The organism is Georgenia daeguensis (genome assembly GCF_039537705.1).
GTDB lineage: Bacteria > Actinomycetota > Actinomycetes > Actinomycetales > Actinomycetaceae > Georgenia > Georgenia daeguensis.
In genome coordinates this window covers 55,581-112,991 of record NZ_BAABBA010000007.1, presented here as the reverse complement: position 1 = coordinate 112,991, position 57,411 = coordinate 55,581, and the positions used below count along the sequence as shown (strand labels likewise).

Sequence of the window (57,411 nt, the reverse complement as noted above, 5' to 3'; positions counted from 1 at the left end):
TTCCTCCTGAGCCACGCCACCACCCTGGGCGCCACCGAGTTCACCCACCTCGTCAAGCACTGGGCCCACCGCGCCGACCCCGCCGCCGACGACCGCGCCTACCGCCACGACAGCCAGGCCGAGCACCTGACCCTGGCCCCCACCACCGACGGCTACCACCTCGCCGGCTGGCTCAGCACCGCCAACGGCCAGGCGCTCCAGACCGCCCTGGACGCCCGCACCGGCACCCCCGCCGCCACCGACCCCCGCACCCCCGCCCAGCGCCGCGCCCACGCCCTGACATCTCTGGCCCGCCTCACCCTCGACGCCGGCATCCTCCAACCGGGCGCACGCATCCGCCCTCACCTCGCGGTCCACGTCCCCTACGACACCCTGCGGCGCCTCATCGACGCCAACCGCCCCACCACCTGCACCACCGACCAGTCCGCGGACCAGCGCCCGGCCGGCCCTCCCGGCACCGCGTTCGGCCTCGACACCGGAACAGCCCCGTCCCCCGGCACCGCGGGCCCCGGTCAGGCCGGTACCTTCGTCATCCCCGCCGCCCTGGACCACAACGCACTGGTCGGCACCGAGCCCGCCACCCTGGCCGACGGCACCCCCATCGCCCCCCAGCTCCTCGCCCGCCTGGCCTGCCAGGGCAACTTCCACCGCGTCATCTTCGGTCCCGACTCCCAGATCCTGGACTCCGGCCGCGAGGAGCGCCTCTTCACCGCCGCCCAGACCCGCGCGATCATCGCCCGCGACCGCACCTGCCGCTACCCCGACTGCCACGCGCCACCCGGCGAGGGCGAGATCCACCACTCCCTGTGGTGGTACGACCAGCACGGCCCCACCGCTGCCCACCTCGGCATCTTGCTCTGCTGGTACCACCACGACCACGTCCACCAGCACGACATCACCATCGAACGCACCGGCGACCACTGGACCTTCACCCGACCAGACGGCACCACCATCACCACGATCCGCACCGCCGCGTGACCGCGTCCCACGCGAGAGCCGTCGAACTTGGGATCGACGCTCGCGCGCGCGCCCGGGCGCAGCACCGAAGGGCCGCAGACGTTGATCTGCGGCCCTTCGGCGTGCGGTCAGGTCCCGGCTGGCGTCTGGCGCGCGTCGCGGCTGTCAGCCGGTCGGACGACCGTCGTGGCTACCAGCCGGTCATGCGACCGTCGCGGCCACCAGCGTGCTCAGGCGACGGTTGCGGTCGCGAGGCGGTCGGGGCGACGGCGAGCCACGGTCGGCGCAGCAGCACCCAAGGTCCGCGCTCGCCGCTCCCCCAGGGCCCGCGCCGCCTCGGCGGGCCGCCGCACCGTCGGACGGGTCGCGACCGACCGCTCCTCGACGAGGCCGCGGCTCCGCAGCTCAGGCACCACGCCCTTCAGGAGCGCGGCGACATCGGCAGGCAGCGACCCGGGAAGAACGACGAAGCCGTCCGCCGCGCCGGCGCGCAGCCACGTCTCGACGACCTCGACGATGTCCCCCACGGTGCCGTAGGCCTGCAGCGCACCCGCCCACGGGGCACTCTCGCCGTCGATGTCGGCAATCAGACCGGCGCGGGCCGTCGCACTGGCGCGGTCGTTCGAGACCACGGTGTGCAGGTCGACGAGGACGCGGACGTCGTCCTCCCGGCCAGCGGCCCGGGCGGCGGCGCGAACGGCGTAGCGCAGCTCGCGGGCCCACCCCAGGTCCTGCTCCCGGATCCGCACGACGTCCGCGTGCTCACCGGCAAGGACGACGTCCTGCTCGGCGGAGACGGACACCACCACACGCGGCCGCGGGGCGCGCGATGCGCGGGTGCTCGTGAGCGAGCGGCTGACGCCGCTCAGCGAACGGGCGAGCGAGTCACCGCTGGCTCCGCCGATCTGCAGCCCGGTCCACGTGCCGTTCTCACGGGAGACCTGGGCCAGCTCACCGGCGACGACACCCAGGTCGGCGCGGCCGACCTGCACGCCCGGGACGAGCCCGGCGGCCCCAGCGTGCGGGCTGATCCGGCGGGCGGCGACCACCGGGTCCAGCCAGTCGTCGCGGCGGACGGCACGGTCCGAGCGGAGCCGGAAGTCCTCCCCGAGGGCGACGAAGGCGACGCCGCTCTGGTGCGCGGCGCGGGTGTAGGAGGCGAGTCGGGCCAGGTCGCACTTCTCCACCGGCAGGTCGGCGGAGAGCCCGGTGGCGGAGGTGGAGACGCCCAGACCGGTCAGGTCCAGACCGATCGTGGCACGCGGGGAGTCGGAGGTACGGGAGGGGAGCAGGGAGACAGTCATGGTGCACATCCACAGGTGTCGTCGCGCAGTCGCGCGCAGGCAGGAAGGAGGCTGACCGAGAACGTCCGCGCCGCAGGCGTGTCACTCGCCCGGGCGTGGGTCTCAGGTCAGGGGTGATGCGTCAGCGCGCGGAGCGGCGCCGGGGCATCGCGGGGAATGTCTCAGGCGGACATTCGCGAACACGACATGCACATGCACATGGAGCGGCGAGCAGAGAAGCGGTTCTGCCTGGGGCTCGTGTGCGCAGTCATGTCGTTCCGGTTTCCTTCGTGCTCATGCACCTGGTGGTGCGTGCCGTTGCCCCTTGCGGGACCAGGTCGTTCATCCGGAGCACCCCCCGCACGTGGGGGGTTGCCGACCAGCAAGCCGGGACTTAGCGCACCCGTCAGGCGCGCACTGGTACTCGTGACCTGGGGTTGACGTTAGGGCAGCGGTACTTCAGATGTCAACGAACGGCGTGTTGCCCCGGCCGGGCACGCCGCGGACGGCGAGGGACACGTCGCGCTCGCGCCGCGGACGGCGAGGGACACGTCGCGCTCGCGCCGCGGACGGCGTCGGACTCGCGCTCGCTCCCGCCCGGCCGGGGCTCACCGTTCCTAGGAACGACCGGTCACGGCGCCGCGGGGTTCTCCGGCTCCCCCAGGGAGAGCATCAGGCGGTTGGCCCAGTTGAAGAACGCGGCGCCGTGAACGAGGTCGGCGACCTCGAGGTCGTCGAGACCCGCCTCGCGGAGGCGGCGGACCTCACCCTCGCCGAACTCGACCGGCGTCCTGGTCAGGGCCACGGACGCCGCGACGACCGCGTTCCACCGGGGGTCGAGGTCGGCCTCGACGCCGTCGTCCAGAAGCCTCTGCACGTCGTCCGGACGGCGCGAGTGGTGGCTGGCGAAGCGCGAGTGCACGGAGGCGCAGAAGACGCAGCCGTTCAGCCGGCTCGTCGCCGCCGCGGCCAGCTCGCGCTCGGCGCGCGGGAGCCCGCCGGCGGTGTTGTAGAAGATGTCCTTGTCCGTGCGGGTGCGCGCCCCGAGCACCTCCGGGTCGCGGGCCAGCAGCGCGAAGTACGCGTTCTCGGCCCGGCGGCGATCGACCAGCCCCTCCCAGTGCCGTTCGGTGAACTCCTCGACCGGCAGGGGGTCCAGCCAGGGGACCCACCCGAGGTTCTCCTGCGTGAACGCCTCGGGCCGGTCGAGCTCCGGGTACGTGGTGACCTTCTCGGCAGCCATCAGTGGGCTCCTTCCGACTCGACGACGGCGAGCTGGCGCAACCCGTGCACCACTCGCACCTGGAACGCGAGGAACGCGACCAGCTGGGACAGCGTGACGATCCCCGTGGTGGACCAGCCCGCCGCCAGCAGGCGCTCCAGCGCCTCGGGCGTCGCCTCGCGGGGGCGCAGCACCAGCAGGTGAGCGTGCTCCAGCGCGGCGGCCAGACGCTCGCCCAGCGCGGACCGGTCCGTCACCCGGTACGCCGGGCCCGGCGCGCTCTCTCCCGCCAGCCCCGGTTCCCGGTAGACCCCGTAAGGCCCGGCGCCGCGCCCGCGTGCGCTCTCCTGCTCCACCGCGTCGACGACGCCGGAGCCGCCCGCCTGGGCACCGAGGCGGGCGGCGTAGAAGCCGCGCACGTCCTCGGCGCCGTGCAGCCCGACGACGAAGGTGGCGACGGCGAGCCGCTCGCCACGCGAGAAGTCCGACGCGTCGACGGGGTCGAGCAGCGCCTCGTAGGCCTTCTGGGCGTTCGCCCTCGCCTCCGGCCGCCCGGCACGGATCTGGTCCAGGCGGTCACCGGGCCGCACGCCGAGCAGGTGGTCGACGACGTCCGCCGGCTCGGCCGGGACGGCTCCGCCGGCCGGTGGTTCGGCTGTCTCTCGTGCTGAGCCGTTCGGCGCGTCGGGAGCGCCCGGCCCGGTCGGGGTCGGGTCGGCCGACGTGGCCGCGTTGGTCGTGGTGGTCATCTCTCTCCTCAGAGGTTGGCGACGGCGAGCGGTGCGGGGGTCCAGCCCATGGCGGGCGCGACCTCGGTGGCGATGAGCTCGATGGAACGCAGGACGTCCTCGTGCGGCGGGTCGATCGAGTGCACCTGGAAGCTGACGTCCGTGGCTCGGGCGAGCGCCGTGTCGGCCGTCAGGAGCTCGACGACCTCCTCCGGCGTCCCGACGTAGCTGTCGGTCCGCCGGATGACGGTGTCGAGATCGTCGACGGGCAGGTCGTGACCGATCGCGCGCAGTTTCTCGACCGCCCGGAACAGCCCAGCGCCGGCGAGGACCCGGGCACGCTGCCGGTCCTCCGCGACGAACAGCGTGCGGGAGGCGAGGATCCGCGGCTCGGTCCCGGCGGGCAGGGCGGCGAGGTAGGCGTCGATCACGGGGTGCTGGATCTCGCTCAGCGTGGCGTCCGGGTCGCCGGGCGGCCGCGGCTGGGTGCGCGACAGCATCAGCCCGTCCCCGGCAGCACCGGCCCGTTCGGCACCGGCGGCGGAGAACGTCGCCTGCCACAGGCGCTGCGCGAGCTCGTGCGCCGGCGGGTAGAGCTGGTTGCGCGGGTCGCCGAGGTCGCCGCCGACCAGCGCGTCCCGCAGGACGTCAAGGTTCGCGGCGTGCACGGCGTGCTTGTCGGCGACGTCGAGCCCGAACGCGGAGAACGACTTCGGCGTCCCGCCGGAGCCGAGGCCGAGCTCGAGCCGCCCGCCGGAGAGCACGTCCAGCACGGCGGCGTCCTCGGCCACCCGGACCGGGTTCTCGAGCGGCAGCGTGATGATCGCGGTGCCGAGCCGGATGCGCTCGGTCAGCGCGGCCAGATGGCTCAGCAGCACCAGCGGGGACGGCAGACCGCCCTCCTCGCCGTCGAAGTGGTGCTGGGCCACCCAGGCGGCGTCGAGGCCCAGCCGCTCGGCCAGCCGGACCTGCTCGACCGCGTTGCGGTAGCGCTCCGCCGGGGGCGCGTCGTCGAGGATGCGGGTGAAGATGCCCACTCGTGCTGTCATCGGTCTCGCTCCTGCTCGTCGGTCCGGGTCGGGTGAGCCGCAGCTGGGGCGGGGCGGGCCCCGGCTCCGGCGAGGTGGGCTCCGCGCCCTGGGATGGCCGCCAGAAGCGCAGCCGTGTACTCGTGCTCCGGGCGGGCGAAGACCTGCTCCGTGCGCCCCTGCTCGACGACCTTCCCCGCCCGCATCACGGAGACGGTGTCGGAGATCTGCCGGACGACCGCCAGGTCGTGCGAGATGAACAGGTACGTCAGCCCGAGCTCGGTCTGCAGCTCGCCGAGCAGGTCGAGGATCTGCGCCTGGACGCTGACGTCCAGGGCCGAGACCGCCTCGTCGAGCACGAGGACCCGCGGGGCGAGCACGAGCGCCCGGGCGATCGCCACGCGCTGGCGCTGGCCCCCCGAGAGCTCGGCGGGCCGGCGGTGCAGCAGGTCCGCCGGCAGCGCGACGCGGTCGACCGTCTCCGCGGCCCGCGCCGCGCGCGCGGCCCGGCCGGGCCGCTCGCCCCGCGGCAGGTTGCGCAGCGGCTCGCCGACGATCTCCACGACGCTCTGGCGGGGGTCGAGGGAGGAGAACGGGTTCTGGTACACCAGCTGCGTGCCGCGGCGGAACCGCCGCAGCGACTCGCCCCGCAGCCCGGTGACCTCCTCCCCCTCGACGAGGACGGATCCCGCCGTCGGCCGGCCGAGCCCGACGACCGCGCGGGCGGTCGTCGTCTTGCCCGATCCGGACTCCCCCACCAGGGCGTGCGTGGTGCCGCGGACGACGGCGAAGCTCACGTCGTCGACGGCGCGGAACACCCCGGCCCGGCGGTCGCGGGCGAACTCCTGGACGAGCCCGGAGACGACGACGGCGCGTTCCTCCGCGCTGGCCGCCGCGACGAGCGAGGCGGTGGCGGCACGCGCCTGCGCCGGCGGGGTGCGGAACGCCGGGGCGTCTGCCAGGAGCGAGCGCGTGTAGGTGGCCTGCGGGTCCGAGACGACCTGCGCCGTCGGGCCCTGCTCGACGACCCGCCCGTCCTTGAGCACGACGATCCGGTCGGCCCGGTCGGCGGCCACGGCGAGGTCGTGGGTGATGAGCAGGACGGCGGTGCCGAGCTCGCGCTGGAGGTCGGCGAGCAGGTCCAGGACGGTCTGCTGGACGGTCACGTCGAGGGCCGAGGTGGGCTCGTCCGCGATGATCAGGTCCGGCTCGAGGGCGATGGCGCCCGCGATCAGGACCCGCTGCTTCATCCCGCCGGAGAGCTCGTGCGGGTACTGGCGTGCGCGGACCTCCGGCTCGGGGATACCGACCCGCTCGAGGAGCTCGAGGACGCGGGCGCGGATCGCCGCGGCCGAGCCGAAGCGGTGGATGCGGAGCACCTCGGCGAGGTTGTCCCCGATGGTCTTGACGGGGTTGAGGGAGTTGTTCGGGTCCTGCGGCACGAGGCCCACGCGCCGGCCGCGCACGGACTCCAGCCGGCGCGAGCTCCAGCCGCTGATGTCGGTCCCGTTGACGGCGACGGCGCCCGACTCGACCCGCCCGTTCCCGGCGAGCAGACCGATCACGGCCTGCGCCGTCGTCGTCTTGCCGGAGCCGGACTCCCCGACCACGGCGACCACCTCGCCGGGCGCGACGTCGAGGGAGATGCCGTGGACCACGGTTCTCGTGGCCGACCGCGTCCGGTAGGAGACGACGAGGTCGCGGACGGAGAGCACGGCCGGACGCGCGGGCGGGACGTCCGCGCCGGCGGGCTCCGCCGTCGTGCCGGGGCGGGCCACGCGTGAGGCCTGGGCGGTGACGGTGCTGGACATGGTCAGCTCCTCCTCAGGGCGACGCTGATGCGGTTGGCGGAGAGCACCACGGCCACGAGGACCAGGCCGGGCAGCGTGGTGAGCCACCAGGACGTGGCGATGTAGTTGCGCCCCTCGGCGATGAGCAGCCCCCACTCCGGCGTGGGCGGCGGGGCGCCGTAGCCGAGGAAGCCGAGCGTCGAGATCGCGATGACGGCGGTGCCGAACTGCAGCGCGGCGAGGGCGACGACGGCGCCCACCGAGTTCGGCAGGACGTGGCGCCACAGCACGGGCAGGAAGCGCGCGCCGCCGGCGAACGCGGCCTCGACGTAGTCGCTGCGGCGCACCCGCACGACCTCCGAGCGCGACAGCCGCGCGAAGGACGCGACCGCGCTCACGCCGACCGCGATCGCGGCGTTCGTCGTGCCGAAGCCGAGCAGGATGAGGATGCTCAGCATGAGCAGGAGGGCGGGGACCGACAGCAGCACGTCGACGACGCGCATGATGACGTCGTCGACGATCCGGCCGGCGGACCCGGCCAGGACGCCCAGGGCGGTGCCGACGATCAGCCCGACGCCGACGGCGATGAGCGCACCCGTCAGCGACTCCCCCGCCCCGTGGATCACGCGGGCGAACAGATCGCGCCCCAGTGCATCGGTGCCGAACGGGTGCGCCGCGCTCGGGGCCTGGAGCTTCTCCGCGGGAACGCCGACGACGGGGTCGTGGCTCGTGAACAGCCCCGGGACGAGAGCCCAGGCCAGGACCACGGCGACGACCCCGACGGCGAGCACGAGGGTCGGGTCGAGCCGGCGCAGCCCCGCACGGACGCCCGGCGCGCCACCGGCGGGCGGGGCGCCGGCAGGCGGGGCGCCTCCCGTCCCGGTGTGCGGGGTGTCGGCGGTCGCGGCGGGAGCGGGGCCGGCGGCCGGCCCGCCTGCGGCGAGATTCATGGTGGTCATGCGGCCAGCCCCACCTTCTGCTTGGTGCGCGGGTCGAGGACCGGGTAGAGCAGGTCCACGACGAGGTTGACGACGACGAACGTGGTCGCCGCGAGGAGGACCACGCCCTGGAGGACGGGGATGTCCTGCTGCGAGACGGCCTGCTCGGTGATGCGGCCGATGCCGGCGCGGCCGAACACCGTCTCCGTCACGACGGCGCCGCCGATCAGCTCGCCCAGCAGCACGCCGGCGATGGTCAGCGACGGCAGCACGGCGTTGCGGGAGATCGTGCGGCCGAGCAGCCACCGCGGGCCGGCCCCCTTCGCGGTGGCGACGGCGACGAACGGCTGCAGGCTCACGTCGTCGATGCTGCGGATCAGCACCTGGGCCAGCGGTGCCGCGATCGGCACCGCGAGCGCCAGGACGGGCAGGATCAGCGCCTGCGCCGGGCTGGGCGCGATCACGGGCACGAGCCCCAGCTGGAAGGAGAAGATCTGCACCAGCACGATCGCGAGCCAGAACACGGGCACGGCGGCGAACAGCGACGGCAGGGACCGCAGCAGCCCGCGCACCCAGCCGAACGGGGTGAGGTAGGACAGGGCGGCGATCCCCACGGCGAGAACCACGGCCAGTGCGAACGAGGCGGCGGCGAGCGTCGCCGTCGCCGGGAGGGCGTCGGCGAGGAGCCTGGCGACGGGCGTGCCGTACTGGACGGAGTACCCGAGGTCGCCGCGGAGGAAGCCGGCGAGAGAGTCGAGGTACTGCTGCACCAGCGGGACGTCGGCGCCGTACGCCTGCCGGATGTCCGCTATCTGCTCCGAGGAGAGCCCGAGCTCCGGGTTCTCGAACTTGATGAGCAGCGCGTCACCGGGGAGCGCCTGCAGCAGCACGAAGCTCAGGGTGAACGCCGCGAGCAGGACCAGTGCTGCCTGACCCACGCGGCCGACGACGTATCGCACGTCGCCCCCTCCTCTCTCCGGCCGGGGCCGGAACTCCGGCCGTGGCCGGGAATGTCTTCGCTGTGGCCGCCGGGCACTGCTGTCCGGCGGTGCCAGCTGGGCGCGCGGGCGGCGGCGTGTGCCGCCGCCCGCGCGGAGTGGTCAGCGGTTCAGCCAGGTGTCGTAGAACGCGGGGCGTCCGACCGACTCGAAGCCGACGCCCTGGACGTGCGGCGCCGCCCCGTAGACCTGGGGCTCCTCGAAGATCGGGATGTACAGCGCCTGCTCGGTGAGGTAGTCCTGCACCGCGCCCGACGCGGCGTCGCGCTTCGCCGGGTCCGGCTCCGAGGCGACGGCCTCGAGGAGGGCGTCGAGGTTCTTGTCCTCCGAGACCAGGACGTCGCGGTTCTCGGAGTGGAACTGGCTCTTGATCACGTCGTGGTCCGCGCGGCCGACCATCGAGTGGTAGAGCGGCGAGCCGAGCGGGTCGCGGGACGCCTCGGTGATCGTGGCGCTGTCGGCGGTCTTGACGTTCAGCTCCACGCCGATGCGGGCGAGCTGCTGGGAGACGAGCTCGAGGTTCGGCTTGGACAGGGGCTGGGCGTTGGAGGCGTAGACGTCCAGGGAGAGCCGCTCGCCGTCCTTCTCGCGGATGCCGTCGGCGCCGGGCACCCACCCGGCCTCGTCGAGGAGCTGCTCGGAGAGCTCGGGGTCGTACTCGAGGCCCTCGGACTGGTCCTTGTAGCCGAGCGCGCTGCTGCTCAGCTGCGACGTCGCCACCAAGTAGTTCTTCGTGTAGACCGTGTCGACGACCTCTTGGGCGTCCACGCCGTGCAGGAGCGCCTGGCGAACGCGGACGTCGCTCAGCAGCGGGTTGGTCGGGCGCAGCGCCAGGCCGTTGTTCACCCCACGGGTCTGCGGCGCGTAGAGGTTGATGCCGGCGGCCGTGACCTGCTCCTCGTCGTAGGCCTGGACGTAGCGCACGTAGTCCGCCTGGCCCGAGGTGAGCGAGCCGATGCGCACGCTGTCCTCAGGTGTCACCACGATCTCGATCGCGTCGAGGTAGGCGCGGCCCTGGTGCTCCAGCGACGGCGGCGCCCAGTCGTAGTCCTCGCGGACCTCGAGCCGGATCCGGGTGCCGATCTCCTCCTCCGCGACGACGAACGGGCCGGAGCCGACGATCTCGGTGGAGCTGCCGGCGCCGAACTCCTCGAGGCTCCGGTCGAGGGTGGCCTCGGAGACCAGTCCGGAGTTGATCGTCGACGTCGCCTGGAGGAACCCGGGCGCCGGGGCGTCGAACCGGAAGGTCACGGTGTCCTCGTCGACGACCTCGCTGCCCGCGTAGTTGTTGATCGCCTCCGAGACGGTCAGTCCCAGCTCGGAGTCGCCGAGGCCGTAGGTGTCGAAGTTCTTCGCGACGGCCTCCGCGTCGAGCGGGGTCCCGTCGGAGAAGGTCACCCCATCGCGGAGGTTGAAGGTGTACTCCGTGGCGTCGGCGTTGACCTTCCAGTCCGTGGCGATCCAGGGCTCGATCTCGAGCGTCTCGGGGTTCTGGTAGGTCAGCCGGTCGGTGATGTTGTTGACGAGGCCTCCGTTGGGGTAGAAGCCGGCCTGCGGGGGGTAGAGGTTCGTGTGCGGCTGGTACTCCAGGTACACGAGCTCCCCGCCGGTCACCGGCTCGCCTGCGGGAGCGTCGGCGGCGCTCGCGCCCTGCTGGCCGCCGCTGCAGGCGGCGAGCATCGCGACGGACGCGACGGCGGTGACGGCGGTGAACGCCTGTCGTGGGCGGGCGGGGATGCGGCGGGGCGCCGGTGACATGGGGGCTCCTACGGATGTGGTCGGGCGGGTTGCTCGGGGGTCTGGTGGTGCGGGAGGTGCGGCCGCGTACGGCGGCGTGGTGGCCGTGGGGCGGCCGGGTCGTTGTGCGGCGCTGGGCCCGGTCCGGGCCGGGGCGCGCGGAGATGTCGGGGACCAGTTCGCCCGCGAGAGGGCGGCCACGTCCTGATCCGGCGCGTCCTGGGGATGCGGCGTCCCGGAGCTCGGCGTCCTGCTGCCGGGTCCTGGGGCTGCCGCGTCCTGCGGCTGCCGCGTCCTGCGGCTGCCGGGTCCCGCGGCTGCCACGGGTCCGCGCCGGGACGGCGGGGACGGCGCTCGTCAGGTCAGCGCTCGGCGCAGGACGCGGCTCGCCCCACCCGTTGGGACGGGGGTCGCGTCCGGATAGTCCTGGACCGGGACGAGGTCAGAGGGTCCAGGACCGGCGCATGGAGAGGCGACAGGTGCACATGCCGGGCAGACAGGATCGGCGGGCCGTCTCGGCCCGGGCGTGAAGGGTGAGCTCGGCGGTGACCGTCGATCCCCTCATCGTTCCTCCGTCGTCCGGTGGCTGCGGCGGTCGCCGTGCCTCGATGGCCATACGCTCGCACAGGCGGGCGGTGACGGTCGAATACCCCTCAAGATGTCCCGGGATCCGGGACGTCGGTCCCACCTCCGGGGTCGCGTCCCGGTGGCTGAGACGGACCGGGAGGGCGGTGGACGCGGCGCGAAAGCAGTTCTAGAGTCCGGCGGCTTGCCAGAATTCCCCTTCTGACCCACCAGCACCGGAGCCAGCGCGACTTCGGGGCACGTCTGGTGTGGGGGCCGGTCGGAGCGGCACGCCTGTCGACGCCCGAGGCGGCCGTCGTCGTCGTGGACGTCCTGTGGTTCACCACCTGCGTGTGCGCCGCTCGTCGGGCCGGGGCACCGCCGTGCGCCCGTACTCGCTCTCGCCCGCGCACCTGCTCGGCGCCGCGGCTGTCGCCGCCGCCTCAAGGGGCGGGTGACGGGCCCCTGTCGCCTGAGGCGCGCGCGGCCGGGTCAGCGTCGCCGGCGCGGGCGCACCTGCGCCAGGTCGTCCCGGTGGACGACGGCGCGCGGCAGGGTGTCGCCGTTCTCCCGCAGCTGGGCGGAGGACTTCCCCAGCATGGCGGGCAGCTCCTGCGAGCCGTAGGCGACGAGGCCACGCGCGACGACGCCGTCCGGGCCCACCAGCTCGACGGCGTCGCCCGGCTCGAAGTCGCCGTCGACGCCCGTGATGCCGGCCGCCAGGAGCGAGCGCTTGCCGTCGGTGACGGCCCGGGCGGCTCCGGCGTCGAGGTGCAGGCGGCCGCGCACCTGGGCGGCGTGGGCCAGCCAGAGCCGGCGCGCGGACTTACGGCGCCCGGTCGCGGCGAACCAGGTGCCGACCTCCTCGCCGGCGAGCGCGGGCTCGACGTTCGCGGCGGAGGTGAGCACCACGGGGATGCCCGAGCCGGTGGCGATGGACGCGGCGTCGAGCTTGGTGACCATGCCGCCGGTCCCGATGTCGCTCCCCCGGCCGGTGACCTCCACGCCGGCGAGGTCAGCCCCGGTCGTGACCGTGCGGATCAGGCGGGTGCCCGGGCGCGTCGGCGGGCCGTCGTACAGCCCGTCGACGTCGGTGAGCAGCACGAGGGCGTCGGCCCTGACGAGGTGCGAGACCAGCGCCGCGAGCCGGTCGTTGTCACCGAAGCGGATCTCGTCGGTGGCCACCGTGTCGTTCTCGTTGACCACCGGGACGACGCCGAGCGCGAGAAGCCGCTCCAGGGCGCGCTGGGCGTTGGCGTAGTTCTGACGGCGGATGAGGTCCTCGGCGGTGAGCAGCACCTGGCCGACGGTCTGACCGTGCCGCCCGAACGCCTCCGTGTAACGGGCGACGAGGAGGCCCTGGCCGACGCTCGCCGTGGCCTGCGCGGTGGCGAGGTCCTTCGGCTTGCCCGGCAGGCCGAGCGGCGAGATGCCCGCCGCGATGGCGCCGGAGGACACGAGAACCACCTGCTGCCCGGCGGCTCGGCGAGCGGCGATGACCGCCACGAGGTGGCGCAGCGAGGGAAGGTCGAGGCTGCCGTCGGCTGCCGTCAGGGACGACGAGCCGACCTTGACGACGATCCGCGGGGCCCGAGCGACCCCGGCCCGGTTGGCCAGCGGCAGGTTCACCCGGACATCTTCCCGCATCCGCACCACCGGCCGGGCACCGGTCCACGGGAGCGGGCAGCTCAGACCTGGGGCGGGCTCCGGTGACCGCCGTCCGGGCCGCGGTCCACCGAGTCCTCCTCGGCGCCGGCGTTCAGGTCGCCGCCGCCCTCGTCCCCGTGCACCTCGGGAGAGGGGCTCAGGGCGTCTCCCGAGGCGGCACCGCCGGCCACGTCCCTGTCCCCGCGCGGACGAGCACCGCCGGGGCGGACCCAGTCCGACTGGCCTGGCTGCTGGTCGTTCTCGCTCTCGCTCATGCGCCTACCGTGACACCGCAGCGCGAAGGCGGCATCCCAGGGCGACGTCGGCGCAGCAGCAGCAGCAGCACCAGCACCACGAGCAGCAGCACCGTTAGCACACCAGCAGCAGCAGTCTCGCGTCTTTCGGGCGGTCGTCACCCTTGAGGCGCCGGACGGCCGGGGCGCATGCTGGGAGGACGGTGCCGACGGGCGGCATTGCCCGTCACCGCGGCCGGGCGCCCGCCGTCCGGGCCCTGCCGCGACCCGCGCGGGCGGCTCGTGAGGTGGAACCGATGCATGACGAGACGACCGCCGTCCCGGGCGCCGTGGACGACCTGCGGTCCCAGGTGGCCGGCACCGTCGTCGCCGCCGACGACGACGGCTTCGAGGACGCGCGCCATGTGTGGAACGGCATGATCGACAAGAAGCCGCTCGCCGTCGTGCGCGTCGCGAACGAGGATGACGTCGCCGCGGCCATCGACTACGCACGCCATCGTGACCTCCCGCTCGCGGTGCGCGGCGGCGGCCACGGCGTGGCCGGGTACGGCACGGTCGACCGTGGGATCGTCATCGACCTTGGTGGGCTGAACCGGGTCGAGGTGGACCCGGAGCGCGGGGTCGTTCGCGTGGGAGGGGGCGCCGTGCTCGCCGACGTGGACAGGGCGACAGTGCCGCACGGGCTAGCGGTGCCCCTCGGCGTCATCTCCCGCACGGGCGTGGGCGGGCTCACGCTGGGTGGAGGCGTGGGATGGCTGACCCGCGCCCACGGTCTCGCGGCCGACAACCTCGTCGAGGCGGAGGTCCTGACGGCATCGGGCGAGCGGGTGCGGGCCAACGACCGCGAGCACCCCGAGCTGCTGTGGGGCCTGCGGGGCGGCGGCGGGAACTTCGGCGTGGTCACGACCTTCACGTTCCGCGCCCACCCCCTGCCCCCGGTCCTGCACGGGGTGAACCTGATCTACACGGAGCCCCACTGGCGCACCGCCCTGGCCGCCTGGGAGGAGTGGACGCGGGACCTGCCGGACGCGATGCAGGCGATCGCCACCTTCCTCGTCCCGCCGCCCATGCTCGAGGCCGGCGACGACCCCCTGCTCATCCTCGCCAGCGCGTGGGCCGACCCGGAGGATCGCGGAAGCTCGGAACGGCTCGTGGACGAGCTGCGCCGGCAGGCCCCTCCGGACGTCGAGGAGATCGAGGGCGACTGGCTGACCTGGCAGTCCGCGTTCGACGCCATGGTCCCCAAGGGCTCGCGGGGGTACTGGAAGAACACCTCGTTCGACCGCCTCGACGAGGAGGTCATCGACGTCGTCCTTCGCCGGGCGGCAGAGCAGCGGTGGATCGGCACAGGGATCGACATCCACCACATGGGCGGGGCGTTCTCGCGCGTGCCGGAGGGGGCGACGCCCTTCCCGGCCCGGTCGGCGCGGTTCTGGCTCAACATCTACGGGTTCTGGCAGGACCCCGCCGACGACGCCGCCCGCACCGATTTCGTCAAGGGTTTCGCCGCCGACATGGCGCCCTTCGCGACCGGCGGGCAGTACGTCAACTTCATGGGCTACGAGAAGGACGCCGACTGGCGGGCGGCAGCCCTGGCTGTCTACGGGCAGGAGAAGCTGGACCGCCTCGTTGCGCTCAAGCGGCGGTACGACCCGGAGAACCTCTTCCGGCTGAACCACAACATCTCGCCGGGGTGAGCGGGTCGGCCGTGCCCGGCGAGCTCAGCGGGCACGGCCCGGGCGGCCGAGTGCCCCGGGTGTGTCCATTTGGCTACCGTCACGGGCTTCGCTAACGTCGACGGCTCACCTCCAGTCCGTATCCCGTGCACCGCCACGAGCCGTCCCCCGGATGCTTGTCGTCCGCAGCAGAACCGCAGCGCCGCGTACGAGCGCCGCGCGCGCCGGCCCCTGGCTGGCGCTCGAGGGCACTGGCTGGGGGCAGACCGATGAGACCACCCGCCCGCGAGCGCCAGGAAGGACATCCGTGTCCACGACCAGCGACCCCGCCCACTCCCAGCGGCCCGTTCCCAGCCGTAACAGGTTCTCCCGCCACAGCCGCCCACCGAGGACCAACGCCGGCGCCGTCCGCCGGGCCACGGCCGCCTCGGCCCTGGGCAACGCCACCGAGTGGTTCGACTACGGCGTCTACGCGGTGGCGACCGCGTACATCACCATGCACTTCTTCCCCTTCGAGGAGGGCATGCTGCTGACGCTGGCCACGTTCGCGATCTCCTTCCTCGTCCGGCCCCTGGGCGGGCTGGTCTGGGGCCCGATCGGCGACCGGCTGGGGCGCAAGGGCGTGCTCGCGCTCACCATCCTGCTCATGTCCGGCGCCACGTTCCTGATCGGCGTCCTGCCCACGTTCGAGCAGGTGGGCCTCCTCGCCCCCGTGCTGCTCATCGTGCTGCGGATGGTCCAGGGCTTCTCCACGGGCGGGGAGTACGGCGGCGCCGCGACCTTCATGTCCGAGTACGCGCCCGACCGCCGACGAGGCTTCTTCGGCTCGTTCCTCGAGTTCGGCACCCTGGGCGGCTTCGCCCTCGGCACCGCCGTCATGCTGCTGCTCGAGACGCTGCTCTCCCCCGACCAGATGTCGACGTGGGGCTGGCGCCTGCCGTTCCTGCTCGCCCTGCCCATGGGCATGATCGGGTTCTACCTCCGCTCACGCCTGGACGAGACCCCGGTCTTCCAGGAGATGCAGGAGCCCGACGGCGGACCCGGTCCGGGGGAGCCCGCAGCGACGTCGGGCCCTGCCCAGACGCCCGAGGCCCCCGGCCTGGCGGAGCTCGTGCGCCGGCACTGGCGTCCGATGCTCGTGATGGCCGGACTGGTGATCGCGCTGAACGTCGTCAACTACACGCTGCTGTCCTACATGCCCACCTACCTCGAGCAGCAGATCGGGCTGCCGGCGACGGCCGGGCTGATCGTCATCCTCGTCGGGGAGCTGGCCATGATGGCGGTCATGCCGCTGACCGGCGGTCTCTCCGACCGGCTCGGGCGGAAACCTAGCTGGTACGTCTCCCTGGGCGGGATCATCCTGCTCGCGATCCCGACCTTCCTGCTGATGGGCGTGAGCTTCCCGCTGGCCCTGGTCGGCTTCGCGGTGCTCGGCCTGCTCTACGTGCCGCAGCTGTCCACCATCACCGCCACGTTCCCGGCGATGTTCCCCACCCAGGCCCGGTTCGCCGGCTTCGCCATCACCTACAACGTCGCCACGTCCCTGTTCGGCGGGACCGCCGCTCTGGTCAACGAGTGGGCGATCGGGCAGACCGGTGACCTGCTGTTCCCGGCCTACTACATGATCGGTGCCTGCGTGGTCGGGCTGGTCTGCGTGTGGTTCATGCCGGAGACCGCGGGCGCGTCGCTGCGCGGGACGGAAGTTCCCGCGTCGGTCGGCTCAGCCGTTGCCCCGGGCTCACCGGCCGAGGCCGCCCTGGAGGCCGGCCGGCAGCCGGAGCAGCGAAGCCTGAGCGACGAGCAGATGCTGGAGATGGCCGCCGAGGTGCGCGACGCGTCCGCAACGGGGCGAGCCGGCGTCGCCGTCGACCGCACGGACGTGCACCCCACGTGACCTCGGGGAGCTCGCCCCGTGCGGTCAGCGGGTGTCGGCCTCGAGGTCGTCGGCCGACGACGACTCCTCGTCCTCCGGGTCCACCCACACTCCGGCCTGCCGCTCGGTCCACAGCTCCTCGCGGGCGGCGGCCTTGGCGTCCATCATCTCGTGGAAACCCTGACGCTTCTCCGCGCGCGTGGGGCGTGCGCCCTCCTCCAGGCGCAGGTCGGTGCCGCGAGGTCCGAGCAGCTCCGCGCCCGTCTGGAGCGTCGGCTCCCAGTCGAAGACCACACCGCCCTCGGCGGGACCGATGACGACCGTGTCGCCCGCGACCGCGCCGGCCTTGAACAGCTCGTCCTCGACACCGAGCCGGGCGAGCCGGTCGGCGAGGTAGCCGACGGCCTCGTCGTTGTTGAAGTCCGTCTGGCGCACCCACCGCTCCGGCTTGATACCGCGGATCTGGAAGTACGGCCCGTCGGAGCCCTTGCGCTGCGTGACGGTGAAGCCCGCGTCGTCGACCGCCTTCGGCCGCAGGATCACCCGGGTCTTCTCGGCGGTCGGCGCCTCCGCGCGCGCGCGGGAGACGATCTCGGCGAGCGCGAAGGAGAGCGGCCGCAGACCCTCGTGGGACGCCGTCGAGACCTCGAACACGCGCAGACCGCGGGCCTCGAGGTCCGGACGCACCAGCTCCGCGAGCTCGCGGGCCTCGGGCACGTCGATCTTGTTCAGCACCACGACCCGCGGGCGCTCCATCAGCGGCACGCGGCCCCCGGCGATGTCGAGGTCGCCGGCGTAGGCAGCGAGCTCCGCCTCGATCGTGTCGAGGTCGCTGACCGGGTCGCGGCCCGGCTCGAGGGTGGCACAGTCGAGCACGTGCACGATCACGGCGCACCGCTCGATGTGGCGGAGGAACTCCAGCCCCAGGCCCCGGCCCTCAGAGGCGCCCGGGATGAGGCCGGGCACGTCGGCGACCGTGTAGCGCTCCTCGCCCGCCTGCACCACACCGAGGTTCGGCACGAGCGTCGTGAACGGATAGTCGGCGATCTTCGGGCGCGCGGCGGACATCGCGGCGATGAGCGAGGACTTCCCCGCGCTCGGGAAGCCCACCAGGGCGACGTCGGCGACCGACTTCAGCTCCAGGACGAGGTCGATCTGCTCGCCCTCCTCCCCCAGCAGCGCGAAGCCCGGGGCCTTGCGGCGCGGCGAGGCGAGTGCGGCGTTGCCGAGGCCGCCGTGCCCGCCGGTGGCGGCGACGAAGCGGGTGCCCTCGCCGACCAGGTCGGCCAGCACCTCGCCCTCGGTCGTCTTCACGACCGTCCCGTCCGGCACGGGCAGGATCAGGTCCTCGCCCGTCTTCCCGGCCCGCATGTCGCCGGCACCCTGGGTGCCCGAGGTCGCGCGGCGGTGGGGCTGGTGGTGGTACCCCAGCAGCGTCGTCGTCTGCGGGTCCACGACGAGCACGACGTCGCCGCCCCGGCCGCCGTTCGCGCCGTCCGGGCCCGCGAGGGGCTTGAACTTCTCGCGCCGGATGGAGGCGCAGCCGTTCCCGCCGTCGCCCGCCGCGACGTGGATCACCACACGGTCCACGAAGGTGGCCATCGCCGTCGTCCTCTCAGCAGTTCTCAGTTCCAAGCATGCAACAGGGGCGGACGGCTCGCGGCCGTCCGCCCCTGCAGGCGTTCAGTGTCGTCTCAGGCGTCAGCCAGGACGATGTCGACGACCTTGCGGCCGCGGCGGTTGCCGAAGGCGACCGAGCCCGCCTCGAGGGCGAACAGGGTGTCGTCCTTGCCGCGACCCACGTTGAGGCCGGGGTGGAAGTGGGTGCCGCGCTGGCGGACGATGATCTCGCCGGCCTTGACGACCTGGCCGCCGAAACGCTTCACACCGAGGCGCTGGGCGTTGGAGTCGCGGCCGTTCCGGGAGGAGCTGGCGCCCTTCTTGTGTGCCATCTCGAACCTGCTTTCGTGTTCGTTCGTACGTGAGGAACGGGCCCGGGAAGGGCCGCGGACTTACTTGATGCCGGTGACCTTGAGGCGGGTCAGCTTGCTGCGGTGACCCATGCGCTTGCGGTAGCCGGTCTTGTTCTTGAACTTCATGATCGAGATCTTCGGGCCCTTCTCGGCTCGCACGATCTCGGCAGTCACCTTGACCTTGTCCAGGTCGCCGGCGCCCGTGGTGACCTTGTCACCGTCGACGAGCATGATGGGCTCGAGCTCGACGGAGTCGCCGACCTGCCCGGTCAGCCTGTCGACGACGACGACGTCGCCGACGGACACCTTCTCCTGACGGCCGCCGGCCTTGACGATCGCGTACACCACGTTGCTGCTCGATTCTGTCGTTGCGGGTGGTCCTGAGGTGCCCGGGGAACCGGTTGGTCCCCGCCGGGCGCTCTGGACCCACGGAACAGGCGCGCCGCGTGGCGCACCGACGCTCTAGGTTACGCGGAGCGGGCGCTCTGGGCAAACGTCCGACGCCCGTCGGGACGGCCCGCGACGTGTGGGATCCGGCACAGTGAGCGTGCCGTTGTCCCTCCCCGCTCCCTCTCGGAGGATACCCGTGCCCGCCGGCGCCTGGTGACCTCCGCCGGATGTCGGTGCCGGGTGGGAGCCTTCGTGCATGGACAACCAGGCCGTGCCGGTCTCCGCGCAGCGGGTGCTCGACGTCTTCTACGCCCGCACCCCGATCCTGCGTCATCCGTCGATGTTCGGCCGGAGCCGGCAGGTGCGGACCCACCTCGAGACCTACCTCGACACCGAGGCCGAGCACTGGCTCACGGACGCGGAGCGCACGCTGGTGGAGGCCGAGCGGCAGGTGGATCCGGCCGGGGCCGTGGCGCGGGTGACCGGCCCGGAGGCGCTGCTCGCGACCCTGCCCGGGTTCCTCGACCCGGAGTGGATCATGCCGGGCGTCCACCAGGCCCGGGCGCAGCTGATCGTGGTGGCGTCGCTGGCGAGATGGATCGTCTCGGCCGGTCTCGTCGACCGCACGGAGATGTCCTGCTCCGTGCTGGAGATCCAGACGCGCCTGGACCTGGCGCGGCGCCGGGTCGACGCCCGCGCCGCCTCCGCGCTGAGTCCCTGAGGCCGCGTGCCGCCTGCCTCCCGAGGTGGCTTCGCCTACTCCGTCAGATCGGCGAGCGCGACGGCGATGCGCTCGTCGCCGGAGATCACCTCGGTGACCACTCCGTCGCTGGCGGGGTCGTCCAGCACGGCGCAGATGACGCGCGCGACGTCCTCGCGCGGGATGGTGCCCCGCCCGGTCTCCGGCGCCATCGTCACCTTGCCGGTGCCCGGTTCGTCGGTGAGGCCGCCGGGGCGGATGACGGTCCACTCGAGGTCGCGCGACATGAGGTCCTCGTCGGCCGCCTTCTTCGCCTCCTGGTAGGCGGCGAACACCTCGTCCTCGATGCCGGCGCCACCCCTCCCGGCCCCCATGGACGAGACCATCACGTACCGGCGCACGCCCGCCGCCTCCGCGGCGTCGGCAAGGAGCACGGCGCCGCCGCGGTCGACGGTGTCCTTGCGCGCCGCACCGCTGCCCGGACCGGCCCCGGCGGCGAAGACGACGGCGTCCGCGCCCTCGACGATCCGGGCGAGCTCGTCAGCGGTGCCCTTCTCGAGGTCGAAGACGACGGGCTCGGCGCCCGCGGCGCGCAGGTCCGCCGCATGGTCGGGGTTACGGATGAGGCCCACGACGTCGTCGCCGCGGTCGGCGAGGTGGCGCGAGAGGATGCGGGCGATCTTGCCGTGCCCGCCGGCGATGACGATTCTCATGGGTTCGACGTTACGTGCTGGCTCGGCCGCCCGCACAAGCCCGACCACTCACCCGCACGCGCCCGACCGCTCCCCCGCGTCGAGCCCGACCGCCCGTCCGCAGGCAGACCGGCTACTCGCGGACCGCCCCCTCCAGCATGCCGGCGATGAAGTGGCGCTGGAGGAACAGGTAGAGGATCACGACCGGCAGCGCCACGAGCACCGCCCCCGCGGCGAGCAGGGTGGTGCCCTGCACGTACTGCCCCTGGAACAGGGCCAGGCCGAGCGGCGCGGTGCGCAGCTGGGCGTTCGGCGACATCACCAGCGGGATGAGGAACTCGTTCCACGTCCACATGAACATCAGCAGCACCATGGTCACCAGGGCGGGCCGGGCGACCGGGACGAGCACCTGCCACAGGACGCGGTGGTGTCCGGCACCGTCGAGCCGGGCGGCCTCGATGATCGAGCGGTTGGCTCCGCGGAAGTACGCGCGCATCCAGTACGTCCCGAAGGCCACGGACTGCGCCACCTGCGGCAGAGCGATGGCCCACACCGTGTTGGTCAGCCCCAGGAACTGCAGGTCGAAGAACAGGGGGACGACGATCGCCTCCGAGGGCACCATGATCCCGACGAGGAAGAGGTAGAAGAGCACCTGCGAGCCTCGGAACTCGAAGGCGCCGAAGGCGTACCCCGCCATGAGCGAGAGCACGGTCGCGAGCGAGACGACGATGAGAGCTACCACCACCGAGTTGCGCATGTACTCGCTGAAGCGGCCCTGCTCCCACGCGCGGCCGAAGTTCTCCCAGTGCAGCGGGCCGCCCGCCTGGGCGTCGGCCGGGGTCTCCGGCGACAGGGCGGTGGCGAGAATGGTGACGATCGGTGCGAGGGCCACCAGGGCGAAGAGGACGAGGATGGCGTAGTTCGCGGCCCGCTCGGCCGCCGAGACCCTCATCGTTCCCGCTCCCCGATGCGGTTGACGGCCAGGTTGATCAGGAAGATCAGGATCGTCAGGACGACGGCGACCGCGGCCGCCGAGCCCACCTCACCGAGCTGGAAGGCGCGCCGGTAGACCTCGAAGCTGGGCACCGTCGTCGTCCGTCCCGGCCCGCCGGACGTGGTGACGTAGACGAGGTCGAAGGTCTTCAGGGCGGCGATGATCGTCAGGGTGAGGGAGACGACGATCTCCGCCCGCACCGAGGGCACGGTGATGGAGACGAAGGTGCGGACGGGGCCTGCGCCGTCGAGGGTGGCGGCCTCGTAGAGCTCGCCGGGGATCCGGCTCATGCCCGCCATCAGGAGCACCGTGACCAGACCGGTGGACACCCACGTGCCGATGAGGCCGACGGCGGGAAGGGTGAGGGTGTAGTCGCCGAGCCACGTGCGGGTCAGCGAGTCCAGACCGACGGCGCGCAGCAGAGCGTTGAGCTGGCCGTCGGGGGCGTAGATCTGACGCCAGGCGACGGCGACGACGACCATCGCGATGACCTGCGGCAGGAAGACGACGGTGCGGAAGAAGCCGAGCCCGCGCACCCGCGCGCGGGTGAGGAGGGCGGCGAGGACCAGGCCGATGCCGAGCGGCAGGACGGCGAAGAAGAAGATCAGCACGAGCGCATGCCCGAACGACGCGCGCAGCTGCGCGTCGGTGACGACGTCGACGTAGTTCTGCAGCCCCACGAAGGTCGCCAGGCTCAGGCCGTCCCATTCGTAGAGGGAGATCTGCACCGCGCGGCCGAGCGGGTAGAGGAGGAAGACGGCGTAGACGACGAACGCCGGCAGTAGGAACGCGTAGGGCGCGAGACCGTACTTGCTGCGCCGTCGCGGCGGCGGCGCAGGCGGGCGTGCGTCGTCGTCGACCGGGCGGGCGAGGACGGCGCCGGCCGGGGTCACCGGTGCGGGGCGGAGCTCGCCGCCCCGCACCGGGTCGTCACTTGTTGGACGCGACGAACTCGGCATAGTCCGCCTCGACGGTCTCGGCGAACTCCTGGGGAGCGAGCTCGACGGCCATCAGCCCCTGGAGCGCCTGCCCCAGGCTCGCGCCCATGGTCGGTGTGGCCCAGTCGAGATAGGGCACCAGGTCGCCGTCGGTGACCACCTCGTCGTACGCGGCGAACACCTCGCGCTGCAGCCCGGAGTCGGGCAGGTGCTCGCCGGTCTCGACCACGGGCATGTTGCCGGTCTCCGCCAGGATCGCCATCGCGTCCTCGCTGGTGATGAAGTCGATGTAGGCGGCCGCGACGTCGGGGTTCTCGGCCTTGGACGTGATGGCGAACGGGATGCCCGTCCCGCCCGTGGTGACGCGACCCGCGCCCGCCTCGGCGGGCGGCGGCGCGAAGAAGCCGACGTCGTCGCCCATCGCCGTCCCGATGTCCGGGGCGAGCCAGGACCCGCCGATGAGGTAGACACCCTCACCCTCGGTGAACTGCTGCCACGTGGCGTCGTAGTCGGCGCCGTTGAAGCCCTCGTTGAAGTAGCCGGCCTGCGCCCAGTCCTGGAGGGTGGTGGCCGCCTCGAGGTTGCCCTCCGACGTCCAGCTCGCGCCCTCGTTCCCGAAGCCGAGATCGCGGATCTCCTCGGGGTCCACAAAAGCGCCCTGGAGCGGGCCGAACACGTGCAGAGCGGGCCACTGGTCGAGGTTGCCCAGCATGATGGGCGTCTCGCCGGCGTCCGCGATCGTCGCGAGCTGGGCCTCGAAGTCGGCCCACGTCTCGGGCACCTCGAGGCCGAGCTCGTCGAGCTTCGACTTGGAGTAGAACACGCCGACGACCTCGCCGACCTGCGGCAGGCCGTAGAGCGACCCCTCCCCGAAGGTCTTCCCGTCGGGGCTGTAGCTCGTGTTCTGCAGCACGCTGCCCGGGAACCGGTCGCCCCAGCCGTACGCCTCGGCATAGTCGTCCAGGGGGAGGATCTGGCCGGAGCTGACGAACTGCCCCATCTGCGAGCGCGCGTTGTTGGTCTGCGCGATGTCCGGGGCATCGTCGCCCGTCAGAGCGAGGCGCAGGGTGGCCTGGAGGTCGTCGTTGGACTGGGTGACCCGATCGATCGTGATGTTCGGGTACTGCTCCATGAAGGCCTCGTTGAGGCGCTCCATCTGCTCGTTCTGGCCGCCGCGGACCTCCTGGTCCCAGACCACCAGGGTCTGCTCCTCCGCGTCGGAGATGTCGGTCTGCACCTCGGCCGCTGCGCCGGTCGGCTCCCCGGTCTCGTCCGTGGCCGTGTTCGCGCCCGGCGTGCACGCGGCGAGGGTCAGCGCCGTGGCGGCGAGGACGCCGACGGCGACGTTCCTCCTGCGTGGGGATGTGCTCATCGTTGGGTCTCCTGTTCGGTCCGAGACCCTCATTGTGGAGGAGCGGCCGCCCGGACGAGGACAGGTGCCGCCTGTCGACACGGCGCGTCACGCACGAATCGGGCGTCGAACTCCTCTCTAACCGTTCGTCAGACTCGTCTCCGCCGTGCGGACCTCGAACGGCTGGGAGACCTCGGACGTCGTGGCGACGCCGACGACGGGCTGCCACACGCCCGAGCCGTTGACCTCGAACTCCCCCGCCCACCGGGTGGTCAGCGTGACCTGCCGTTGCTCTGCGGCGGCGGCGTAGACGTGGGCGACGGAGTGGTTCGGGAACGGCGCGCCGGGATCGGTGGTCGTGAGCGGTGCGGAACCGTCGCCGAAGTCCCAGGTGAAGTCGATCGGCCGCGCGCGCACCTCGACCGGCGTGCCGAGGACGACGGCGGAGAACGTCCGCTCGGCGGCCCCGGTCCACACGATCGTCTCGAGGTTGACCAGCACCCAGCCACGGTCGGGCTGGACAACCAGACCGCCCGGATCGATCGGCAGACGCTGTAGGTCTTCGACTGTGACAACGATAGGCACCGCCGGCGGCGCCTCCTCGGCGGGTGCGCCGGGCTCCGCCGGCATCGTGACCAGGAACTCCCGGCCGATCTGCGGTGCCCCCTCGTGGAGGCAGCCATTCAGGTCTACGTAATAGGAGTTGTCGCCTGCCGGGGTGAATCCGACGTCATTGCACGGCGGCGCACTCGACGCAGGCCCAGCGTCGCCTGCACCCACATTGACGGGCTCCGTGTCGAAATCTCCATTCCCTTTGGTATCCACAGTGTGCGAAGTCGTACCCGTAACATCGATCGCGGGGCCCCCGGACAAACCTTCAAATGAGGTCTCGGCCCACGTGGCCGTACCCGTAGCCGTCAGGACGATGAGGGCCAGCACAACAGCTGCCCCCGCCCGTATTCCACTGTCAGCCATTAAAGTCCGGCTCCTCGATCTGGACCTCTCGGACCATCCAGCCCGTATCGGCCCGACCGACTGCAAAGATGAGGAGATTCGATCCACCTGAACGCTCTTGGGAATCGCCGCTGCCCTCGAAGCGAACTGAGGGCGCCTCGGTAACCAGCAGATCGACCCTGTAGAAGTCATTGCCTTCCACCGGTGCCTGCCCGGAGACACGCTCCACGGTGAACGCGCCATCTTTCACATATCCGCCTTTGCCATAGAGCGCACTGACGTCATCGGCAACCTCGGAACAGAAGATGCAGTCGGCATGTGACATCTCCTGGAACGCGTTCAGGTCTCCTGTCGCGTACGTGTACCGGTACAACTCCAAGAAGTACTGCGCCGCAGCCTCGGCACCGGCGACGTCGTCGCGCGCCATGGTCTCGGGTGGGACTGGCTTCTCGACCTCAGGGCGTTCCGCAGGGGGGTCCTCGCTCGGTGGAGCCGTCGCGGTGCCCGTCGCGCCGGCGGTGGGGTCGGGCTCCGCGCCCCCGCCGCTGGTGCAGGCGGCGATCCCTCCCGCCAGCACGAGCACGGCGCCCAGCACCGTCAGCCGTCGATGAAGTCTCTCCCCCTGAGGCATGCGCCGACCGTACTGGCGAACCGTCCGATTCGGCCAGACCCGGTCGCCTTCCTGTGGACAAGCTCGAGGGCCGGTTCCCGCACGGGAAACCGGCCCTCGCGCTGCCAGCGACCTCACGGCCGCCGGGGTGTCACTCGGACTGGCCGCCGGGCTCGATCGTGATGATCTTGGTCTCCCCCGGCGTCACGACGCCGCTCGAGACCGCCCGCCGGCTGCGCCGCGGACGCCGCGCTGGGGCTGCGGCCGGCTCGCTCACCGGGAGCTTCGCGGCGGACGACTCCTCCACCGCCGGTCCGTCCGTGTGCGCACCGATGACGCCGCTCACCACGGGTCCCGCGGGCGCGGTCACCGTCCTGCGCTGCTCGCCGTCCGTGGTCGCCGGCTGAGCCGCCGGGGCGGGCGCCGTCGTCGGACTCGTCGCCTTGCGGCGGCCACGGGAGCGACCGGCCTTCGCGGGCTCGGCGACCTCCGCCGCTGGCGTCGGCTCGGCGACTCCCTGCTCGGCAGCCACCGTCTCGCCGCCGAGCTCCGCGACCGCGGGGGCGGGCGGCGCCGGCTCCGAGTCCGCGCCGGCGATCTCGCCCGTCGCAGCCGGAGCTGAGGCAGCAGCCGCCGGAGCGGCCGACGGCTCGTCCTTCCTCGCAGCCTCGTGAGCGGCCTTCGCGCCCTCCGCAGCGTGGTGGGCCCCGTCCTTCGAGCCACCCTCCTCGTGGGCGTGCGCAGCGGCCGCGGCGATGGTCGCCAGCGTCGCCTTGACCGCCTCGCGGGCGGCGACGGCGGCCGGGTCCTCCGCGGGAGCGGCCTCCTCCGGCGCCTCGGTCACCGGGGCCGGCGCACCGCGGCGGCCACGACGGCGCGATCCGCCGTCGTCGGAGCTCATCGGACGGGACTCCCCCGCACCGGAGCGCTCGACCGGCTCCTCGTGGACGATGAAGCCGCGACCGTTGCAGTGCTCGCACGGGGTGGAGAACGCCTCGACGAGGCCCTGCCCCACGCGCTTGCGCGTCATCTGCACCAGGCCGAGCGACGTCACCTCGGCCACCTGGTGGCGGGTGCGGTCACGCCCCAGGCACTCGAGCAGGCGCCGCAGGACGAGGTCGCGGTTGGACTCGAGCACCATGTCGATGAAGTCGATGACGATGATGCCGCCGATGTCGCGCAGCCTCAGCTGGCGGACGATCTCCTCGGCCGCCTCGATGTTGTTGCGGGTGACCGTCTCCTCCAGCGTGCCGCCGGACCCGGTGAACTTGCCGGTGTTGACGTCGATGACCGTCATCGCCTCGGTGCGGTCGATGACCAGCGAGCCGCCCGAGGGCAGCCAGACCTTGCGGTCCATGCCCTTGGCCAGCTGCTCGTCCACCCGGTACTCGGCGAAGACGTCCTTCTCCGAGGTCCAGTGGTGCATGCGGTCCGCGAGGTCCGGCGAGAGGTCCTTGACGTACTGCGAGATCGTCTGCCACGCGCCGTCCCCCTGGACGACGAGGGACTCGAAGTCCTCGTTGAACACGTCCCGCACCACGCGCACGGCTAGCTCGGGCTCGCCCTTGAGCAGCACCGGCGCGCTCTTGGCGCTCTTGGCCTTGGCCTCGATGTCCGCCCACTGCTTCGTCAGACGCTCGACGTCCGCGCGCAGCTGCTCCTCGGTGGCGCCCTCGGCAGCGGTGCGCACGATGACGCCCGCGCCCGCGGGAACGATCTCCTTGAGCAGCTTCTTCAGGCGCGCCCGCTCGTTGTCGGGCAGCTTGCGCGAGATGCCGGTCATGGCGCCGGAGGGCACCAGCACCAGGTGACGCCCGGCGAGGGTGATCTGCGACGTCAGCCGCGCGCCCTTGTGCCCGATCGGGTCCTTCGTGACCTGCACCAGCACGGAGTCTCCGGACTTCAGCGCCTGCTCGATGCGTCGCGGCTGGCCCTCCATCCCGGCGGCGTCCCAGTTGACCTCGCCGGCGTAGAGCACGGCGTTGCGGCCCTTGCCGAGGTCGACGAACGCGGCCTCCATCGAGGGCAGCACGTTCTGCACGCGCCCGAGGTAGACGTTGCCGACCATCGAGGTCTGCGTGTGCCGGGCGACGTAGTGCTCCACCAGGATGCCGTCCTCGAGGACGCCGATCTGGTTCAGGCCGTCCTTCTCCCGCACGATCATCTTGCGGTCGACCGCCTCGCGGCGGGCCAGGAACTCCGCCTCGCTCAGCGTGGGCCGACGGCGGCCGGCCTCGCGTCCCTCGCGACGCCGCTGCCGCTTGGCCTCCAGGCGGGTGGAGCCCTTCAGGGCCGTGACCTCGTCGCGGGCGGTGCGGCCCGTACCCTCGGCCTCGCTCCGGCCGGAACGGCGGCGGCGACGACGACGGCGCGAGCCCGACGTGCCCTCCTCGCCCTCGGCCTCGCCCGGCTCGCCCTCGTCGGACGCCTGCTCGGTGTCCTCGGCGCCAGCGCTCTCGGCGAGCTCCTGCTCCTCGGCGGGCTCGCCCTCCGCCTCGTCCTCGCGCTCGTCACCGTTCTCGGCCTGGCCCCCGCGGTTGCGCCGGCCACGGCCGCCACGACGACGGCGACGACGCCCGCCCGCGGACTCGTCCTCGCCGGAGATCTGCTCCTCGGCCGTCTGGTCGTCCGCGGTCAGGTCCTCGGCGGCCTCGTCCGGCGAGACCTCGACCGACGCCTCGACGCCCTGGCCCTCCGGACGGGTGCCCGGGGCGCCGGCGGGAGCCTGCGCCCGGCGGCGGCGAGGGCGCGCCTTGGACGGGTCCGGGGCCTGGAAGAGCAGGGCGGCGGCCGGGAGCCGCGGCCCCTCCTCCTCCTGCTCGACGGCGGCGCCCGGCGTGGCCGCGGTCTCGGCCTCCTCCGGGGCTTCCTCGTCCTCGTCCTCCACCGCGGCGGCGGCCGGGGCGACCTCCGTCGACTCGGCGACGGGAGCGACACCGAGCTCGGCGAGCACGTCGAGCTTCTGCTCGGGCGCGCGAGCCGGGGCCGACGCCCGGCGGCTGCGCCGCGCACGGGCCGGCTTGACCTCCTCGGTCGGGAGGCCGTCGCCGCTGGCGGCCTCGCCGGTTGCGGCGTCGGTGGTGATGGCGTCGGTGGTGACGGCGTCAGCGTTCGCGGCGGTGGTGGCCGTGCCGGCGGTGGTGGAGGTGGCGTCGGCGGTCGCCGCGTCGGTGGTCCGCTCGAGCAGCGAGGTCACGGCGTCGGCAGCACCGGCCGAGGGCGCCGGGGCGGCAGCCTCCGCGGTCGCAGCCTCGCCCGTGGCGGCGTCAATGGCGGCCTCCTCGCCGGCCTTCTTCGTGGTGCGCCGGGCGGGCGCCTTGCGGGTGCGCTTCGGCTTCTCGGCGACGGGCTCCGCGGCCGTGGTGGCCTCAGCCCCGGTCCCGGCCTCGGCCTCGGCGGCGGGAGTCTCCTGCGCCGTCGTGCCGGGAACGTCGGGCTGTGCCGTCACCTCCGCGGCGACCGGCTCGGCGGCCTTCTTGGTCGTGCGCCGGGCGGGCGCCTTCCGGGTGCGCTTCGGCTTCTCGGCGGCCGCCTCGGCCGCCTTCTCGGCGACGGCGGCCGTGGCCTCCGCCTGCTCGGGCGTGGTGCCGCCCGCAGGGGTGGCGTCAGCGGCGGCGGCCAGCGCGGCACCGGAGCCGCTCGTCTCGGGCTGCTGCCCGCCGGTCCCGCCTGACGCGGCCGGCGCGGTGGCCGGGCTGGTCGCCCGGCGGCTGCGGGTGCGGCGCACCGGCGCCGACTTCGCCTCCGGCTGCTCCGCCGTCGTGCCTTCGTTGTTGTTCTGCTCGTCCATGGGGTATGCCCCTCAACCCCGGTCGCCGTCCACACCCGTCGGCGCCCGTGGGCGGTTCGTCGTCCCCGGCGGCGCCGAGGACGGAAGTCCTGTGGTTACGACCGGGTGCGAGCACCCGAGCGCCGGCGAACGGGCGGCCTTGCCGGCCACCAACTCGGTGGCTCGGTACGACCTCGGTTCTCCGTCCCCTGCTGCAGCGCACTCGCCCGGATGGCGAAGCGGCGCGAGGTGGACGGCACTGAGGCGGTCACGTCGTCGTCGGACCGGAAGACGGGGTGTGGAGCTGCCCTCCGGCCAGGACCAAGTATCGCACAGCGGCCTTCTTCCCACGCCCCGACCCGCCACAGATCGTGACGGACCGTCACCTCCCGGGACCAACGTCCCGGTGCCCCAGGGGTGCCCGCTTCTAGGTTGGAACGCGAAATCTCGGCCGGAACGGGCCGGCCCGACCTCCGTCCCGAAGGGGCACTTCAGGTGGAAGCACTCGACCTGGCACGGTGGCAGTTCGGCGTCACCACCGTCTACCACTTCATCCTCGTCCCCCTCACGATCGGGCTCTCGCCGCTGGTCGCGATCATGCACACCGCCTGGGTGCGCACCGGGAACGAGAAGTGGCACCGGCTGACGAAGTTCTTCGGCAAGGTCCTGCTGATCAACTTCGCCCTCGGCGTCGCCACCGGCATCGTCCAGGAGTTCCAGTTCGGCATGAACTGGTCGGAGTACTCCCGCTTCGTCGGCGACATCTTCGGCGCCCCGCTCGCCATCGAGGCCCTGGCGGCCTTCTTCCTCGAGTCCACCTTCCTGGGCCTGTGGATCTTCGGCGAGGGCAAGCTGCCCAAGTGGCTGCACTCCGCCTGCATCTGGGCGGTCGCCGTGGGCACCAACCTCTCGGCCTACTGGATCCTCGCGGCCAACTCCTGGATGCAGCACCCCGTCGGCGCCGTCTACAACCCGGAGACCGGCCGCGCCGAGCTCGACGGCGTCTCCGGCTTCTTCGAGGTGATGACCAACAACACCCTCGTCGCCGCGTTCTCCCACACCGTCACCTCCGCCTTCCTGGTCGGCGGCACCTTCGTCGCGGGCGTCTGCGGCTGGTGGATCGTCCGCTCGGCCCGGGCCGGGCGCCAGCACGAGGCGAGGCAGGTGTGGCGCACCGGCGCCTACGTCGGCCTCGTCACGATGGTCATCGCCGGTGCGGGCGTCGCCGTGACGGGCGACTTCCAGGGCAAGCTCATGTACGAGCAGCAGCCCGCCAAGATGTCGGCCGCCGAGGCGCTGTGCGAGGGCGAGGAGGCCGCGGCGTTCTCGCTGCTGACGATCGGAGACCTCTCGAACGACTGCGAGAGCGTCCAGCACCTCATCCAGATCCCGGGGCTCACCTCCTTCCTGGGCACCGGCTCCTTCTCCGGCGAGGACAGCTACCTTCCCGGCGTCAACGACATCCAGGAGGAGTACACCGAGCGCTACGCCGACCAGTTCGGCACCGACGTCGACTACGTGCCGAACCTGGCCGTGACCTACTGGTCCTTCCGGCTCATGATCGGGCTGGGCATGGCGTCCCTCCTCCTCGCCGCGGCGGGGCTGTGGGTGCTGCGGAGCGGACGCGTCACCGACACCACGTGGTTCTCCCGGCTGTCACTGGCGGTCCTGCCGCTGCCGTTCCTCGGCGCCTCCTTCGGCTGGATCTTCACCGAGATGGGCCGCCAGCCCTGGGTGGTCCACCCCAACCCCGCCAACCCGGTCGACCAGGTCTACCTGCTCACCCAGGACGGCGTGTCCACCGTGGTCCCCGTCGCGTCCGTGCTCACCTCGCTTGTCGTCTTCACCCTCCTCTACGCCGCCCTCGGCGTGGTGTGGTTCCGGCTGATCCGGCGCTACGTCCGCGAGGGCGTCGAGCCGCTGGCCGCCGACCTGGAGCGGGCCGACGGCGCCGCCGCGCCGGACCGTGGCCGAGCGGACGAGCTTGAGCCGACCCTGTCCTTCTCTTACTGACCCCGCGCCGCTCGCACCGCCGCGCCGCCCGCCCCCGTCGCGCCTGACCGCCCCTCCCGACTGGAGAAGTCATGGATCTCCCCCTCCTGTGGTTCCTGCTCATCGCCGTCCTGTGGACCGGCTACCTCGTGCTCGAGGGCTTCGACTTCGGCGTCGGCATGCTGCTCAAGCCCTTCGCGCGTGACGAGCGGGAGCGCCGGGTGCTGCTGCGCAGCATCGGCCCGGTCTGGGACGGCAACGAGGTCTGGCTGCTCACGGCCGGGGGTGCGACCTTCGCGGCGTTCCCGGAGTGGTACGCGACGATGTTCTCCGGCATGTACCTGCCTCTGCTGATCATCCTGCTGGCGCTGATCGTGCGGATCTGCGCGATCGAGTGGCGCGCCAAGATCGACGACCCCGTCTGGCGCAACCGGTGGGACTGGGCGCACACCGTCGGCGCGTGGGTCCCCGCGGTGCTGTGGGGCGTCGCCTTCGCCAACCTGGTGCAGGGCATGGAGATCGAGGTGGTGGACGGCAACCACCAGCTGGTCGGCGGGTTCTTCTCCCTCCTCACCCCGTTCACCGTCCTCGGCGGCGTCATGACCGCCGTCGTCTTCCTCACCCACGGCGCCGTGTTCCTGGCGCTGAAGACCGACGGCGAGGTCCGCGAGCGCGCCGGCGTCCTCGCGCAGCGCCTCTCGGTGGTCTCCCTCGCCGTCGCGGGCGTCTGGGCGGTCCTCGCGCAGACGCTCTACTCCGCGCACACCCTGACCTGGGTGCCGCTGGCGGTGGCCGCCGCGGCGCTGGTCGGCGTGGTCGTGGCCACGCGCGCGCGCCGGGAGGGCTGGGCGTTCGTGCTCAACGCCGTCGCGATCGTCGCCGCCGTGGTGCTCATCTTCGGCGTCATGTACCCCAACGTCATGCCGTCCTCGATCGACCCCGCGTTCTCGCTCTCCATCCACGAGGCGGCCTCCACCGAGGCAACGCTGACCGTCATGAGCGTGGTGGCGCTCCTGCTGGTCCCGGTCGTGCTGGCCTACCAGGGCTGGACGTACTGGGTGTTCCGCAAGCGCATCAGCACGGACGAGATCCACGGGCACGAGGGCCTGCCGCCGGCGGAGGCGCGCGGCGCCGGGCAGGCCACGGGGGCACACTGACCCGGTGAGGCCTCTCGACCCGCGGCTCCTGAAGCACGCCCACGCCGCGCGCCGCTACATCGCGGTCACCGCCGTCACCGGGTTCGCCACCGCGGCCCTGGTGATCGCCCAGGCGCTGCTGATCTCCCGTGCCGCCGCGCCGGTGGTCGAGGGAACGGCCGGGTGGGATCACGCCGCTCCCCTGGTCGCGGTGCTGGCCGGCGTGTTCGTGACCCGGTTCGTGGTGCTGGTCGTCCAGGAGTCGCTGGCGCACCGCGCCGCGCGGGACGTCGTCGCGGACCTGCGCGAGCAGGTTCTCACCCGCGCCGTGGCGCTGGGTCCGCGCTGGCTGGGCGGCCACGGCGCGCAGGTGACCACGCTGGCCACCCGCGGGCTGGACGACCTCGAGCCGTACTTCGTGCGCTACCTGCCCCAGCTGCTGCTCGCCGCCACGGTCACCCCGGCGACGATCGCCGTCGTCCTGGGCCTCGACCTCTCCTCCGCGCTCATCATCGTGGTGACCATCCCGCTGATCCCGGTGTTCATGTGGCTGATCGGCGTGCTGACCCAGCGCTTCGCGGCCGAGAAGCTCGTGGCCATGGAACGCCTCGGCGGGCAGCTCCTGGACCTGCTCGCCGGGCTCTCCACGCTCAAGGCGCTCGGCCGCGAGCACGGTCCGGGCCGGCGCGTGGGCGAGCTCGGACGGGCGTACACGCGCACCACCATGGCCACCCTGAAGGTCGCGTTCCTCTCCGGGGCGGTGCTGGAGTTCCTCGCCTCGATCTCCGTGGCGCTGGTGGCGGTGACCATCGGCATGCGCCTGGTGTACGGCGACGTCGACCTCACCACCGCCCTCGCCGTCCTCATGCTGGCCCCGGAGGTCTACAAGCCGCTGCGCGAGGTCGGCGCCCAGTTCCACGCGGCCGCCGACGGCGTCGCCGCCGCCGAGGAGGCGTTCGGGATCCTCGACCAGCACCCGCCCGCCGCGGGCACCGCACCGGCGCCCGACCTGCGCCGCACCGACGTCGTCCTCGACGGCGTCACCGTCCTCGCCCCCGGACGCGGCCTGCTCGCGCCGTGGCGGCTCAGCGCGCGGCTCCGACCGGGCCGCGTGGTCGCCCTGGTCGGTCCGTCCGGGGCGGGCAAGACGACCGCCGCCTCCGTCGTGCTCGGGCTGCTCCGCCCCGACGACGGCACCGTCCACCTCGTCCCCTCGGACGACGGCGGCGCCGCGGGCCTCGCTATGGACGACGTCGAGCCCGCGTCCTGGCACCGCCAGGTCGCCTGGGTGCCGCAGCGCCCGGTCATCGTGCCGGGCACCGTCCGCGCCAACGTGCTCGGCTCGGACACCGCCGTCGTCGACGGCCGGGTCGAGGCGGCCGCCGCAGCGACCGGTCTCGACGCGGTCCTTGCCGAGCTCCCGGCCGGGTGGGACACCCCGCTGGGCCACGGCGGGGCGGGCCTGTCGGTCGGTCAGCGGCAGCGCCTCGCGCTGACCGGTGCCCTCCTCGGCGACCAGCCGCTCGTGGTCCTCGACGAGCCCACCGCCCACCTCGACGCCGCGTCCGAGCAGCACGTCCTCGACACGGTCGCAGCGCTGCGCGACGCGGGGCGCACCGTCCTCGTCATCGCCCACCGGTCGGCGCTCGTCGGGATGGCCGACGACGTCGTCACGGTCGTGGCGCGGCCCGTTCCCGAGGGGGCCGACGCCGCCTTCGTCGATGCCGACGCCGACGCCGACGCCGACGCCGACGCCGACGCCGACCGTATCGATGCCGATGCCGCCGCCCCCGTCGATGCCGACGCCGACGCCCCTGCCTATGCCGACGGGGCCGGGCGCGCCGACACGGTCGCCGACGGCCCCCACCCGGTCGGCCCCAGACCCGCGCCCGACCGGGGAGACGCCGACCTCCCGGGCAGCCGCTCCGGAGCGGCCCGATGACCGCCGTCGACGCCTCCGCCGTCCCCGACTCCGTCGTCCCGGCGGGCGAGCGCGGGGTCCTGCCCGCCGCCGAGCGCCGGGCGCTGCGCCGCGCCGTCGGCCTCCTCGACCTCGACCGGGTACGCCTGCTCTGGGCGGTCCTCGCCGGAAGCGCGGGCCTGGCCAGCGGTATCGCGCTGACCGCGACCGCCGCCTGGCTCATCGCCCGCGCCTCGCAGATGCCCCCGGTTCTCGAGCTCTCGGTCGCCGCCGTCGCGGTGCGCACCTTCGGCATCTCCCGCGCCCTCCTGCGCTACCTCGAGCGCCTCGCCTCCCACCTCGTGGCACTGCGCGGCATGGCGACCCTGCGGGAGCGCGTCTACACCACGCTCGCGGCGGGCCGGGCGGACGCCGTCGCGGGCCTGCGCCGCGGGGATCTTCTCGCCCGCACCGGTACGGACGTGGACGCGGTGGGGGACGTCGTGGTCCGGGCCCTGCTGCCGGCCGTCGTGGCCGCGGTGGTGGGCGCCGGGTCGGTGGTGCTCGTGGCGTGGCTGAACCTCGGCGCCGGCCTGGTCCTGGCCGTCTGCCTCCTGGTGGCCGGCGTCGCCGGCCCGTGGCTAACCATGCGCGCGGCGCGCCTGGCGGAGGGAGCCGCGACCGCGGCCCGCGCGGAGATCAGCGCGACCGCCATGACGATGGTCGACGGCGCCGCCGAGCTGACCGTCTCCGGGCGCCTGCGGGACGTGCGCGCCTCCCTGCGCGGGACCGAGCGCGACCTGGCCCGCGCCAAGGACGCCGCGGCCCGCCCGGCCGCCCTCGCCGCGGGGGTGGACACGCTCGCCATGGGCGCCGCCGTGCTCGGCTCGCTGGTGCTCGGCATCCCGGCCACCGTGGCGGGCAGCATGGAGGCCGTCGAGCTGGCCGTCATCGTGCTGACCCCGCTCGCCGCGTTCGAGGGCACCGCGATGCTCGGGCCCGCCGCGGTCCAGCTGGTGCGCTCGAGCGGCTCGGCCGTGCGGATCATGGAGCTGCTCGACCGGGCGGGGGACGACGCCGGTACCGCCGCGAGCCGCGCCTCGTCGGAGAACGCCGAGGTCACGAGCCGCCCCACCACTGGCCGCCCCACCGCTGGCCGCCCTCCCGCTGGCAGCGCGACTGCTGGCCCCCCTCCCGTTGGCACCGCGACCGCGGGCGTTGCGTCTCCCGTCGGGGGCGCCGTTCACATCGCCACGTCACCCGTCACCGCGTCACCCATCACCGCGTCACCCGTCGGTGACGCCACTCCCCCGCCCGGTCCGCACCTGGCCGCCCGAGGGCTCGCCGTCGGCTGGCCGGGAGGCCCCGTCGTCGCCGAGGGCATCGACCTCGATCTCTCCCCCGGACGGGCCCTCGCCGTCGTGGGTCCGAGCGGGATCGGCAAGACGACCCTCCTGCTCACGCTCGCGGGGCTCCTGCCCCCGCGCGCGGGCACGGTCGAGCTCAACGGGGTCCCGGTGTGGGAGACGGACCGGCAACGGGTGAGCGCCGACGTGGCCCTCACCGCCGAGGACGCGCACGTCTTCGGCACCACCGTGCTCGAGAACCTCCGGGTCGCGCGCGGCGACGTCACGGCGGACGAGGCCACCCGCCTGCTGGGGCGGGCCGGTCTGGGCGACTGGCTGGCGGGCCTGTCCGACGGCCTGGGCACGATGCTCGGCCCGGACGCCGCCACGGTCTCCGGCGGCGAGCGCCGCCGCCTTCTCCTCGCGCGTGCGCTGGCCAGCCCCGCGCGGCTCCTGCTCCTGGACGAACCCGGCGAGCACCTCGACCCCGCCACCGCGGACCGGCTCCTGACCGACCTCCTCCGGACCGGCGCCGACGACGGCGACGGCGACGCCTCGCGCGGCGTCGTGCTCGTCACCCACCGTCTCTCCCCGCTGGGCGCCGCGGAGGAGGTGATCGTCCTGGGCGCGCGGAACGACCGACCGGCTACGGTTCTCGCGCGGGGGACGCACGAATCTCTCCGCGCCGACGTACCGGCCTACCGCTGGGCCCTGGAGCAGGAGGAGCACCGATGAGCATCGACGACGCCGCCCGCTGCCCCGTGGCGCACGGTGGCGCGGGTTCGCCGGCTCCCGGCACGGCGGCCGCGACGGGGGCGACAGGCGCGCCGCGCCGCGCGCGGGGTGACCTGAGCCGTCGTCCCGACGACCGGCCCTACACCGGGCCGGCGAAGGCGGTCGACGCCGCCGGCGCGTCCGCCGACACGCGGCCCCACACCCTCGCCACGAACACGTCGTCGCTGCTCGGCGCCGCGCTGAACCTGACCGCTCAGCTCGACGTCAGGGAGGCCCTGCGGCACTTCGTCGACCGGGCCGCGCGGCTCACCGGGGCGCGGTACGCCGCCCTCGGCGTGCTCGACAACCGCGGGGAGACCACGGCGTTCGTCCAGGTCGGCATGACGGAGGCGGAGCAGGAGATCCTCGGCCACCCGCCGCGCGGGAACGGCGTCCTCGGCGCCATCCCGGTGGACGGTCCGCTGCTGCTCGAGGACCTCACCGAGCACCCCGACTTCGGCGGGTTCCCCGAGGGGCACCCGCCCATGCACTCCTTCCTCGGCGTCCCCGTCCGGGTCCAGGAGAAGGTCTACGGCCGGCTGTACCTGGCGGAGAAGGACGGCGGGTTCACCCAGCGTGACGCCGAGGACATGATGAGCCTGGCGGAGGCAGCCGCGGTCGCCGTCGAGAACGCCCGGCTGTACACGGAGGCCCGCAACCGCGAGCGCTGGATAGCCGTGAGCCAGGACATCACCACAACCCTCCTCGAGGGCACCGAGGAGGAGGAGGCGCTCGAGATGATCGCCGCCCGCCTCCGCGAGGTGGCCGAGGCGGACACGGCGTTGATCGTCCTGCCCTCGGTCGGGACCTCGTGGGTCTGCGAGATCGCGGACGGGTACCGCGCCGGGCAGCTGGTGGGCCTGGTGTTCCCCCCGGACGGGCGAGCCATGACGGTGCTCAAGGAGGGCACCGGCATGATCGTCGACTCCCTCACGCGGCTCCGGACGCTCAGGCTGAACGAGCTCGCCCACTTCGGTCCGGCGCTCTACGCGCCGATGATGCTCCGCGGCGAGGGTCGCGGCGTCATCCTGCTGCTGCGGCGCGTGGGCGAGCCGGAGTTCGACCGGTCCGACCTGATGATGGCGGAGTCCGTCGCCGGGCAGGCCGCGCTCGCCCTGGAGCTGGCCGCCGCCCGGCACGCGCAGGACGTCGCCTCGCTCCTGGACGAGCGCGCGCGCATCGCCCGCGACCTGCACGACCTGGCCATCCAGCAGCTCTTCGCGACCGGCATGCAGCTCGCCTCCGCGCGCACAGCGATGGCCGAGCGGGGCGAGCACGCGCTCGCGAACCTCCTGGAGGAGTCGCTCACCAGCGTCGACGAGTCCGTCAAGCAGATCCGCGCGATCGTCCACTCGCTGCGCGAGCCGGACGCGGCGGTCGTCCTGGTCGAGCGGCTGCGCCGGGAGGCCTCTCTTGCGCGGACGTCCCTGGGCTTCGCGCCGTCCCTGATCATCGAGGTGGACGGCACGCCGATCACCGACGACCAGGCACAGGCCGACCTGATCACCCAGATCGACGACCGGGTCGGTGCCGACATCGCGGACGACGTCGTCGCCGTCGTGCGCGAGGGAATGGTCAACGCCGCGAAGCACGCCAAGGCGTCGTCGGTGCGGGCGCACGTGAGCGTGCTCGGGAGCGGGTTCACCGGAAGGATCGTCGTCGACGTCACCGACGACGGGCTGGGAGTACCACCCTCCCTCTCCCGCAGGTCAGGCCTGGGCAACCTCGCCGCACGCGCCCGGCGGCACGGCGGCACGTTCTCCATCGGCCGCACCGAGTCGGGCACCGGCTCACAGGTGAGCTGGCAGGTGCCGCTCACCTGAGTCGTCGGTCTACCTGAGTCGTCCGTCGATCCGCGGGCTCGCCCGACCTTCCCGGCCGCTCACTCACCCCGAGCCGCCGGCGACCGTGAGGACAGCGATCTGGGCTGAGGACAGCAGATCAGGACGCGGCCTTCGGCTGAGATGGCGGTCCTCACTCGTTGCGCAGCGGCGGGAATCGACGCTTCATCCCCAGGCCCGAGATATCCACGGGGCCGGCGGAGCGGTCAGTGCCGACGTCGGCACACGCTGCACGCTGTGGGAATGGACATCCGACAGCACGTACGGCCCGCTCTGCCCACGGTCTATCTGGTGCGCGACCACGGTGCCGAAGCGGTCCGGGCCGGAGTCCGCGAGGGCCGCCTGGTCCGCGTCCGGCCCGGCGCCTACGTCGACACCGTGGCCGACGAAACCCCGTGGGCCCGCCGTGAACGGCTTCTCCTGGCGCGATGCGTGGCCGCCTCCCGTCAGCTCGGGCCGGAGCACGTGGTGAGCCACACCGCAGCCGCGCTGCTGCACGGCTGCCGACTCTGGCGCATTGGCGACGACGTGCACGTCAGCCGGCCGGGCACGGTCACCAACCATCGTTCGCCGTTCGTCCGGCGGCACCGCGCCGTCGTGCCGGCCGACGACGTGACGACTGTCGGCGGGATCCGTGTGACCAGCCTGGAGCGAACGATCGTGGACTGTGCGCTCACCCTCCACCCGCGGGACGCGCTCGTCGTCGTCGACAGCGCGATGCGCCTCCTGACGCTCCCCGACCGCTGGCGCCGACCTGAGTCCGACCGCCGCATCGAGGACCTCAGGCTGCTCCTCTCCGAGCGGCTGGAGGCTCGCGCGGCCCGCCGCGGCAAGCCCACCGCACGCTCGGTCCTGGCGCACGCAGACCCGTTCGCGGAGTCAGCACCTGAGTCGGTCCTGCGCTGGATCGCCGTGTCCAGAGGCCTCCCCCGGCCTGTCTCTCAGTTCCGGGTGGAGACCGTTCGTGGGACGTTGTTCAGCGACATGGGCTGGACTGTCGAGCGCGTCGCTCAAGGTGCCAGGGACAGCGCCTTCACCGTTCACGCCGAGTTCGACGGCCGGGTGAAGTACCGCGGTACCGACGGAGTTGCTGCCGCCAGAGCAGTGGTCGACGAGAAGCTCCGGGAGGACGCGCTCCGAGAGAGGGGCGACAGGGTCCGGCGGTTCGTCACCGAGGACCTCAGCCACCAGGCGCGCACCTTCGAACGTCTCTGCAGCGCCTTCCCACGATCGGTCACCGCGAGGTTTCGACCCGTGCCGGAGCTGATGCCACCGCCGGGCAGAACAGGCGAGGCGAGCTGACGAAGCAAGGTGTGCGGAGCCTGCGGCGGCTGACGCGTCGCTGCAGCCGTGCCCGTGAAGACCGACGTTCCAGGCCATGACAGCCGAACGGGCATCGGTCCTCAGCCGAAAAGGCGGTCCTCAAGGAGCACCGGCCCTCAGCGAAAGGCGGTCCTCAGGGAGCACCGGCCCTCAGCGAAAGGCGGTCTCCAGAGGCAGCGGTCCTCAGCGCAGACGGCGGCCCTCAGAGGAACCGCAGTCTCCGAACGGGACTCAGCCGCGCCAGCCGGCGGCCCGCTGGCCGGCGACCCAGGCCGCGACCTGCGTGCGGCGCTGCAGGCCCATCTTGCTCAGCAGCGAGGTGATGTGGTTCTTGACCGTCTTCTCGGCCACACCCAGGCGCTCGCCGATCTCGCGGTTCGACAGTCCGTCGCCGATCAGGTCGAGCACGCGGCGCTCCGAGGGCGTGAGGTCCGCCGTCGGGTCCTCGTGGTCGGCGCGGCGGCGCGTCACGGTCCGCTCGTCCAGCAGGGTCCGACCGGCCGCGACCGCCTTGACGACCTCGGCGATCTCGGCGCCGCGCACCGTCTTGAGCAGGTAGGCCTTGGCGCCGGCCTCGAGCGCCTCGGCGAGGGCGTCGTCGTCGTCGAAGGAGGTCAGCACGATCGGCCGCGCACCGGGCACCTTGTCGCGCAGGGTGCGGACGATGTCGATGCCGGTGCCGTCGGGCAGCTGGAGGTCGACGAGCAGGACCTCGGGCCGGACCAGCTCGGCGCGGCGCACCGCCTCGGCGACCGAGCCGGCCTCGGCGACGACGGTCAGGCCGTCGGCGCGGTCGACGATCTCCGCGATGCCTCGCCGCACCACCTCGTGGTCGTCGATGATCATCACGCGGATGTCGCGCGGCTGCTGAGAGTCCTGAGCGTTCGGCACCCCCCGAGACTACCCAAGACCGGCGGTTTTCTGCGCATCCCCAGGTCTGCGAGCCGAACCGTGGCGAGGCTCCGTACGGTCGGGGCGGCAGCGGGCGCGCGACACACCCGGTCAGCGCGGGAGCGCGGGACGGCGCTGGCAGCGCGGGCAGGAGAAGGAGCCGCGGTTCATGAACTCCTCACGGCGCACGAGTGCGCCGCACCGCGGGCACGGCCGGCCGGCCCGGCCGTAGACCGCGAGGGAGCGCGCGAAGAACCCGGCTGCGCCGTCGACGTCGACGTACAGGGCGTCGAACGACGTCCCGCCGACGGCGAGCGCCTCCCCCATCACGTCCGTGGCGGCGTCGAAGAGGGCGCGGAGCCGGTCGGGACGGAGCACGTCGGTGCGGCGGGCCCCGTGCAGGCGGGCGCGCCAGAGCGCCTCGTCGGCGTAGATGTTGCCGACGCCGGAGACGAGCGTCTGGTCCAGCAGCGCGCGCTTGATCTCGGTGCGGCGGGCGCGGGTCCGGCGCACGAGGTCGGCGCGGTCGAGCGCCGGGTCGAGCAGGTCGCGGGCGATGTGGGCGACCGGGGTGGGCACGACGGCGGCGTCGCTGCCGAGGCCGCCGGGCGCGCCGTCGGCCGTCGGAACGGTGTCCACGGCCATCACGTGGCCGAAGGTGCGCTGGTCGACGAACCACAACTGACCGCCGTCGACGAGGTCGATGCGCACGCGCAGGTGGGCGGTGGTGAGCGGGATGTCACGCACGATGGTCGGCGGCAGGGTGGCGGTGAGGTCGGCGGGCCGCTCGCCGTCGGCGAGGACGTCGGCCGCGTCCGCGAGGAAGGCGTCCGACGGGTCCGTCCCGGGGGCCCGGCGGGCGCCCTCGGGCTCCTGCACGAGCAGCTGCCCGCTCATGCCCAGGTGGACCACCAGGGCCTGGTCCGGCGGCGCCCCGGGCCCCTCGCCCAGCGTCAGCCACAGGTACTTGCCGCGGCGCACGGCGGCCGTGAACTGCTGCCCGGCGAGCCGGTCGGCGAGCTCGCGCGCCCCGCCAGGCTGGCGTCGCACGCTGCGCGGGTGACGGACCTCGACGGCGGCCACAGGCCGGCCCAGCACACGGCCGGCCAGGCCGCGGCGGACGGTCTCGACCTCGGGAAGCTCGGGCACGTCGGCTCAGGCGGGCTCGCCGTCGCCGGCGGTGGCCACCGGCTGGCCGGCGAGGCGGGCGTAGGTGTCCTCGGCGGCGTTCTGCTCGGCCACCTTCTTCGAGCTGCCCACCCCGCGGCCGTGCTCCTCCCCGTCCAGCACGACCGTCGCCGTGAACGTCCGCGCGTGGTCGGGGCCCGTCCCGGTGACCACGTACGTGGGTGCGCCGAGCCCCCGCTCGGCGGTGAGCTCCTGCAGCGAGGTCTTCCAGTCCAGCCCCGCGCCCAGGTTCGCCGCCTGCGTCAGCAGCGGCCCGACGAGCCGCTCGACGACGGCGCGTGTGTGCTCCAGGCCGTGGCACAGGTAGGTCGCGCCGATCAGGGCCTCGACGGTGTCGGAGAGGATGGAGTCCTTCTCCCGGCCGCCGGTGACGAGCTCGCCGCGCCCGAGGAGGATGTAGCCGCCGAGGCCGATCTCCCGCGCCACCGACGCGAGCGCCTTCTGGCTCACCGTGGCGGCGCGCATGCGGGCCAGGTCGCCCTCGGACTCGTCGGGGTGGGTGCGGTAGAGCCGTTCGGTGACGATGATCCCGAGGACGGAGTCGCCCAGGAACTCCAGCCGCTCGTTGGTCGGGATGCCCCCGGCCTCGTGGGCGAAGGAGCGGTGCGTCAGCGCCAGGACCAGCAGCTCGGGGTCGATCGCCGTCCCCAGTGCGGCGGTGAGGGTCTCCACGTCCTGCCGTGCGGGCGCCTCGGGCTGGGCGTCGGACCTCCGTCGACGAGCGCCGCTCACCGCTCGCCGTCCTTCGTCTCGCCCTTCTCCTGCAGCAGGCTCCCCAGCGCGGACCAGCGCGGGTCGAGCTGCTCGTGGTGGTGGCCGGGCTCGAGGTCGTCCATCCGCTCACCGCACGCGGGGCAGAGCCCACCGCAGTCGGGCCGGCACAGCGGCTGGAAGGGCAGGGCGAGGACGACGGCGTCGCGCAGCGTCGTCTCGAGGTCGATGAGCTCGCCGTCGACGGCGGGCAGGTCCTCGGCCTCCTCGTCGCCCTCCTGGACCAGCGAAGCCTTGGTGCTCGCGTAGTAGAAGAGCTCGGAGATCTCCACCTCGAGGTCCTGGTCGAGGTCGCGCAGGCAGCGCACGCACTCCCCGTGCAGGCCGACCGCGGCGGTGCCCGTCACGAAGACCCCGTCCATCACGGCCTCGAGCCGGAGATCCAGCTCGACGTCGGAGCCCTCGGGGACGCCGATGACCTCCGTGCCGAGGTCGGCGGGGGCGGGGACGGTGCGCTCGACGGTGCGCATCGTCCCGGCTCGGCGGCCGAGCTCGTGCGTACTCATCACGAGCGGCGATCGGGCGTCCATGACACTCCTTGCAGCAGCCGCGCGGTGCGCGGGAGGACCGGTGAACGGGCCCCGCGCCGGTGCCGGCTCCCGAGAGCGCCGCCGGGTGGGACCAGCGTTCGATGCTACCCACGCCGGGCGGTCCGCGCGCGAGCCGGGGTCCGCGCGCGAGCCGGGGTCCGCGCGCGAGCCAGGGGCCGGGCGTGGGTCAGGGTCCCGGTGCGGCCTGAGTCCGGGCGCGCAGCCGGGAGCGGGCGGGCCGGGCGGGCCCGCCCGGGTCACTCCTCCGCAGCGACGGCGACCCGGCCGGCGCGGGCGGAGAGGGCCTCGCGGCCCGCGCGCACCTGCGTGCTGATCGAGTTCAGGTCGATCTCGAACTGGGCGAGCTGGCGGTCGCAGTAGTCGTTGGCGTCCGCGGCCAGCTTGGCCGCCTTCGCCTCCGCGTCCCGGACGATCTGCTCCGCACGCTCCTCGGCCAGCCGCACGACGTTCTCCTCGCTGACGAGCTCCTCGGCGCGGACGCGGGCCTCCTCGACGATCTTGTCCGCCCGCTGACGGGCACGCTCCACCATCGCGTCGGCGTCGGCCACGATGTCGTCCGCGGTCTGGATCTCCTCGGGGACCACGGCGCGCGCGGCGTCGAGCAGGTCGAGGGCCTCGGCGCGGTTGACCAGCACCGAGGCGGACATCGGCATGGCCCGTGCCGCGGTGACGAGCTCGGTGAGCTCGTCGAGGATGGAGATGAGCGAGGCGCCGTCCTCGGCGTGCTGCTCGGCGGAGGCGTACTGCTGGCTGGCGGTCATCGTGCTTCTCCTGAGTTGCTCAGCGCCCGGTGCAGCGCGGCGGCGACGGCGGACGGGACGAGGTCGGAGACGTCGCCGCCGTGCTGGGCGATGTCCTTGACGAGGGACGAGGCGACGTGGGCGAGCGCGGGGTCGCCCATCACGAAGACGGTCTCCACCCCGGTGAGGTGGCGGTTCATGAGGGCCATGGCGTGCTCGGCGTCGAAGTCGGCGGCACCGCGCAGCCCCTTGACGATGGCGGTCGCCCCGACGTCGGCGCAGTACTGCGCAAGCAGCCCGGGCACGAGCTCGACCCGGACGCCGTCGAGACCGGTGACGGACTCGCGGGCCAGGGCGAGGCGTTCCTCGGCGTCGAAGAGGTACCGCTTCGCGGGGTTGTGCGCCACGGCCACCACGACCTCGTCGAACATCGCGCGCGCCCGCCGCACGGCGTCGAGGTGGCCCAGCGTGATGGGGTCGAACGACCCCGGGCAGACCGCGAGGCTCATCGCCGCTCCACTTGGACCATGCGATTCACGGTAGCGGGCCGGACCACGAAGTCTGCGTTACGACGCGGGCGGCGCGTCACCGGCCGGGGCGGCGAACCAGACCTGGGTGTCGCCGTAGCGTCGGGCGTCGGTCGGCCGCAGCCCGGCCGGCCACGCGGGCTCGGGGCTGCGGCGGGACCGTTCGACGACGACGACGGCGTCCCGGTCCAGCCAGGGGGCCGGTCCCGGTGGGGCGGGCTGGTCGGGGTCCTCGCTGCCCCGCGCCGCGAGCAGCGCCAGGACCTCCCCGAGAGCCTCCTCGGTCACGTCGTACGGCGGGTCGAGCAGCACGAGGTGGGCGGGCGCCGCGCCGCGGGCCGGGGCCGAGGCGAGGTAGGTCTCCACCCGTTGCGCGACGACGTCGACCTCCCGCAGCCCGAGCGCCTTGGCGTTGCGGCGGCACAGGTCGGCCGCCGGGCGGGCGGCCTCGACGAGCGTCACCCGCTCGGCGCCCCGGCTCGCCGCCTCGAGCCCGAGGGCCCCGGACCCGGCGTAGAGGTCGAGGACCCGTGCGCCGCCGACCACGCCCAGGTGGTCGAGGCGGGAGAAGAGAGCCTCTCGTACCCGTTCGGAGGTGGGCCGGGTGCCGCTGCGCGGCACCTGGAGGGTCCGGCCACCCGCGGTGCCGGCGACGATCCTGGTCACCGGGTCAGCGTAGTGACGCACGCACCGCGCCCGTCCGGCGGGGCGGCAGGTCAGGCGACCGGAGATCGCCGTGCCGAGCGCCCGGACCAGCCGCAGGCCAGGTGTCCGGCGAGGCGGCGTGCCGCGGCAGGCGGGGGGCGGCGCAGTCTGCCCGCTCAGGCCGCGGCGCCCACCTTGCCGCGTCTGCCGGCCACCTCGACGACGGCACCCGCCTTGACCACGGTGTCCACCGGGACGGTGACGCCCGCTCCGATCCGCGCGTCCGCGCCGACACGGACCCGCGTGCCGAGGGTCGCTCCGCGGCCGACGACGGCACCCGGACCGACGTGGGCGTCCGCCCCCACGACGGCCTTGGCGGCGACGGCGGCACGCCGGTCGATCCACGCGCCCGCACTCACGCGAGCGCCGGCGCCCACCCGGGCACCGGGGTCGACGTAGGCCCCGGCGGCGACGAAGGCCGTCGGGTGGACGCGCGCGCTGGACTCGACGAGGCCACCGCCGTTCGCGTGGTGGAAGTACCGCAGGACGGTGCCGTCGTCGTCCTCCAGCTCGACATGCGTGGGCCGCATGCTGATCCCTCCCCCGGGATTGACTCAGGGATGTTCTGTACACCTGTCCTAACGCGCGAGCAGGTCAAAGGATTCCAAAAATGATGCGCCCTGCTCGCCGGCTCCGCTCGCGCACGCCGGGCGCCTGCGGCGGCGTCTGGCCCTTGACGGTCCGGCCGACGTACGGTGATCGGACGCGCACCCCCCGTTGTGCGCGGGTCGGAAAAGTCGGAGGTCCCCCATGCCCGTGCCCGTGTCAGTGCTCGACCTCGCCACCGTCCGGCCGGGCGGGAGCGTGCGGGAGACGTTCGACGCCAGCGTGGCGCTGGCCCGGGACGCGGAGCGATGGGGCTACCGGCGGTACTGGTTCGCCGAGCACCACAACATGCCGACCATCGCCTCCTCCGCCACGGCCGTGCTGATCGGGCACATCGCCGGCAGCACCTCAACCATCCGGGTCGGTGCCGGCGGCATCATGCTGCCGAACCACTCGCCGCTGGTGATCGCCGAGCAGTTCGGCACGCTGGAGACGCTCTATCCCGGCCGCATCGACCTCGGGCTCGGCCGCGCGCCGGGCGGGGACATGGCGATGCTCCAGGCGCTGCGCCGTCACCCCACCGACTCCGACCGGTTCCCGCAGGACGTCGTGGAGCTGCAGTCGTTGCTCGGCCCCGCCCGCCCCGGCCAGACGGTGCGCGCGACGCCCGGCACAGGCACCGAGGTCCCGCTGATCATCCTCGGCTCCTCGCTGTTCGGCGCGAAGCTCGCCGCCGCCCTGGGGCTGCCCTACTCGTTCGCCTCGCACTTCGCACCGAACGCCCTGGTCGACGCGGTCAGCACGTACCGGCGGGAGTACCGGCCCTCCGACGCGAACCCCGAGCCCTACGTCATCGCGGCCATGAACGTCTTCGCCGCCGACACCGACGTCGAGGCGCACGAGCTGTACCACTCGGCACTGCGCGCGAACGCCGGCCGGCTCACGCGCAGCGGCCTGCCGCTGTCGGACGAGGACGCCGACGCCGTCCTCGCCTCGCCCGCCGGCGACCAGATCCGCCACATGCTCCGCTACTCCGCCGTCGGCTCCCCGGCCACGGTCCGCGAGCAGGTCGAGCAGTTCGCGGCGCACGCGCAGGCGGACGAGATCATCGTCGCCTCCAACACCCCGACCGCGGAGGCGCGACGCCGCTCCTACGAGCTCCTCGCGGAGGCCCTCGAGCTGCCGGCCGGCGCAACGACTGGGTCGACGGACGGGCGGACAGGCACCCCCTAGACGACCACGAGGGACACGGTCTGCACGAGGACCCGGGTCCTCACGAGTGCCCGGATCCTCACGAGCGAACCGGTCTGCAGGAGCGCCCGGGCCGCCCCACCGGCAAGAAGCTCGTCGACGCCCGCCCCGGCGCCGCTCTCTGCTCGCTCACGTGCGCTCGAGGTACGCCGCGGCGTCCTCGTCGATCGACTCGGCGACCATGCGGGCGAGACCGGGCTCGGAGTCCAGGGCGGGGTCGTGGGCCACGAGCTCACGGGCGGCGGCCCGCGCGGCGTCGATGATGTCCGCGTCCTGCAGCACGCGCAGCAGCCGCAGCGAGCTGGACCGGCCGGACTGGGTGGCGCCCAGGACGTCGCCCTCGCGCCGGAGCTTCAGGTCGGTCTCGGCGAGCTCGAACCCGTCGGTGGTCGCGGCGAACGCGGCCAGACGTTCGAAGGAGCCGGAGTCCGGGTGCGCGGCCGTCACCGCGAGGCACATGCCGGGCTTGGTCCCGCGCCCGACCCGGCCGCGCAGCTGGTGGAGCTGGGACAGACCGAACCTGTCGGCGTCGAGGACGACCATCACCGTGGCCTCCGGGACGTCCACGCCCACCTCGATGACCGTGGTGGATACCAGCACCGGGGTCCGGCCGGCCGCGAAGTCCGCCATCGCGGCGTCCTTGGTGTCGGTGGGCAGCTGCCCGTGCATCTCGCCGATCGCCACGCCCGCCAGCGCGGGGGTCTGCCGAAGCAGGGCGGCGACCTCCTCGACGGAGGCGAGCGGCCGGCGCGGCTCCGCCGCCTCGTCCAGGGCGAAGAGCTCGTCCGAGCCGTCGTCGGAGAAGCCGTCCTCGGTGGCGTCGCCGCCGTTCTCGCCCGCCGTGATCCGCGGGCACACGACGTAGGCGCGGCCCCCGGCCTCGACCTCCTCGCGGACGCGCTCCCAGGTGCGCTCGACCCACCGGGGCCGGTCCGCGGGGACGATGTTGGTGCTCACGCCCGCCCGTCCGGCCGGCAGCTCACGCAGGGTGGACGTCTCGAGGTCACCGAAGCTGGTCATCGCCACGGTCCGCGGGATCGGCGTCGCCGTCATGACCAGCAGGTGCGGCGTGGCGCGGCCCTTGGCCCGCAGGGCGTCGCGCTGCTCCACGCCGAAGCGGTGCTGCTCGTCGACGACGACGAGGCCGAGGTCGGGGATCTGGACCACCTCGCTGAGGAGCGCGTGCGTGCCGATGACGATCCCCGCCTCGCCCGAGGCGGCGGCGGCGAGCGCCTTGCGGCGGGCGGCGGCGCCCATCGACCCGGTCAGCAGGACCACCCGGGTGCCCTCCTCGGCCCCGCCCAGCATGCCTGCCTCGGCGAGGGGGCCGAGCAGGCCGGTGATGGAGCGGTGGTGCTGCTGGGCGAGGACCTCGGTGGGGGCCAGGAGCGCGGCCTGGCCCCCACCGTCGACCACCTGGAGCATCGCGCGCAGCGCGACGACGGTCTTGCCCGAGCCGACCTCGCCCTGCAGCAGCCGCATCATCGGGACCGGTGCGGCGATCTCCCGCTCGAGCACCGCCGCCACCTCCCACTGCCCGGCGGTGAGCTCGAAGGGCAGGCGGGCCTCGAACGCGTCGCGGATGCCCCCGCCCCGGGGCTCGTAGGCCGTCGCGGCGTCGGACAGGGTGGCGGCGCGGCGCTGGGCGAGCGCGGTCTGGAGGACGAAGGCCTCCTCGTGGCGGAACCGCCGGCGCGCGCGCTGCCAGTCCTCCGGGGTGCGGGGGGCGTGCAGCCCGCGCAGGGCGGTCATCACGTCGGGCAGGTCGTGCTCCCGGCGGTAGGCGGCCGGCAGCGCCTCGGGGACGTCCTCGGCCGTGAGCGGGCGCAGCACGGTCTCCACCGCCTTCTCGATCTGCCAGCTGGCGATGCTCGCGCTCGCCGGGTAGATCGGGATGGGCCAGTCGACCTTCTGCACGGCGGCGAACTCGTCGTCGAGGTCGTCGAAGGTCTCGTAGTTCGGGTGCGTGAGCTGGCGGTCGCCGCGGTAGGCGCTCACCGTGCCGCTGAACATCCCGGTCGCGCCGCGGCGGAGCCGCCGCTGGTGGTGCTCGAGCGAGCGGGAGTGCTTGCCGAAGAACGTCAGGAGCAGCTCGTCGGTGCCGTCGGTGATCCGGACGTTGAGGATCGAGCCCGACTTCCCGCGCATCTGGCGCAGATCGTTGGAGGACACCTCGGCGATCACCGTGACGTGGTCGCCGACCCGCAGCTCCCGCAGCGCCGTGAGCTTGCCGCGGTCCCCGTAGCGGCGTGGGTAGTGCCGCAGCAGGTCGCCGACCGTGTGCACGCCGAGCTTGCCCAGCGCCTTGCCCGTCCTGGTGCCGAGCTCCTTCTCCAGGGAGCGTCCGAGACGGCCCCCGACCTCGCCGAGGAATGCCGGGTCGTGGCGGCTCTCGCGAGCGATCGGCTGGTTCACTCCACCCCCAGAAGCAGGGCGGGGGACGACTGTCCCCCGTCGACGACGACGACCTCCGCGGCCGGCGCGAGCGCGGCCACCGCCGCGCGGACCTCCGACCCGGTACCGGCGCCCGCCCCCGCCCCGACGACGGCGGTCACCAGCTCGTCCCCGGGGACGAGCAAGCTCTCCAGGGCGTCGCGCACCGCCCCGTCCCCCGTGAGCGGCACCGCCCGGGACCGCATCCGGGCGCGCGCGTCGTCCGCGCGCCGGCGCGCGTCGTCGAGGTCGTTGACGAGGGCGCCACCGACCTCCGTGGCCGCGGCGAGGACGAGCAGGTCGTCCGCGGGTGGCGCGACGTGAAGACGCACGGGGCGGGCCCGGTGCGGCGCGGAGCGGCCGTCGTGCCCCGCCGCCGTGCGGGCGGCCTGCGCCGCGGGCTCGTCGCACGGCAGCACGAGGACCTCCCCGGCGAGCGTGTCGGTGGCCGCCCGGACCACGGTGGCGGCGTCCGGGTCGAGAACCGCCGCCGCCCCGGCGCGCGCCAGGTGCTCGAGCAGCCCGGGGGCGCGGGTGCAGGCCACGACGCCGACGCGCACCGGGTCCCGCCGCACGAGCCGGACGCAGACCTGCGCCATCTCGCCCGGGCCGGCGAGGGCTGCGGCCGGATCGTCCGTGTGCACGTGCACCTGCCACAGGTGCTCTCCGCCGACGACGGCGACCGAGTGCCCCGTGCGCTGCAGGCCTTCCCGTACCGCCGCGGCCCGGTCCGCACCGGCGTGCAGCACGTACATGACCTCGAACGCGCCGGCACCGTCGTCCTCGGGCCGCGGCCCGAGGGCCGGCTCCTCGGTGGGCTCCCCCGGCGCCGGCCCGTTGACCGGCTCCTCGGCGGGCTCCTCGGGCGCCCGCTCGCCCGCGGCCGGTCTCGTGCCGAGCCGGGCGAGGAACGTGGTGACCCGTTCGGCGCGGGCGGTCCCGGCGTCGCCGGTGGCGGTCACGACGTCGAGCAGCGCGGTGAGCAGCACGACGTACCCCACGCCACCGGCGTCGACGCCGGCTCCGCCGAACGCCCCGCGGGTCTCCGCGAGGGCGTCCCGCGCCGCCAGGCCCGCCGCCCGGACGACCGACTCGAGGTCGCCGCCCTCGTCCGCGGCACCGGCGGCGGCGACGGCCGCGGCGCGTGCGACGGTCAGGATGGTGCCCTCCACGGGCCGGCCCACCGCTTCCCGCGCCTGCGCGGCGGCCGCGTCAAGACCGGCGGCCACGGGGCCGGGCCCGGCCGAGGCGCGTCCCGCGAAGGTCGCCGCGAGGGCCTGGAGGCACTGGCCGACGATGATGCCCGAGTTTCCCCGGGCGCCGAGCAGGGCGCCGTCGGCGGCGGCGCGGGTGAGGGCCGTCAGATCGGCGTCCGGGCCCAGCGGCCGCACGGCCTCGGCGGCCCCGGCGAGGGTGAGGACGAGGTTCGTCCCGGTGTCGGAGTCCGGCACCGGGAAGACGTTGAGGCGATCGATCTCGTCGCGCACGAGCAGCAGCGACCGCAGCGCGTGCTCGAACCATCGGCGGACGGCGGCGGCGTCGAGCTCGGCGAGGGTGGCGACCACGGACTCCCCTCGGCGGCTCCCGCGGACCGGCCCGGTGCCGGTCCTCTACGATCCTCAGGTTATCCGCCGTCGCCCACACGGGCCGGTACCGCTGTGGGAACGTGGCCGGATCGGTCCCGGCAGCTCGCTCTGTGGCGGACGCCACCCCGGCCCGGGCCCCGGCCGTTTGAGCCTCCGGCGATTTCTCGGGTACTCTTGCCAGGTTGCCCGACCCGGCAGGCGTCCGCCTCCATCTTCGGGCTCACCGACATCACGCACCGCCTCCCGGCTGTGCGTCAGCGAGAAGATCAGGAGAACGACCGTGGCTGCCACCTGCGACGTCTGCGGCAAGCGCCCGAGCTTCGGCAAGAGCGTCTCGCACTCCCACGTGCGGACCAGCCGCCGTTGGAACCCGAACATCCAGCGCGTGCGCGCCCTCGTCAACGGCGCCCCGAAGCGCGTGAACGTGTGCACCTCGTGCCTCAAGGCCGACAAGGTCACCCGCGCCGTCTGACGCACCCGCGCGGCGACGCGCACCGCTTGAGGCCGCCCTCCCCGTCCGGGGACGGCGGCCTTTCGCTTGCCCACGGTTCGTGGCCCGAGCTCTCCTGCCGCCCGCCGGCCCAACCCCTTGTCGCCGCGTCGGCCGCGGCGGAAGATTGTCGGACCACCCTTGGCAGGGAGGTCGGAATGGGCACCGCCACCGTCACACCGGCGGATCTTTCGGGCCTGACGAACGGCTTCCGGGGGGAGGTTCTCCTCCCGGGCGACCCGGGCTACGAGCAGCACCGCCACGTGTGGAACGGCGCCATCGACCGCCGCCCGGCCGTCATCGCCCGGTGCGCCGGGGTGGCGGACGTCATCGCCGCCCTCCACGTCGCGCGGGACACGGGCCTGACCGTGGCCGTCCGTGGCGGCGGGCACAGCTTCCCCGGCCTGTCCACCTGCGACGACGGCATCGTCGTGGACCTCTCCCCCATGCGCGGCACGCGGGTCGACCCGGCCGCGCGCACCGTCCGGGCGCAGGCGGGGGTGCTGCTCGGCGAGCTCGACCGGGAGACGCAGGCCTTCGGGACCGCCGTGCCGTCCGGCATCGTGACGCACACCGGCATCGCGGGACTCACCCTGGGCGGCGGCATCGGCTGGCTCACCCGCCGTCACGGGCTCACCCTCGACCAGCTCCTGTCCGTGGACCTCGTCACCGCCGGCGGAGAGCTCGTGCACGCGAGCGAGGACGAGAACCGCGACCTCTTCTGGGGCGTGCGCGGCGGGGGCGGCAACTTCGGCGTCGTGACGGAGTTCGAGTACCGGCTCTCCGACGTCGGCCCCACCGTGCTCGCCGGACCGATCTTCTGGCCGGTCGAGCAGACGGCAGAGGTGCTGCGGTTCTACCGGGGGTGGATCGCCGGAGCGCCCGAGGACCTGGGGACGATCGCGGGGCACCGCCGCGCGCCCACGCTCCCGGTGGTCCCCCCCGAGATGCAGGGACGCCACGTGACCGTGGTCTTCGTGTGCTGGGCCGGCGACCCGGACGACGGCGAACGTTACGTCGCCCCGCTGCGGCGCGTCGGCACCCCGCTCCTCGACCTGTGCCGGCCCAAGCCGTTCGTCATCCACCAGGCGACGTTCGACCCCTCCTTCGAGCGCGGCTGGCACTACTACTTCCGGTCCTGCGACATCGGTCCGCTCACCGACGAGATCATCGACCTGTTCGCCGACCACGCCGCCCGGATCCGATCTCCGATCAGCTCCTTCAACTACTTCCACGTCGGCGACGGCGCACCCTCCCGCGTCGACGACGACGCCACCGCCTTCTCGGGGCGGCACGCCACCCACACGGTGAACATCAACGGCAACGCTCTCACCGCCGAGGAGCATGCGGCGGAGCGCGAGTGGGTGCACGAGCTGTGGGACGCTCTCGAGCCGCACGGCGTCGGTGCCTACACCAACTTCCTGATGACCGAGGGCGAGGGCCGGGTGCGCCGCGCCTACGGCGAGGAAAAGTACGGACGGCTGCAGCGCCTGAAGACCCTGTGGGACCCCAAGAACCTGTTCCACCTCAACCAGAACATCGTCCCGGCCTAGCCGGCGCCGGGTGGCTGCCCCACGAGGTGGACACGCGCGCGGTCACCGCCACGGGCGACGCCCGGGAACCGTCAGGCCGGGTGCTCAGCGGCGGAAGTGGTCCCAGCCCAGGGAGGTGACCGCCGGCGGGACCCCGTCCACGAGGACGGTCCCGGCCGGGTGCCCAGCATCCGGGGCCCGCACCGTGCCGAGGGGGCGGAACCCCTCGGGCAGGGCGGCGCCGGCCGGGAAGGTGGCGAGCATCCCGTGGTCCTCCCCGCCGGTCAGCGCCCAGGCGGCCGGATCGGTCTCCATCCGGGCGGCGGCGTCCCTCAGCCCCGCGAGGTCGCCGGGCACGGAACGCTCCAGCGGCTCGAGGTCGATCACGACGCCGGAGCTGCGGGCCAGCCGGGAGGCGTCCCGCAGCAGACCGTCCGAGACGTCCATCATGGCGGTGGCCCCAGCCCCGGCCGCGGCCGGTCCGGCGGCGAGCGCGGGCCGTGGGCGCAGGAAGGCGGCGACGAGGCCCTCGTCCGCACCGCCGCGACGTCCCGACGCCAGGAGCGCCATCCCCGCCGCCGCGTGGCCCAGCACACCGGCGTGAGCCACGACGTCGCCCGCCCGGGCGCCGGAGCGCAGCACGGGGGCGCGGCCGCCGAGATCGCCGTGGACGGTCACGGCCACGACCACCTGCGTCCCGGCGGAGAGGTCACCGCCGTCGACGCCGACGCCGAGCGGCCCGCACAGCTCTGCGAGCCCGCGGCTGAGGTCGTGGACCCAGGCGACCGGCGTCGTCGGCGGGAGCACGAGGGAGACCACCATGGACGTCGGTTCGGCCCCCATCGCGGCGATGTCGGAGAGGTTCTGCGCGGCGGCGCGCCAGCCCACGTCGGCGCCGTCACCCCACTCGAGCCGGAAGTGCCGGTCCTGGACGAGCACGTCCGTCGAGACGCAGAAGCGCCCGTCCGGGGCCGCGACGACGGCCGCGTCGTCGCCCGTGGGCACGAGGGTGTGGCGTCCGCGAGGCAGCAGGGGGACGAACGAGGCGATGAGCTCGTCCTCGCTCAGGTCGGCGACCGTCGGGCTGTCCATCCCGCCACCGTATCGGGCGCGGCGGGCCGCGGGCGGGTCGCGGCCGGGCCGTGGGCGGGCCGGGCCCCGGTGCCAGTGCGGGGCCGGTGCCGCGGGGCGGGCCGGGCCCCGGTGCCAGTGCCGCGCCGCCGGGCCAGGCCGGTCCGGGCCGCGCGGCCGGGGCCCCCGCGCGCCGCCGTAGAGTGGCGGGGTGTCCCGCCGGTCCCTCGCTCTTGCGCTCGTCCCCCTCGCCGTCCTGACCGGATGCTCCTCCCCCGTCGACCTGCCGCCCGGCGAGCACGCGTCGGACCCCACGTGCGGCGAGGTCCTCATCTCGACGCCGGAGGCGCTCGGCGGGCTTGAGCGCCGCTCCACCTCGTCGCAGGCCACCACGGCTTGGGGTGACCCGGCCGTCACGCTGCGCTGCGGCGTCGAGCCGCCCGGTCCGACCACGGACCGCTGCCTGAGCGTGGAGACCGGGGACGGCAGCTTCGTCGACTGGATCGCCCTGGAGGGCGACGACGAGTCGCTGCCCGAGCACGCCCGGCAGGGCCGCGGCTCCTGGACGTTCGTCACCTACGGGCGCGAGCCTGCGATCGAGGTGGTCGTCCCCGCCGAGCAGGGCACCTCGGGCCAGCCGACGGCGTACCTCGTCGAGCTCGCCGGCGCGGTCGGGGTGAGCCCGGCCGACCGGTTCTGCGTCGGCGCGACCGACGTCTCCTGACCCGCGCCGGGCGGGTCAGCGCAGCCCGGCGGAGCGCTCCAGGGCGAGGGAGACCAGCTCGTCGATGAGGTCCGGGTACGGCAGGCCGGTCGCCTCCCAGAGCGCGGGGTACATCGAGTACGGCGTGAACCCGGGCATCGTGTTGACCTCGTTGATCACCACGTCGCCGTGGTCGGTGTAGAAGAAGTCGACCCGGGCGAGGCCCTCGCAGCCGAGCGCCTCGAACGCCTGCCCGGCGAGCTCCTGGACGCGCGCGACGACCTCCTCGGGCAGGTCGGCCGGGATCGCCATGGTCAGCGGTGCGGTGTCGAGGTACTTCGTCTCGTAGTCGTAGAACCCGGCCGCCGGCGCGTCGAGGACGATCTCGCCGGGGACGGACGTGCGCGGCGCGTCGTCGCCGTGCCCCTCGAGAACGGCGCACTCGATCTCGCGGCCGTTGATCGCCCCCTCGACGACGACCTTCGGGTCGTGGCGCTGCGCCTCGAGGACGGCTGCCTCGATGTCCTCGGGGCGCTCCACGCGGGTGATCCCGAGGGAGGAACCGGCGCGGGCGGGCTTGACGAAGACGGGGAGGCCGAGGGAGGCGACGGCGTCGAGGGCGGCCGCCTTGTCCGTCCGCCACATCCGCGGGGTGATCACGGTGTAGGGCCCGATGGGCAGGAGCTGCCCCGCGAGGATCACCTTCATGTAGTGCTTGTCCATCGCGGCGGCGGAGGCCAGCACGCCGGAGCCGACGTACCGGGTCCCGGCCATCTCGAGCAGGCCCTGGATCGTGCCGTCCTCGCCGTAGGGGCCGTGCAGCAGCGGCAGCACGACGTCGACCGCGCCCAGCTCGTGGGGCACCTGGCCCGGCTCGGCGACGACCAGCGGCGCCGGGGCGGCACCGAACGGGACGAGCACCTGGGCGCCGTCGGCCGTGATCTCCGCACGCCCGCCCTCGAGGAGCGAGGGGTCGTCGGGGGCGAGAACCCACTGCCCGTCGCGGGTGATGCCGACCGGGACGACGTCGTACGCGTCGCGGTCGATCGCGCGCAGCACGCCGGCCGCGGTGGCGCAGCTGACGGAGTGCTCGCCGCTGCGCCCGCCGAAGACGACGGCGACGCGCACCTTGCGCGCGTCCCGCCCGGCGGGGTCGGTGGTGGTGGGCTCGGGTGCACGCTCGATGTTCATCGCGTGCGAGGGTACCGCCGCCGACGGCGCAGTCACCGCTCCCACGTCGTGGCGCCCGCGGACGCAGGTCGTGGCGCCTGCTGACGCCCGCCGTGCCCCGCGGACGCCGGTCGGGCCCGTCGTGCCCCTGCCGACGCCCGCCGTTCCCCGCGGACGCCGGTGCCGCCGTCGCCGTGGCGGGAATAGCCTGGCCCCGTGAGCCCGGACCCGCAGCACCGCCCCTTCTCCCCCGCCACCACCGCCGTCGCGGCCGGCCGCCCGCCGCGCGAGCAGGGCGCACCCGTCAACTCCCCGGTGGTCCTCTCGAGCACCTACGTCTCCACCGGCACGCCGTCGGCCGACGAGATGCTCTACACCCGGTACAACACCGAGACGTGGCTCCCGCTGGAGGAGGCGGTCGGCGCCCTGGAGGGGGCCGCGCAGCCCGCCCTGGCGTTCTCCTCCGGCATGGCAGCGATCGACGCCGTGCTGCGGCTGGCCACGCCTGGCTCGGCGATCGTCGCGCCGCGGCACGCCTACCTCGCGACCCTCACCGCCGCCCGGGAGCAGGCCGAGCGTGAGGGCTCCGTGGTGCGCGAGGTCGACATCGCGGACACCGACGCCGTGATCGCCGCCCTGGCGCCCGACGGCGAGCCGGCCGCGAGCGTGCTGTGGATCGAGTCCCCCACCAACCCCATGCTCGAGGTGGCTGACGTGCCCGCACTCGCCGCAGCCGCCCACGCGGCGGGGGCGCTGTGCGTGGTCGACAACACCTTCGCCACCCCGCTGGGCCAGCGCCCGCTCGCCCAGGGCGCCGACGTCGTCGTCCACTCCGTGACGAAGTTCCTCGCGGGCCACTCCGACCTGGTGATGGGCGCCGCCGTCACGGACGACGCCGACCTTCGCGCCCGGCTCCACGCCCGCCGCACCACCGGCGGCGCGATCCCCGGCCCGTGGGAGGCCTGGCTCGCCCTGCGCGGGCTGCGCACCCTCGCGCTGCGGGTCGAGCGGTCCCAGGCCAGCGCGCTCGAGCTCGCGCGGCGCCTCGCGGAGCACCCGCTGGTCGCGGCGGTGGCCCACCCCGGGCTGCCCTCGCACCCGCAGCACGAGCGCGCGGCCGAGCTGATGGACGGGTTCGGCTCGATCCTCACCCTCCGGCCGGCCGGTGGCGCCGCGGCCGCCGAGGCGGTCACCCGGGCGGTGGAGCTGTGGGTGCCGGCCACGAGCCTGGGCGGGGTCGAGTCGAGCCTCGAGCGGCGCCGTCGGCTCCCGGCGGAGGCCGCCACGGTGCCGGAGGACCTGCTGCGCCTGAGCGTGGGCATCGAGGACGTCGAGGACCTGTGGGCCGATCTCGACCGCGCGCTGCACGCCGCGGCCGGGCACCGCGACAGCTGACCCCGGGGCGATCGCGTGCCCGGCAGACCGACTGGCCCGCGCCCCGTAAAGCCGGCGACCGGCGTCGCCGCGGCGTGCAAGATGGGGCCACGGACGGACACGAGACAGGTGACCGCCCACGCCTGCGCGATCGAGGGGGACCCGTGAGGACCGCATCCATCCTGACCGCCGCGACCGCCACCGCTGCGGCCCTGGTGCTCGCCGGCTGCGGCGGGCTGGCGACCGCCGACGACCCCGTCGGACCGCCGGAGCCGGGCGCGACGTCGGCCCCCACCCCGACGGCGGGACCGACGTCGGGCCCCACCGAAGGGACCCCAACCGCCCCCGGGGCCGGTCACCCGCCGCTGCCGGAGGACTACCCCTGGGAGCCGCGGCAGTCGCCTCCGCCGCAGACCGACGGCGACGACGGCGGCGAGCCGTGGATCGGCGGCTTCGACACCGCGGTCCTGCCGGAGCGCGTCGAGGCGCTGCACGACGGCTCGG

Annotated in this window: 48 protein-coding genes and 1 riboswitch (2 of these 49 running past the window's edge); of the genes, 16 read left to right on the top strand and 32 right to left on the bottom strand. The window is 73.8% G+C overall.

Annotated features, from left to right (window positions below; translation table 11 throughout):
- Positions 1–978 carry the 3' portion of an HNH endonuclease signature motif containing protein gene (locus tag ABD774_RS08860; protein ID WP_345040002.1) on the top strand. Its footprint begins 549 nt before the window's first position, so 978 of the gene's 1,527 nt are visible here — the last part of the coding sequence; its start codon lies beyond the left edge, outside the window; its stop codon occupies positions 976–978.
- 209 nt (positions 979–1,187) lie between these two features.
- Here the strand turns inward: ABD774_RS08860 and ABD774_RS08855 are convergent, their stop codons facing one another.
- The 10 genes from ABD774_RS08855 to ABD774_RS08810 all read right to left on the bottom strand — a co-directional run bounded on the left by ABD774_RS08855 (position 1,188) and on the right by ABD774_RS08810 (position 13,167).
- Positions 1,188–2,261: a hypothetical protein gene (locus ABD774_RS08855; RefSeq protein ID WP_345040000.1), complete on the bottom strand. Its 1,074-nt coding sequence runs from the start codon at positions 2,259–2,261 to the stop codon at positions 1,188–1,190.
- A 288-nt stretch (positions 2,262–2,549) separates the two neighbouring features.
- Positions 2,550–2,672: riboswitch (SAM riboswitch) on the bottom strand.
- A 199-nt stretch (positions 2,673–2,871) separates the two neighbouring features.
- A complete protein-coding gene (locus tag ABD774_RS08850) occupies positions 2,872–3,483 on the bottom strand; it encodes an alkylhydroperoxidase domain protein (RefSeq protein WP_345039997.1) in 612 nt (203 codons plus the stop codon).
- Positions 3,483–4,211 (bottom strand): CMD domain protein, encoded by a 729-nt coding sequence (locus ABD774_RS08845; RefSeq protein WP_345039995.1) that lies wholly within the window; start codon positions 4,209–4,211, stop codon positions 3,483–3,485. The genes ABD774_RS08850 and ABD774_RS08845 overlap by 1 nt, the downstream gene beginning before the upstream one ends.
- 8 nt (positions 4,212–4,219) lie before the next feature.
- Positions 4,220–5,239: a putative FMN-dependent luciferase-like monooxygenase gene (locus tag ABD774_RS08840; RefSeq protein WP_345039993.1), complete on the bottom strand. Its 1,020-nt coding sequence runs from the start codon at positions 5,237–5,239 to the stop codon at positions 4,220–4,222.
- Positions 5,236–7,029, bottom strand: coding sequence for a dipeptide ABC transporter ATP-binding protein (locus tag ABD774_RS08835; RefSeq protein WP_345039991.1), 1,794 nt, complete (start codon positions 7,027–7,029; stop codon positions 5,236–5,238). The genes ABD774_RS08840 and ABD774_RS08835 overlap by 4 nt, the downstream gene beginning before the upstream one ends.
- A gap of 2 nt (positions 7,030–7,031) precedes the next feature.
- Positions 7,032–7,958 (bottom strand): ABC transporter permease, encoded by a 927-nt coding sequence (locus tag ABD774_RS08830; RefSeq protein ID WP_486327287.1) that lies wholly within the window; start codon positions 7,956–7,958, stop codon positions 7,032–7,034.
- A gap of 5 nt (positions 7,959–7,963) precedes the next feature.
- Positions 7,964–8,905: an ABC transporter permease gene (locus ABD774_RS08825; protein WP_345039985.1), complete on the bottom strand. Its 942-nt coding sequence runs from the start codon at positions 8,903–8,905 to the stop codon at positions 7,964–7,966.
- Between the two features lie 141 nt (positions 8,906–9,046).
- Positions 9,047–10,702: a TIGR04028 family ABC transporter substrate-binding protein gene (locus ABD774_RS08820; RefSeq protein ID WP_345039983.1), complete on the bottom strand. Its 1,656-nt coding sequence runs from the start codon at positions 10,700–10,702 to the stop codon at positions 9,047–9,049.
- Positions 10,703–11,737: 1,035 nt separating this feature from the next.
- Complete coding sequence (proB, locus tag ABD774_RS08815) at positions 11,738–12,892, bottom strand: glutamate 5-kinase (protein WP_425554517.1); 1,155 nt, start codon at positions 12,890–12,892, stop codon at positions 11,738–11,740.
- A 41-nt stretch (positions 12,893–12,933) separates the two neighbouring features.
- Positions 12,934–13,167: a hypothetical protein gene (locus tag ABD774_RS08810; RefSeq protein ID WP_345039977.1), complete on the bottom strand. Its 234-nt coding sequence runs from the start codon at positions 13,165–13,167 to the stop codon at positions 12,934–12,936.
- Positions 13,168–13,442: 275 nt separating this feature from the next.
- Here ABD774_RS08810 and ABD774_RS08805 point away from each other — a divergent pair, with 275 nt between their 5' ends.
- Both ABD774_RS08805 and ABD774_RS08800 read left to right on the top strand, forming a co-directional pair.
- Positions 13,443–14,843: an FAD-binding oxidoreductase gene (locus tag ABD774_RS08805; RefSeq protein ID WP_345039975.1), complete on the top strand. Its 1,401-nt coding sequence runs from the start codon at positions 13,443–13,445 to the stop codon at positions 14,841–14,843.
- Positions 14,844–15,129: 286 nt separating this feature from the next.
- A complete protein-coding gene (locus ABD774_RS08800; protein ID WP_345039973.1) occupies positions 15,130–16,716 on the top strand; it encodes an MFS transporter in 1,587 nt (528 codons plus the stop codon).
- 24 nt (positions 16,717–16,740) lie between these two features.
- Here the strand turns inward: ABD774_RS08800 and obgE are convergent, their stop codons facing one another.
- From obgE to rplU, 3 genes are all read right to left on the bottom strand, one after another.
- Positions 16,741–18,297, bottom strand: a complete 1,557-nt coding sequence (obgE, locus tag ABD774_RS08795; protein ID WP_345039970.1) for a GTPase ObgE — start codon at positions 18,295–18,297, stop codon at positions 16,741–16,743.
- A gap of 92 nt (positions 18,298–18,389) precedes the next feature.
- Entirely contained in the window at positions 18,390–18,647 is a 258-nt protein-coding gene (gene rpmA / locus ABD774_RS08790; RefSeq protein ID WP_248258667.1) for a 50S ribosomal protein L27, read from the bottom strand.
- A 60-nt stretch (positions 18,648–18,707) separates the two neighbouring features.
- Positions 18,708–19,016 (bottom strand): 50S ribosomal protein L21, encoded by a 309-nt coding sequence (rplU, locus tag ABD774_RS08785; RefSeq protein ID WP_248258668.1) that lies wholly within the window; start codon positions 19,014–19,016, stop codon positions 18,708–18,710.
- Between the two features lie 298 nt (positions 19,017–19,314).
- Here rplU and ABD774_RS08780 point away from each other — a divergent pair, with 298 nt between their 5' ends.
- Complete coding sequence (locus ABD774_RS08780) at positions 19,315–19,779, top strand: hypothetical protein (RefSeq protein ID WP_345039967.1); 465 nt, start codon at positions 19,315–19,317, stop codon at positions 19,777–19,779.
- A gap of 35 nt (positions 19,780–19,814) precedes the next feature.
- Here ABD774_RS08780 and ABD774_RS08775 read toward each other — a convergent pair whose 3' ends face one another.
- The 7 genes from ABD774_RS08775 to ABD774_RS08745 all read right to left on the bottom strand — a co-directional run bounded on the left by ABD774_RS08775 (position 19,815) and on the right by ABD774_RS08745 (position 29,087).
- On the bottom strand, positions 19,815–20,471 hold the full coding sequence (locus tag ABD774_RS08775; RefSeq protein ID WP_345039965.1) for an SDR family oxidoreductase: 657 nt from the start codon (positions 20,469–20,471) through the stop codon (positions 19,815–19,817).
- Between the two features lie 112 nt (positions 20,472–20,583).
- Positions 20,584–21,402: a carbohydrate ABC transporter permease gene (locus tag ABD774_RS08770; RefSeq protein ID WP_345039963.1), complete on the bottom strand. Its 819-nt coding sequence runs from the start codon at positions 21,400–21,402 to the stop codon at positions 20,584–20,586.
- Positions 21,399–22,403, bottom strand: a complete 1,005-nt coding sequence (locus ABD774_RS08765) for a carbohydrate ABC transporter permease (RefSeq protein WP_345039960.1) — start codon at positions 22,401–22,403, stop codon at positions 21,399–21,401. The genes ABD774_RS08770 and ABD774_RS08765 overlap by 4 nt, the downstream gene beginning before the upstream one ends.
- Positions 22,375–23,754: an ABC transporter substrate-binding protein gene (locus ABD774_RS08760; protein ID WP_345039958.1), complete on the bottom strand. Its 1,380-nt coding sequence runs from the start codon at positions 23,752–23,754 to the stop codon at positions 22,375–22,377. Before ABD774_RS08760 ends, ABD774_RS08765 begins: the two co-directional genes overlap by 29 nt.
- A 117-nt stretch (positions 23,755–23,871) precedes the next feature.
- A complete protein-coding gene (locus ABD774_RS08755; protein ID WP_345039956.1) occupies positions 23,872–24,234 on the bottom strand; it encodes a PKD domain-containing protein in 363 nt (120 codons plus the stop codon).
- Positions 24,235–24,700: 466 nt separating this feature from the next.
- Complete coding sequence (locus ABD774_RS08750) at positions 24,701–25,318, bottom strand: DUF6318 family protein (protein ID WP_345039954.1); 618 nt, start codon at positions 25,316–25,318, stop codon at positions 24,701–24,703.
- Between the two features lie 130 nt (positions 25,319–25,448).
- The gene (locus ABD774_RS08745) at positions 25,449–29,087 is read right to left on the bottom strand and encodes an Rne/Rng family ribonuclease (RefSeq protein WP_345039951.1); all 3,639 of its coding nucleotides are present in this window, start codon (positions 29,085–29,087) and stop codon (positions 25,449–25,451) included.
- Between the two features lie 474 nt (positions 29,088–29,561).
- On the opposite strand from ABD774_RS08745, the gene ABD774_RS08740 reads away from it, so the two are divergent.
- From ABD774_RS08740 to ABD774_RS08715, 6 genes are all read left to right on the top strand, one after another.
- Positions 29,562–31,079, top strand: coding sequence for a cytochrome ubiquinol oxidase subunit I (locus ABD774_RS08740; RefSeq protein ID WP_345039949.1), 1,518 nt, complete (start codon positions 29,562–29,564; stop codon positions 31,077–31,079).
- 71 nt (positions 31,080–31,150) lie between these two features.
- Positions 31,151–32,215 (top strand): cytochrome d ubiquinol oxidase subunit II, encoded by a 1,065-nt coding sequence (gene cydB, locus ABD774_RS08735; protein WP_345039947.1) that lies wholly within the window; start codon positions 31,151–31,153, stop codon positions 32,213–32,215.
- A 4-nt stretch (positions 32,216–32,219) separates the two neighbouring features.
- Positions 32,220–34,136: a thiol reductant ABC exporter subunit CydD gene (cydD, locus tag ABD774_RS08730; RefSeq protein ID WP_345039944.1), complete on the top strand. Its 1,917-nt coding sequence runs from the start codon at positions 32,220–32,222 to the stop codon at positions 34,134–34,136.
- Complete coding sequence (locus tag ABD774_RS08725; protein WP_345039942.1) at positions 34,133–36,175, top strand: ATP-binding cassette domain-containing protein; 2,043 nt, start codon at positions 34,133–34,135, stop codon at positions 36,173–36,175. The genes cydD and ABD774_RS08725 overlap by 4 nt, the downstream gene beginning before the upstream one ends.
- Entirely contained in the window at positions 36,172–38,037 is a 1,866-nt protein-coding gene (locus tag ABD774_RS08720) for a GAF domain-containing sensor histidine kinase (RefSeq protein WP_345039939.1), read from the top strand. Before ABD774_RS08725 ends, ABD774_RS08720 begins: the two co-directional genes overlap by 4 nt.
- 615 nt (positions 38,038–38,652) lie before the next feature.
- On the top strand, positions 38,653–39,357 hold the full coding sequence (locus ABD774_RS08715) for a hypothetical protein (RefSeq protein ID WP_345039937.1): 705 nt from the start codon (positions 38,653–38,655) through the stop codon (positions 39,355–39,357).
- 252 nt (positions 39,358–39,609) lie between these two features.
- Here ABD774_RS08715 and ABD774_RS08710 read toward each other — a convergent pair whose 3' ends face one another.
- From ABD774_RS08710 to ABD774_RS08675, 8 genes are all read right to left on the bottom strand, one after another.
- The gene (locus ABD774_RS08710; protein WP_345040216.1) at positions 39,610–40,224 is read right to left on the bottom strand and encodes a response regulator; all 615 of its coding nucleotides are present in this window, start codon (positions 40,222–40,224) and stop codon (positions 39,610–39,612) included.
- A gap of 156 nt (positions 40,225–40,380) precedes the next feature.
- Positions 40,381–41,418 (bottom strand): bifunctional DNA-formamidopyrimidine glycosylase/DNA-(apurinic or apyrimidinic site) lyase, encoded by a 1,038-nt coding sequence (mutM, locus tag ABD774_RS08705; RefSeq protein ID WP_345039934.1) that lies wholly within the window; start codon positions 41,416–41,418, stop codon positions 40,381–40,383.
- Between the two features lie 6 nt (positions 41,419–41,424).
- On the bottom strand, positions 41,425–42,129 hold the full coding sequence (gene rnc, locus ABD774_RS08700) for a ribonuclease III (RefSeq protein WP_345040213.1): 705 nt from the start codon (positions 42,127–42,129) through the stop codon (positions 41,425–41,427).
- A 56-nt stretch (positions 42,130–42,185) separates the two neighbouring features.
- Positions 42,186–42,758 (bottom strand): YceD family protein, encoded by a 573-nt coding sequence (locus ABD774_RS08695; protein ID WP_345039931.1) that lies wholly within the window; start codon positions 42,756–42,758, stop codon positions 42,186–42,188.
- A gap of 257 nt (positions 42,759–43,015) precedes the next feature.
- Positions 43,016–43,540: a hypothetical protein gene (locus tag ABD774_RS08690; protein ID WP_345039929.1), complete on the bottom strand. Its 525-nt coding sequence runs from the start codon at positions 43,538–43,540 to the stop codon at positions 43,016–43,018.
- Positions 43,537–44,028: a pantetheine-phosphate adenylyltransferase gene (gene coaD, locus ABD774_RS08685; RefSeq protein WP_345039927.1), complete on the bottom strand. Its 492-nt coding sequence runs from the start codon at positions 44,026–44,028 to the stop codon at positions 43,537–43,539. The genes ABD774_RS08690 and coaD overlap by 4 nt, the downstream gene beginning before the upstream one ends.
- A gap of 57 nt (positions 44,029–44,085) precedes the next feature.
- Complete coding sequence (rsmD, locus tag ABD774_RS08680) at positions 44,086–44,712, bottom strand: 16S rRNA (guanine(966)-N(2))-methyltransferase RsmD (RefSeq protein WP_345039924.1); 627 nt, start codon at positions 44,710–44,712, stop codon at positions 44,086–44,088.
- Between the two features lie 155 nt (positions 44,713–44,867).
- Entirely contained in the window at positions 44,868–45,281 is a 414-nt protein-coding gene (locus ABD774_RS08675) for a transferase (RefSeq protein ID WP_345039922.1), read from the bottom strand.
- A gap of 220 nt (positions 45,282–45,501) precedes the next feature.
- Between ABD774_RS08675 and ABD774_RS08670 the strand changes: the two genes are divergently transcribed.
- The gene (locus ABD774_RS08670) at positions 45,502–46,530 is read left to right on the top strand and encodes an LLM class flavin-dependent oxidoreductase (protein WP_345039920.1); all 1,029 of its coding nucleotides are present in this window, start codon (positions 45,502–45,504) and stop codon (positions 46,528–46,530) included.
- Between the two features lie 147 nt (positions 46,531–46,677).
- On the opposite strand, the gene ABD774_RS08665 is transcribed toward ABD774_RS08670, so the two are convergent.
- Complete coding sequence (locus ABD774_RS08665; RefSeq protein WP_345039918.1) at positions 46,678–48,963, bottom strand: ATP-dependent DNA helicase RecG; 2,286 nt, start codon at positions 48,961–48,963, stop codon at positions 46,678–46,680.
- A complete protein-coding gene (locus ABD774_RS08660) occupies positions 48,960–50,546 on the bottom strand; it encodes a DAK2 domain-containing protein (protein ID WP_345039916.1) in 1,587 nt (528 codons plus the stop codon). The genes ABD774_RS08665 and ABD774_RS08660 overlap by 4 nt, the downstream gene beginning before the upstream one ends.
- A 301-nt stretch (positions 50,547–50,847) precedes the next feature.
- Between ABD774_RS08660 and rpmB the strand changes: the two genes are divergently transcribed.
- Together rpmB and ABD774_RS08650 are read left to right on the top strand one after the other, a co-directional pair.
- Entirely contained in the window at positions 50,848–51,039 is a 192-nt protein-coding gene (gene rpmB, locus ABD774_RS08655; protein ID WP_098484684.1) for a 50S ribosomal protein L28, read from the top strand.
- Between the two features lie 176 nt (positions 51,040–51,215).
- Positions 51,216–52,610: an FAD-binding oxidoreductase gene (locus tag ABD774_RS08650; RefSeq protein WP_345039910.1), complete on the top strand. Its 1,395-nt coding sequence runs from the start codon at positions 51,216–51,218 to the stop codon at positions 52,608–52,610.
- Between the two features lie 84 nt (positions 52,611–52,694).
- Here the strand turns inward: ABD774_RS08650 and ABD774_RS08645 are convergent, their stop codons facing one another.
- Positions 52,695–53,681 (bottom strand): thiamine-phosphate kinase, encoded by a 987-nt coding sequence (locus ABD774_RS08645; protein ID WP_345039908.1) that lies wholly within the window; start codon positions 53,679–53,681, stop codon positions 52,695–52,697.
- Between the two features lie 190 nt (positions 53,682–53,871).
- Between ABD774_RS08645 and ABD774_RS08640 the strand changes: the two genes are divergently transcribed.
- Positions 53,872–54,384 (top strand): DUF3515 family protein, encoded by a 513-nt coding sequence (locus ABD774_RS08640; protein ID WP_345039906.1) that lies wholly within the window; start codon positions 53,872–53,874, stop codon positions 54,382–54,384.
- A gap of 15 nt (positions 54,385–54,399) precedes the next feature.
- Here ABD774_RS08640 and ABD774_RS08635 read toward each other — a convergent pair whose 3' ends face one another.
- Positions 54,400–55,554, bottom strand: coding sequence for a D-alanine--D-alanine ligase family protein (locus ABD774_RS08635; RefSeq protein WP_345039903.1), 1,155 nt, complete (start codon positions 55,552–55,554; stop codon positions 54,400–54,402).
- 195 nt (positions 55,555–55,749) lie between these two features.
- Here ABD774_RS08635 and ABD774_RS08630 point away from each other — a divergent pair, with 195 nt between their 5' ends.
- A complete protein-coding gene (locus tag ABD774_RS08630; RefSeq protein ID WP_345039901.1) occupies positions 55,750–56,928 on the top strand; it encodes a trans-sulfuration enzyme family protein in 1,179 nt (392 codons plus the stop codon).
- A 143-nt stretch (positions 56,929–57,071) separates the two neighbouring features.
- Positions 57,072–57,411, top strand: the 5' portion of a protein-coding gene (locus ABD774_RS08625) for an RAD23 family protein (protein WP_345039900.1). The gene runs 404 nt beyond the window's last position; the window shows 340 of its 744 coding nt (coding positions 1–340); its start codon is at positions 57,072–57,074; the stop codon falls past the right edge of the window.

Excerpts from the sequence above, each read along its gene's own strand:
- ABD774_RS08855 (WP_345040000.1), bottom strand. The coding sequence starts at position 2,261 with ATGACTGTCTCCCTGCTCCCCTCCCGTACCTCCGACTCCCCGCGTGCC.
- ABD774_RS08850 (WP_345039997.1), bottom strand. The coding sequence starts at position 3,483 with ATGGCTGCCGAGAAGGTCACCACGTACCCGGAGCTCGACCGGCCCGAG.
- ABD774_RS08845 (WP_345039995.1), bottom strand. The coding sequence starts at position 4,211 with ATGACCACCACGACCAACGCGGCCACGTCGGCCGACCCGACCCCGACC.
- ABD774_RS08840 (WP_345039993.1), bottom strand. The coding sequence starts at position 5,239 with ATGACAGCACGAGTGGGCATCTTCACCCGCATCCTCGACGACGCGCCC.
- ABD774_RS08835 (WP_345039991.1), bottom strand. The coding sequence starts at position 7,029 with ATGTCCAGCACCGTCACCGCCCAGGCCTCACGCGTGGCCCGCCCCGGC.
- ABD774_RS08830 (WP_486327287.1), bottom strand. The coding sequence starts at position 7,958 with ATGAATCTCGCCGCAGGCGGGCCGGCCGCCGGCCCCGCTCCCGCCGCG.
- ABD774_RS08820 (WP_345039983.1), bottom strand. The coding sequence starts at position 10,702 with ATGTCACCGGCGCCCCGCCGCATCCCCGCCCGCCCACGACAGGCGTTC.
- proB (WP_425554517.1), bottom strand. The coding sequence starts at position 12,892 with ATGCGGGAAGATGTCCGGGTGAACCTGCCGCTGGCCAACCGGGCCGGG.
- ABD774_RS08810 (WP_345039977.1), bottom strand. The coding sequence starts at position 13,167 with ATGAGCGAGAGCGAGAACGACCAGCAGCCAGGCCAGTCGGACTGGGTC.
- ABD774_RS08805 (WP_345039975.1), top strand. The coding sequence starts at position 13,443 with ATGCATGACGAGACGACCGCCGTCCCGGGCGCCGTGGACGACCTGCGG.
- obgE (WP_345039970.1), bottom strand. The coding sequence starts at position 18,297 with ATGGCCACCTTCGTGGACCGTGTGGTGATCCACGTCGCGGCGGGCGAC.
- rpmA (WP_248258667.1), bottom strand. The coding sequence starts at position 18,647 with ATGGCACACAAGAAGGGCGCCAGCTCCTCCCGGAACGGCCGCGACTCC.
- ABD774_RS08780 (WP_345039967.1), top strand. The coding sequence starts at position 19,315 with ATGGACAACCAGGCCGTGCCGGTCTCCGCGCAGCGGGTGCTCGACGTC.
- ABD774_RS08775 (WP_345039965.1), bottom strand. The coding sequence starts at position 20,471 with ATGAGAATCGTCATCGCCGGCGGGCACGGCAAGATCGCCCGCATCCTC.
- ABD774_RS08770 (WP_345039963.1), bottom strand. The coding sequence starts at position 21,402 with ATGAGGGTCTCGGCGGCCGAGCGGGCCGCGAACTACGCCATCCTCGTC.
- ABD774_RS08765 (WP_345039960.1), bottom strand. The coding sequence starts at position 22,403 with ATGCCGAGTTCGTCGCGTCCAACAAGTGACGACCCGGTGCGGGGCGGC.
- ABD774_RS08760 (WP_345039958.1), bottom strand. The coding sequence starts at position 23,754 with ATGAGCACATCCCCACGCAGGAGGAACGTCGCCGTCGGCGTCCTCGCC.
- ABD774_RS08750 (WP_345039954.1), bottom strand. The coding sequence starts at position 25,318 with ATGCCTCAGGGGGAGAGACTTCATCGACGGCTGACGGTGCTGGGCGCC.
- ABD774_RS08745 (WP_345039951.1), bottom strand. The coding sequence starts at position 29,087 with ATGGACGAGCAGAACAACAACGAAGGCACGACGGCGGAGCAGCCGGAG.
- cydB (WP_345039947.1), top strand. The coding sequence starts at position 31,151 with ATGGATCTCCCCCTCCTGTGGTTCCTGCTCATCGCCGTCCTGTGGACC.
- ABD774_RS08725 (WP_345039942.1), top strand. The coding sequence starts at position 34,133 with ATGACCGCCGTCGACGCCTCCGCCGTCCCCGACTCCGTCGTCCCGGCG.
- ABD774_RS08720 (WP_345039939.1), top strand. The coding sequence starts at position 36,172 with ATGAGCATCGACGACGCCGCCCGCTGCCCCGTGGCGCACGGTGGCGCG.
- ABD774_RS08710 (WP_345040216.1), bottom strand. The coding sequence starts at position 40,224 with ATGATCATCGACGACCACGAGGTGGTGCGGCGAGGCATCGCGGAGATC.
- ABD774_RS08695 (WP_345039931.1), bottom strand. The coding sequence starts at position 42,758 with ATGGACGCCCGATCGCCGCTCGTGATGAGTACGCACGAGCTCGGCCGC.
- ABD774_RS08690 (WP_345039929.1), bottom strand. The coding sequence starts at position 43,540 with ATGACCGCCAGCCAGCAGTACGCCTCCGCCGAGCAGCACGCCGAGGAC.
- coaD (WP_345039927.1), bottom strand. The coding sequence starts at position 44,028 with ATGAGCCTCGCGGTCTGCCCGGGGTCGTTCGACCCCATCACGCTGGGC.
- ABD774_RS08675 (WP_345039922.1), bottom strand. The coding sequence starts at position 45,281 with ATGCGGCCCACGCATGTCGAGCTGGAGGACGACGACGGCACCGTCCTG.
- ABD774_RS08670 (WP_345039920.1), top strand. The coding sequence starts at position 45,502 with ATGCCCGTGCCCGTGTCAGTGCTCGACCTCGCCACCGTCCGGCCGGGC.
- ABD774_RS08650 (WP_345039910.1), top strand. The coding sequence starts at position 51,216 with ATGGGCACCGCCACCGTCACACCGGCGGATCTTTCGGGCCTGACGAAC.
- ABD774_RS08645 (WP_345039908.1), bottom strand. The coding sequence starts at position 53,681 with ATGGACAGCCCGACGGTCGCCGACCTGAGCGAGGACGAGCTCATCGCC.
- ABD774_RS08635 (WP_345039903.1), bottom strand. The coding sequence starts at position 55,554 with ATGAACATCGAGCGTGCACCCGAGCCCACCACCACCGACCCCGCCGGG.